Consider the following 57671-nt stretch of genomic DNA (forward strand, 5'->3'; position numbering starts at 1 on the left):
GTGCGGGACGGGGCTCGCACGGCCCGGGTCGGCCGATGTTCCTTCGAAAGGCTCATATGAACCGATGGTGTTCACTCCGTCCGGCCGAACCCGGCCGAACCCGGCCGAACCCGGCCGAACCCGGCCGAACCCGGCCGAACCCGGCGGGAGCCGGAACCGCAACACCCCGCCGGACCGTCAGGTCGCGCCCGCCAGATGCGTGGGGGGCCGAACAACCGCAGCAGGGCCGGGAGGACGGTGACCGACGGGCCGGGGCGCCGAAGACCGCGGCCGGGTCGGTGGTAGCCGGTTCCGGTGCGGACCGTACGGCGGGGATGCCGTAGGACTGGGTCGGGCCGGGGAGGTCGGGCCCGCGCCGCCTCGGACGCGGTGGCCCCGCCGAAGACATCGGTCACGTACGGAACGGCGGCAGGCCCAGAACGGACGTCGGCCCTCCCCCGCCGAGGGATGAGGTCACGGGGGAGGGCCGGACCTGGGGCCGCCGGGCTCCGGGTCGTCGTCGGATCTCGTCGTCAGATCTTGGTCCAGGCCTCGGTGAGGACGTGGCGGACGATCTGCTCGATCTCGTCGAACGTCGACTGGTCCGAGATCAGCGGCGGCGAGAGCTGGATGACCGGGTCTCCGCGGTCGTCGGCACGGCAGTACAGGCCGTACTCGAAGAGCTTCTTGGACACGAAGCCGTAAAGGATCCGCTCCGACTCCTCGTCGGTGAAGGACTCCTTGGTCGCCTTGTCCTTGACCAGCTCGATGCCGTAGAAGAAGCCGTTGCCGCGGACGTCGCCGACGATCGGCAGGTCGTGCAGCTTCTGCAGGGTCCGCAGGAACGCGGACTCCTGGTCCAGCACGTGCTGGTTGAGGCGTTCGCGCTCGAAGATGTCGAGGTTGGCCAGGGCGACGGCCGCGGAGACCGGGTGGCCGCCGAAGGTGTAGCCGTGCAGGAAGGTGTTGCCGCCCTTGTAGAAGGGCTCGGAGACGCGGTCGGAGACGATCGCGGCGCCGATGGGGGAGTAGCCCGAGGTCATGCCCTTGGCGCAGGTGATGATGTCGGGGGTGTAGCCGAACTTGTCGCAGGCGAAGATGTGGCCGAGGCGGCCGAAGGCGCAGATGACCTCGTCCGAGACGAGCAGCACGTCGTACCGGTCGCAGATCTCGCGGACGCGGCGGAAGTAGCCGGGCGGGGGCGGGAAGCAGCCGCCCGCGTTCTGCACCGGCTCCAGGAAGACGGCGGCGACGGTGTCCGGGCCCTCGAAGAGGATCTGCTGCTCGATCTGGTCGGCGGCCCAGCGGCCGAACGCCTCGGGGTCGTCGCCGTGAATCGGGGCGCGGTAGATGTTGGTGTTCGGCACCTTGTGCGCGCCGGGGACCAGCGGCTCGAACGGGGCCTTGAGGGCGGGCAGGCCGGTGATGGACAGGGCGCCCTGCGGGGTGCCGTGGTAGGCCACCGCTCGCGAGATCACCTTGTACTTGGTGTGGTTGCCCGTCAGCTTGTGGTACTGCTTCGCCAGCTTCCAGGCGGTCTCGACGGCCTCGCCGCCGCCGGTGGTGAAGAAGACCTTGTTCAGGTCGCCGGGGGCGTGGTTCGCCAGGCGCTCGGCCAGCTCGACGGCCATGGGGTGCGCGTAGGACCACACGGGGAAGAAGGCAAGTTCGGCCGCCTGCTTGGCGGCGACCTCGGCCAGCTCCTGGCGGCCGTGACCGGCCTGCACCACGAACAAGCCCGCCAGGCCGTCGAGGTACTTCCTGCCCTTGTCGTCGTAGATGTACGTGCCCTCGCCGCGGACGATCGTCGGGACGGGGGTGTTCTCGTACGACGACATGCGGGTGAAGTGCATCCACAGGTGGTCGTAGGCCGTCTTGGAGAGGTCGGCGCTCATGGCTATCGGGTTCCCCATGTGTAGGTCTGCTTCTTGAGCTTGAGGTAGACGAAGCTCTCGGTGGAGCGCACGCCGGGAAGCGCGCGGATCCGCTTGTTGATCATTTCGAGAAGGTGGTCGTCGTCCTCGCAGACGACCTCCACGATGAGATCGAAGGAGCCCGCGGTGACGACCACGTACTCGACCTCGCCCATCTCGGTCAGCGCGTCCGCCACCGGGTCGAGGTCTCCCTCGACGTTGATGCCGACCATCGCCTGGCGCCGGAAGCCCACGGTGAGCGGGTCGGTCACCGCGACAATCTGCATCACGCCCTGGTCGAGCAGCTTCTGCACGCGCTGCCTGACCGCGGCCTCGGAGAGGCCGACGGCCTTGCCGATCGCCGCGTAGGGACGCCGCCCGTCCTCCTGGAGCTGCTCGATGATTGCCAGGGAAACGGAGTCGATCGTCGCGTTGCCGTTCTTGTCTCGTGTGGCCACGGGCAACACTGTGCATGAGTAGTTGACAGTCTGGCAACTAGTAAGCGATGAAATTCGTTGTTGCCATCGTTGAATATCACTGATTCCGTAGGTGGGGGGTGGCGGGTATGTCGAAAGCGTCGCCTCTGTCAGTAGGCTGGATGTCTCACCCATCGGACACCGAACAGGAGGGGTGGCAGTGACCACCGAGCTGCGTCGTCTGCGCAACTACATCGACGGGGAGTTCCGGGATGCCGCCGACGGGCGGACCACCGAGGTGGTCAATCCGGCCACGGGAGAGGTGTACGCCACCGCGCCGCTGTCCGGATCAGCGGACGTCGACGCCGCCATGGCCGCAGCCGAAGCCGCGTTCCCGGCCTGGCGCGACCTCGTACCGGGCGAGCGCCAGAAGGCACTGCTCAAGATCGCGGACGCGGTCGAGGCGCGGGCCGAGGAACTGGTCGCCGCTGAGAGCGAGAACACCGGCAAGCCCATCGGACTGACCCGGTCCGAGGAGATCCCGCCCATGGTCGACCAGATCCGCTTCTTCGCGGGTGCCGCCCGGCTGCTCGAGGGCCGTTCGGCCGGCGAGTACATGGACGGTCTGACCTCGATCATCCGCCGGGAGCCGGTCGGCGTGTGCGCCCAGGTCGCCCCGTGGAACTACCCGATGATGATGGCCGTGTGGAAGTTCGCCCCGGCGCTGGCCGCGGGCAACACGGTCGTCCTGAAGCCGTCCGACACCACCCCGGCGTCCACGGTCCTGCTCGCCGAGATCATCGGCTCCATCGTCCCCAAGGGCGTCTTCAACGTCGTCTGCGGCGACCGCGACACCGGCCGCCTGATGGTCGAGCACGAGACCCCGGCGATGGCCTCGATCACCGGCTCCGTACGGGCCGGAATGCAGGTCGCCGAGACTGCCTCGAAGGACCTCAAGCGGGTCCACCTGGAGCTCGGCGGCAAGGCCCCCGTCGTGGTCTTCGAGGACACCGACATTCCCAAGGCGGTCGAGGACATCTCGGTCGCGGGCTTCTTCAACGCCGGCCAGGACTGCACGGCCGCGACCCGCGTCCTCGTCCACGAGTCCATCCACGACGAGTTCGTCGCCGCGCTCGCCAAGGCGGCGACCGACACAAAGACGGGCCAGCCGGACGACGAGGACGTCCTCTACGGCCCGCTCAACAACGCCAACCAGCTCGCACAGGTCTCCGGCTTCATCGACCGGCTGCCCTCGCACGCGAAGGTCGAGGCGGGTGGCCACCGGGTCGGCGACAAGGGCTTCTTCTACGCCCCGACCGTCGTCTCGGGTCTCAAGCAGGACGACGAGATCATCCAGAAGGAGGTCTTCGGACCGGTCATCACCGTCCAGAAGTTCACGGACGAGAACCAGGCCGTCACCTTCGCCAACGGCGTCGAGTACGCGCTCGCCTCCTCGGTGTGGACCAAGGACCACGGCCGCGCCATGCGGATGTCCAAGGCGCTCGACTTCGGCTGTGTGTGGATCAACACCCACATCCCGCTCGTCGCCGAGATGCCGCACGGCGGCTTCAAGAAGTCCGGCTACGGCAAGGACCTCTCGGCCTACGGGTTCGAGGACTACACCCGCATCAAGCACGTGATGACGTCCCTGGACTGAGTCCGCGTGATGACGTCCCTGGACTGAGTCCACGGAACGGATGCGATGGGCGGCGCCACCGCGACGGCGCGCCCCGGCACATCGTCGGGGCGCGCCGTCGCCGTACCGGCTCCGCCCGGGAGCGGAACACCGTCGCCGGACTCCGAACGGGCCTACGCGGCCCCGGAGCCGGCCGCAGGGGCCGGAGGCAGCGGGGGGTTGCGAATCGGGGAGCGGACGGCGCCGCGCTCAGCCGTCCAGCACCCGGCGCAGGCAGTCGATGCGGTTGGTGGTGACGGAGTCCACGCCGTGGCGCAGCAGACGCTTCATCGTCCGGCCGGTGTCCGCCGTCCAGGCGGACACGAGCAGGCCCCTGGCATGGAGGCGCGCCACGAGGCCCCCGCTCACCAGACCGAAGCGGTAGTTGAGCCAGCGCGGGCGCACGGCGGCGACGAGTGCGGGCGGCGGCGGGGCGAGCGTGGTCCACGTGAGGGCGATCTCCGCGTCCGGATCCGCCGCGCGTACGGCCAGCATGCCCGGGGCCCCGCCGCAGTAGTAGGCGCGGCCGCCGAGCCCGGACGCGCGGACCTCGCCGACCGTAGCGGGCGCCGCCGCCGGATCCGGCAGATCGATCATCGGGCGGGCCGCGGACCCGTCACAGACCGCCGTCAGCCCCTCGGCGAGCGTAGGAACGCCGCCGCCGGTCAGGTCACGCACCTCTTCCGCCGTGACCTCGGCGAGCGGCCGCTCCACATCCCACAGCCGCTCCAGGGTCGCGTCGTGGAGGAGCACCGGAACGCCGTCGCGGGTGAGCCGTACGTCGAACTCCACCGCGTCCGCGCCCTGCCGGACCGCTGAGCGCAGCGAGGGCAGGGTGTTCTCACGGGCCCGGTACGGGTCACCGCGGTGGGCGACGGCTACTGCAGCCACGAGGCGGTGTACCCGTCGATCTCCGCGAGGAGCTTCTCCTTGCCGGAGGGGTCGAGGAAGGACGCCTCGACGGCGTTCTTGGCGAGGCCGGCGACGCCGCGCTCGTCCAGGTCCAGCAGCCCGGCGGCCACCCCGTACTCGGTGTTGAGGTCGGTGCCGAACATCGGGGGATCGTCGCTGTTCACGGTCACCAGCACGCCGGCAGCCACCATTTCCTTGATGGGGTGCTCGTCGAGGTGCGCCACGGCGCGCGTCGCGACGTTGGAGGTCGGACACACCTCCAGCGGGATGCGGTGCTCGGCGAGGTGCGCCAGCAGCCGCGGGTCCTGAGTGGCACTCGTGCCGTGGCCGATGCGCTCGGCGCGCAGATGGGTCAGCGCGTCCCAGATCGTCTGCGGACCCGTGGTCTCGCCCGCGTGCGGCACGCTGTGCAGCCCGGCCGCGATGGCGCGGTCGAAGTACGGCTTGAACTGCGGCCGCGCGACGCCGAGTTCGGGTCCGCCGAGACCGAACGACACCAGGCCCTCGGGCGCCAGGTCCACCGCGATCCGCGCCGTCTCCTCGGCCGCCTCCAGCCCCGCCTCTCCCGGGATGTCGAAGCACCAGCGCAGGATCACACCGAGGTCGGCCTCCGCCGCCCTGCGGGCGTCCTCGATGGCCTCGACGAACGCCACGTCGATGATGCCGCGGCGGACGGAGCTGAACGGCGTGACGGTCAGCTCGGCGTACCGGATGCTCTGCTGCGCCATCTCGTGGGCCACCTCGTAGGTGAGCAGCCGTACGTCGTCGGCGTCGCGCACCAGGTCCACCACGGACAGATAGACCTCGATGAAGTGGGCGAAGTCCCGGAAGGTGAAGTAGTCCACCAGCGCCTCGGGGTTGGTGGGCACCTTGGAGTCGGGGTGCCGGGCGGCCAGTTCGGCGACGATGCGCGGAGAGGCCGAGCCCACGTGGTGGACGTGGAGTTCCGCCTTGGGCAGTCCCGCGATGAAGGTGTGGAGATCGGCCATCGGTCCTCCTGGGGACAGGCGTTCTGGTTCCGGGCAGAGATCATCGTAGGACCGGGCCCGTGCAGCGCCGGTCGCGGGCCCTGGCGGTTGGCCGGTCGGGGAGGGGGCGGGGAATGGCAGAGGGTGCGACCGTTCCGGGGACCGTTCGGGCGGCAGGCCGTAGCATTGCCGGACGTCCGAAGGGGAGGAACATGTTCGACGCCGAGAAGCCCCAGCAGCCCGAGCCGCGTGATCCGTGGGCTCCGCCGGAGCAGCCGGTGCCCCTGGACAAGCCGCGGCCCATACCGCCGGCGGGGGACCGGCCCGCGGGCCCGGGCATGCCGCCCTCCGGTGGCCACCAGCCGGTGCCCCCGCCCCCCGCGGCCCATCAGCCTCCGCCCGCGGCGGGAGGCGGCGCGGTGCCCCCGCCCCCGATCGCGCCCACCGGCCCGGCCTCGCACTCCACGGCGTACGGCCCCGACCCGTACGGCACGAGCGGTTACGGCAGCGGCAGCCCGTACGGCGGCTATCCGGCCTACCCCGGCTACTCGGCCCCCGGTGGCTACGGGTCGGGCGGCTACGGCGCCGGCTGGCAGTCCGGGCAGCCCGCACCGACCAACGGGCTGGCCATCGCCGGCATGGTGATCGGCATCATCGGCACCGTTCTCTTCTTCACCAGCGTCTTCGCGATCATCCTCGGCGTGCTGGCGATCATCTTCGGTGCACTCGGGCGTGGAAAGGCCACGCGCGGAGAGGCCGGGAACGGCGGCCAGGCCCTGGCGGGAGTGATCCTCGGCATCGTCGCGGTCGTCGCCGGTGCGCTGATGCTGGTGCTGGTCGTCGCCACCTCCCAGGACGACACCAGCAGTTCCTACAGCAGCAGCTCCTACAGCAGCGCCGCAGCCGCCTCCGGGGTGACCGCGATCGCCACGCTCCAGCGGTAGAGCGTCCGCCGTCGGTCCGGGCCCGCCCCGGCGCCACCGCCCGCTCGCTCCCGCGCCGCCGTCGGCGAAGCGAAGCCCAGCAGATTCAGCCGGCACGATCCCGTAGCGGTGCGCCCGCCGGGTCGCCTCGTCGAAACCGCGGTCCCGGCGGCCTGCCTTCTTCGCCCCGTTCGCCCCGCTCGACCAGCGCCGCGATGCTCTCGATCCGATTCCCCATGGCATGGGAGTCTCGCAGCGACCCCTGACACTGCGTCCATCGAATTCGACGCCCGCCCGACACATTGACCGACAGATTCCGTCGCGTAACCAAAAGGCAACAACGGAATCACTTGTTGATTGCCCCCTGCTCTGTCAGGATCGGCGTTCAATCAAAGCTGGAGCTACGCCGACCGCTGTCACAGGGGGACCAGGTCGGCGGAGGAGAGCGATATGAGCAGTCCCTTCCAGGCGGACGAGCGCTTCGCCGACGGTGCCCAATACATCGCCGGTGAGCTGCGCCGCGGCACGTCCGGCCGGGAGCACGCGGTCGTCGACCCGGCCACCGGCGAGGCGGTGTACACCTACGAACTGGCCGGCACCGCCGATGTCGATGCCGCCGTGGAGGCCGCAGCCCGCGCGTTCCCCGAGTGGTCGGGCGCGACCCCCGGGGAGCGCTCCGACGCCCTCCACCGCTTCGCGGCCGTCCTCGACGACCGGGCCGAGGAGTTCGCCCGGGCCGAGACGCTCCAGTGCGGCAAGCCGATCAAGCTGACGACCGAGTTCGATGTGCCGGGCACGGTCGACAACGCGTCGTTCTTCGCGGGCGCGGCCCGCCACCTCGAGGGCAAGTCCGCGGGGGAGTACACCGGAGACCACACCTCGTACATCCGCCGCGAGCCCATCGGCGTCGTCGGGTCCATCGCACCGTGGAACTACCCGCTGCAGATGGCCGCGTGGAAGGTCCTCCCGGCCGTCGCGGCGGGCAACACCATCGTGCTGAAGCCCGCCGAACTCACCCCGTTCACCTCGCTGTTGTTCGCCCAGGCCGCGGATGAGGCGGGCATCCCCACCGGGGTGATCAACATCGTCAGCGGCGCCGGGCGGGACGCGGGTGAGCACCTCGTCGGCCACCCGGGCGTCGCCATGACCTCCTTCACCGGCTCCACGGCCGTCGGCAAACGCGTGGCCGAGATCGCCACGAGCACCGTCAAGCGCCTCCACCTCGAACTCGGAGGCAAGGCCCCCTTCGTGGTGTTCGACGACGCCGACCTGGAGGCCGCCGTGCACGGCGCCGTCGCCGGCGCGCTCATCAACTCCGGTCAGGACTGCACCGCCGCCACGCGCTCCTACGTCCAGCGGCCGCTGTACGACGCGTTCGTCTCCGGCGTAGCGGACCTCATGGCCGCCGTGCGCCTGGGCGACCCGGCCGATGGCTCCACCGACCTCGGCCCGCTGATCTCGCACGCCCAGCGCGACCGGGTCGCGGGCTTCGTGGACCGCGCCCGCTCCTACGCCAGTGTCGTCACCGGGGGCGAGGCGCCGCAGGGCGAGCTGGCCAAGGGCGCGTACTACCGCCCGACGCTGGTCACCGGCGCCGCCCAGGACAGCGAGATCGTCCAGTCCGAGGTCTTCGGGCCGGTCCTGGTCGTCCTGCCCTTCGACGGCGACGACGAGGGCATCGCGCTCGCCAACGACACCCCCTACGGCCTCGCCGCCTCCGCCTGGAGCCGCGACGTCTACCGCACCGGCCGGGCCACCCGTGCGATCAAGGCGGGCTGTGTGTGGATCAACGACCACATCCCGATCCTCAGTGAGATGCCGCACGGGGGCTACAAGGCCTCCGGCTTCGGCAAGGACATGTCGGCGTACTCCTTCGACGAGTACACCCAGGTCAAGCATGTGATGTACGACAACACCGCGGTGGCGCGCAAGGACTGGCACCGCACCGTCTTCGGTGACCGCTGACCGAAAGCCGTGAAAGGGCACAGCGCAATGGAGAGCCACGAGCCAGAGACCCTGTCGGCGCCCCAACTCGCCGCCATACGCCGCAGCATGACCGAGGGCCGCATGGCGATGAGCCGCCGGTCCCTGCTGCGCTCCGCCGGTGCGGGAGCCCTGGCCGTGGGAGGGCTCGGCGCCCTCTCCGCCTGCGGTATCCCGCCCGCCACCCGCACCGCGGAGACGGGCAAGGCCGACGACCACTCCGACGAGGAGAAGCGGCTCAACTTCTCCAACTGGACGGAGTACATCGACGTCAGCGACGACAACAAGCACCGCCCGTCGCTCGAGGAGTTCAAGCGCCGCACCGGCATCCACGTCAAATACACCGAGGACATCAACGACAACGTCGAGTTCTTCGGGAAGATCAAGCCTCAGCTCGCCGCGGGCCAGGACACCGGTCGCGACCTGATCTGCGTCACCGACTGGCTGGCCGGGCGCATGATCCGGCTCGGCTGGATGCAGAAGCTCGACCAGACCAACCTGCCCAATGCGTACGCGAATCTGGCCGAGGGATTCCGCAGCCCCGACTGGGACCCGGTCCGCGCCCACTCCTACGCCTGGACCGGCATCCCCGCGGTCGTCGCGTACAACGAGAAGGCCACGGACGGACGCAAGGTCACCTCCATCACCCAGCTCCTGGAGGACCCCGCCCTCAAAGGCCGGGTCGGCATGCTGACGGAGATGCGCGACACCGTCGGGCTCACTCTCCTCGACATGGGCAAGCGCCCCGAGGACTTCCGCGCCGACGACTTCGACGCCGCCATCGCCCGCCTCCAGAAGGGCGTCGACCGCAAGCAGATCCGCCGCTTCACCGGCAACGACTATGTCGACGACCTCAGCAAGGGCGACATCGCCGCCTGCGTGGCCTGGGCCGGGGACCTCGTCCAGCTGCAGGCCGACAACCCGGCGATCAAGTTCACCATCCCGAAGGCCGGTTTCATGATGGCCACCGACAACCTGCTGATCCCGAACAAGGCCCGGCACAAGCGGAACGCCGAGCGCTTCATCAACTACGTCTACGAGCCGAAGGTCGCCGCGAAGATCGCCGCCTACATCAACTACGTCTGTCCCGTCGACGGCGTGCGCGAGGAGCTGGCGAAGATCGACAAGGAGCTCGCGGCCAATCCGCTGATCCTCCCCGACGCGGAGTTCACGAAGAAGTCGCACACCTTCCGGCTGCTCTCCGCCGAGGAAGAGACGGACTTCGAGCAGAAGTTCGCCAAGCTCATCGGCGCCTGACGGCCACCGGCTCCCGACCGCCCCCGAGAACACTGGACTGCCCTCATGACAGAGACCGCCTCGAACAGCAGCAGCGGCGGAGACGTCCGCCTCAACGGGATCAGCAAGACGTACGGGTCTTTCACCGCCGTCCACCCGCTCGACCTCTCCATACCGGCCGGCTCCTTCTTCGCCCTGCTCGGCGCCTCGGGGTGCGGCAAGACCACGACCCTGCGGATGATCGCCGGACTGGAGGAGCCCACCCGGGGCACGGTCGTGCTCGGCGGCAAGAACGTCACGGCCCTGCCCCCGTACAAGCGCCCGGTCAACACCGTCTTCCAGAACTACGCGCTCTTCCCGCACCTTGACATCTACGAGAACGTCGCCTTCGGGCTACGCCGCCGCGGAGTCAAGTCCGTGAAGAAGCAGGTCGGGGAGATGCTGGAGCTGGTCCAGCTCGGGCCGATGGCGCGCCGCAAGCCGCACCAGCTCTCCGGCGGCCAGCAGCAGCGCGTCGCGGTCGCCCGCGCGCTCATCAACCACCCGCAGGTGCTGCTCCTGGACGAGCCGCTCGGCGCGCTCGACCTGAAGCTGCGCCGTCAGATGCAGCTCGAACTCAAGCGGATCCAGACCGAGGTCGGAATCACCTTCGTGCACGTCACCCACGACCAGGAGGAGGCCATGACCATGGCCGACACGGTCGCGGTGATGAACGCGGGCCGCGTCGAGCAACTCGGCGCCCCCGCCGACCTCTACGAGAACCCCAGCACCACCTTCGTCGCCAACTTCCTGGGCACCTCCAACCTCATCGAGGCCGAGGTCGCCGACTCCTCCGGTGACGAGGTCCTGCTCAAGGCGGGGGAGGCCAAGCTCAGGCTGCCTGCAAAACGGTGTTCGGCGGCCGTCCGCACCGGCGGGAAGGTGCTCGCCGGCGTACGCCCCGAGAAGGTGTCCCTGGTCCATGCCGATGACGCCGGCGCCATCTCCGAGGGCCGCAACCGGATCACCGGACGCATCGCCGACTCCAGCTTCATCGGCGTCTCCACCCAGTACGTGGTGGACACCCCCGTCTGCTCCGAGCTCGCCGTCTACGAGCAGAACGTCGAGCGGGACGGCCGGCTGGTGCCGGGTGCCGAGGTCGTCCTCCACTGGAACCCCGCCCACACCTTCGGCTTCGACGCCGATCAGGACATCGACGCGGGCACGGAAACCGTCGAGGAGGGCGCATGACCGCGACCCAGGCGGCGGAAGCGCCTCCCGCACCCCCCTCGCCCGAGGCCCCGGTCCACAAGCCGGGCCCCCGCAAGCGGCTCGTCCCGTACTGGCTCCTGCTGCCCGGCATCGTCTGGCTGGTGGTCTTCTTCCTGGCGCCGATGGTCTACCAGGCCTCTACGTCGGTGCAGACCGGCACCCTGGAGACCGGTTACAAGGTCACCTGGCACTTCGCGACCTACTGGAACGCGCTGGCCGAGTACTACCCGCAGTTCCTGAAGTCGGTGCTCTACTCCGGCACCGCCACCGTGCTGTGCCTGCTCGTCGGCTACCCGCTCGCGTACACCATCGCCTTCCGCGCGGGCCGCTGGCGCAACCTGGTCCTGATCCTGGTCATCGCGCCGTTCTTCACCAGCTTCCTGATCCGCACGCTGGCCTGGAAGACGATCCTCGCCGACGGCGGCCCGGTGGTGGAGCTGCTCAACACCCTGCACATCCTGGACGTGACCTCGCTGCTGGGCGTCACCGACGGGAACCGCGTGCTCGCCACACCGCTCGCGGTCATCTGCGGTCTGACGTACAACTTCCTGCCGTTCATGATCCTTCCGCTCTACACCTCGCTGGAGCGGATCGACGGCCGGCTGCACGAGGCCGCGGGCGACCTCTACGCCCGTCCCTTCACGGCTTTCCGCAAGGTGACCTTCCCGCTGTCGATGCCGGGCGTCGTCGCGGGCACGCTGCTCACCTTCATCCCGGCCACCGGTGACTACATCAACGCCGAACTGCTGGGCTCCACGGACGAGAAGATGGTCGGCAACGTCATCCAGTCGCAGTTCCTGCGGGTCCTCGACTACCCGACGGCCGCCGCGCTGTCCTTCATCCTCATGGCGGCGATCCTCGCGATGGTCACCGTCTACATCCGCAAGTCCGGGACGGAGGACCTCGTCTGATGCGCTGGCTCCGACGCAATCTCGTGGTGATCGCGGGCGTGCTCACGCTCGCCTATCTGATCGTCCCGAACGTCATCGTTCTGGTCTTCTCCTTCAACAAGCCCAACGGGCGGTTCAACTACGAGTGGCAGCGGTTCTCCACCGACGCCTGGACCGACCCGTGCGGCGTGGCCGACTTGTGCGGCTCGCTCGGGCTCAGCCTGCAGATCGCGCTCTGGGCGACCGTCGGCGCGACCGTGCTCGGCACGATGATCGCCTTTGCGCTGGCCCGCTACCGGTTCCGGGCGCGCGGGGCCGTCAACACCCTGATCTTCCTGCCGATGGCCATGCCGGAGGTCGTCATGGGCGCCTCCCTCGGCACCCTGTTCCTCAACCTGGGCGCGGAGTTCGGCTTCTGGACGATCCTCATCGCGCACATCATGTTCTGCCTGAGCTTCGTCGTCACCGCGGTCAAGGCCCGGGTGATGAGCATGGACCCGCGCCTGGAGCAGGCCGCCCAGGACCTCTACGCGGGCCCCGTGCAGACCTTCCTGCGGGTCACCCTGCCCATCGCCGCGCCCGGCATCGCCGCCGGAGCGCTGCTCGCCTTCGCGCTCTCCTTCGACGACTTCATCATCACCAATTTCAACGCGGGCTCGACCGTCACGTTCCCCATGTTCGTATGGGGTTCGGCGCAGCGCGGCACGCCCGTCCAGATCAATGTCATCGGCACGGCGATGTTCGCCGTGGCCGTCCTGTGCGTGCTCGCCGGGCAACTGCTCAGCGGCCGCCGCAAGAGGAGCTGAAATCCATGGCCGTCCGTGCCATGCCCCTCCCTTTCGGGGAACCCACCGCACCGTCCTCCGCTCACTCCCTCGCCGGGGCGCGCCCCGTCCCGTACTGGCTGGACGACCCCGGCAAGCCCGCTGCCCTGCCCGCCCTCGTCGGCGACGAGCACTGCGATCTGCTCGTCGTCGGCGGCGGGTACTCGGGGCTGTGGACCGCGCTCATCGCCAAGGAGCGGGACCCCTCCCGCGATGTCGTCCTCATCGAGGGCAGGGAGACAGGCTGGGCCGCCTCCGGCCGCAACGGCGGCTTCTGTGCCGCCTCCCTCACCCATGGCTTCGCCAACGGACTCTCCCGCTGGCCGGACGAAATGCCCAGGCTCCAGGAGCTGGGCCGGACCAACCTCGACGCGATCGAGTCCGCCGTCGGCCGCTACGGCATCGACTGCGCCTTCGAGCGCACCGGGGAGATCGACCTCGCCACCGAGCCGTACCAGGTCGCCGAACTGCGCGAGAGAGCGGAACAGGCGGCCGCGCTCGGCATCGAGCTGACCCACCTGGACGGTGACGCGGTGCGGGCCGAGGTCGACTCACCGACCTTCCTCGCCGGGCTCTGGGACCGCACCGGCGTCGCCATGCTCAACCCGGCCCGCCTCGCCTGGGGGCTGAAGCGCGCCTGCCTCGACCTCGGAGTACGGATCCACGAACACACCCCGGCCACCGAGCTGGTCCCGCGCGGCGCGGGCATGGGCGTGCGCACCCCGTACGGCCGGGTCCTGGCCCGGCAGGTGGCGCTCGGGACCAACGCCTTCCCCAACCTGGTGCGCCGGGTCCGCCCGTACGTGGTTCCGGTCTACGACTACGCGCTGATGACCGAGCCGCTCAAGCAGGATCAGCTCGCCTCCATCGGCTGGAGGAACCGGCAGGGCCTCTCCGACAGCGCCAACCACTTCCACTACTTCCGGCTGACCGAGGACAACCGGATCCTCTGGGGCGGCTACGACGTCGTCTATCACTACGGCGGGCGCATCGCGGAGGAGTACCACCAGCGCCCCGAGACGTATCTCAAGCTCGCCGGCCACTTCTTCCGCTGCTTCCCGCAGCTCGAAGGCGTGCGGTTCACCCACACCTGGGGCGGTGTCATCGACACCTGCTCGCGGTTCTCGCCGTTCTTCGGCACGGCCCACCGGGGGCGCGTCGCGTACGCGGTGGGCTACACCGGACTCGGCGTCGGGGCCAGCCGGTTCGGGGCGGACGTGATGCTCGATCTGCTCGGCGGCGAGAGGACCGAGCGCACCGAGACCGACATGGTGCGCTCCAAGCCGCTGCCCTTCCCGCCGGAACCGGTGCGCTGGGCGGGCATCGGCATCACCCAGTGGTCGCTGGCCCGTGCGGATGCGGGCGGCGGCCGGCGCAACCTCTGGCTCAAGGCGATGGACCGGATCGGCCTCGGCTTCGACTCGTAGCCGGGCCCTCTCATGCCCGCCGTCGGTGCGTCAGCGGTACGCACAGCGCACACAGCAGTCCGCCGAACAGCAGCCAACTGCCCAGCACATCGATCGGCCAGTGGTAGCCGCAGAGGATCAGCCCCGCGCCGACGAGGAGGTTGAGCAGGAGCGCCGCGCCGGCCAGCAGCAGGCGGGCCAGGGCGCGGCGCAGTGCGGGGGCGAGGAGAAGGGCCGCGGCGCCGTACGCGACGGTGGCGGTCGCCGCGTGGCCCGAGGGGTACCAGCCGTAGTTCTCCGCGGGGCCGAGCGGACCCGGTCGGCCGATCACGTCCTTCAGCGGGACCACGAGCGCCGGGACGGACGCCATCGCGGCGGCGGCGGTCAGCGGCGGCAGCCACCAGCGCCGTACGCGCATCCGTAACCCGTGCCACACAGCGCAGCCCACCGCCGCCACCAGGACGATCAGCGCGATCTGCGTGTTGCCAAGGTCGGCGGCGGCCTCGGCGAGGGGGTGTGCGGACCCGGGATGGAAGAGCCGGTGACCGATGCGCTCGTCCAGCGCGCGCAGCCACCCTCCGGTCGAGATCTGCCAGGTGAGCAGAGTGAAGAGGACCCCGCACAGGACGGGAAGGACCACTGGGACGAACAGCCTCCCCAAAGGCGACCGCCCCGGAACAGGGGGGAGAGTTCCAGGGCGGTCGTCGCGACCGGTGTGCCGCGCGCCCCGGGGGGTATGGGGCGGGCGGCCGTCCGATCGGTGAGGAGTTCCGGAGCCGGAAGCTCCGGTGGTGTGCGCGAGGGCACGGCCGGGCCGGGGCTGGGGATGCGCCGACTCGGCATCGCCCGCAGTCCCCTGCGAGCGGGGTGTTTCTCTCATCTGCAGGAACCGTACGCCAGGCGGGGCGGGCCCGACAGACGGATCGCCCGTCCGCCATCGGCCCCCCACACATTCTTCACGAGGCCTCACAGATGGCCCAGTGGATCATGGCGGGGGCCGGTGAACAGGCCGAACTCCCGTACGGTTCCCGGAAACTGGTCAGAGCCCGGCGAGGGCGTCCTCCAGAATGTCCAGGCCTTCGTTCAGCAGGTCCTCGCCGATGACCAGCGGCGGCAGGAAGCGCAGGACGTTGCCGTACGTGCCGGTGGTCAGGACGAGCAGGCCCTCGGAGTGGCACGCCTTGGCCAGCGCGGCCGTCGCCTCCGGGTTGGGCTCCTTGGAACCGGACTTCACCAGCTCGATGGCGATCATCGCGCCACGGCCGCGGACATCGCCGATGACGTCGTACTTCTCCTGCATCGCGGCCAGCCGCGGCTTCATGATGTCCGCGATCCGCCGGGCCCTGGCGGGAAGGTCGAGCTCGCGCATCGTCTCGATCGCGCCGAGCGCCGCGGCGCAGGCGACCGGATTGCCGCCGTACGTGCCGCCCAGACCACCGCTGTGCGCGGCGTCCATGATCTCGGCGCGACCGGTCACGGCGGCGAGCGGCAGGCCGCCCGCGATGCCCTTGGCGGTGGTGATCAGATCGGGAACGATGCCCTCGTCCTCGCACGCGAACCACTGGCCGGTGCGGCAGAAGCCGGACTGGATCTCGTCGGCGACGAAGACGATCCCGTTGTCCTTGGCGAACCGCGCGATCGCGGGCAGGAAGCCCTTGGCCGGCTCGATGAAGCCGCCCTCGCCGAGGAGCGGCTCGATCACGACCGCGGCGACGTTCTCGGCGCCGATCTGCTTGGTGATCATGTCGATGGCCTGGTCCGCGGCTTCCTTGGCGCAGTTCTCGGGCCCGGTCAGCCAGCGGAAGGGGTAGGCGACGGGCGCGCGGTAGATCTCCGGCGCGAAGGGGCCGAACGAGTGCTTGTACGGCATGTTCTTCGACGTGAGCGCCATCGTCAGGTTGGTCCGGCCGTGGTAGCCGTGGTCGAACACGACGACGGCCTGTCGCTTGGTGTAGGAGCGGGCGATCTTCACCGCGTTCTCCACGGCCTCGGCGCCGGAGTTGAACAGCGCCGACTTCTTGGCGTGGTCGCCCGGCGTGAGGCGGGCCAGCTCCTCGCACACCTCCACATAGCCCTCGTACGGCGTGACCATGAAACAGGTGTGGGTGAAGTCGGCGAGCTGGGCGGACGCCCGGCGTACGACGGCCTCGGCGCTGTTGCCGACCGTGGTCACGGCGATGCCGGAGCCGAAGTCGATGAACGAGTTGCCGTCCACGTCCTCGAGCACGCCGCCCTCCGCACGCGCGGCGAAGACCGGCATCACGGATCCGACGCCACCGGCGACCGCCGAGGTCCGGCGGGCCTGCAGCTCCCGGGACTTCGGCCCGGGGATCGCGGTGACGACGCGGCGCTCCTGCGGGAGCGAGGGGCCTCCGGCGGTTGCGGTCATGGTGGATCTCCTGTGGTCCGGGGATGAACGCAGCCCATTCGGGCTTACGTGGGCCTACTGGTCCTACTCCCGCAGGCTAGGGCCGGACCACGGCCGGGGGCATGCTCCGTCGGGTAGCGGTGCGCGTGTCACGTTGTCCGTGGTGGCCATAGCGCCGCCGGCGCCCCCGGAAGCCACCCGTGCGCGCCCTGCGGGGGTCTGCTGCACCGGCCACCCCGTCCGGCGCACCGTCAGCCGCGGCGGACGGATCGCTGAACTCCCCAGGCGGGGGCACTAGATTGAGCGGCGGCGCTTACCGAACACCCGGGCCGGTCAGGGGGCACAGCAGCAGATGGACACCGAGGGCACGTACGACCCGCGCAGCACGCGATCGGACCACGTGCCCCGGCCCGCGGGACCGCCGCCGGCCGGAGCTGTCCCACCACGCCCGGCGTCGGCGCCGCCCGTGCCGCCGCTTCCGCCCGGCCGGCCGGGGGAGGGGGACTTCCTCGCCTGGCTGCGGACCCCGCGCGCCCTGGCCGCCCCGGGCATCTGGGCCTTCGGCCACCGCCCCCGGCCCCCGGAGGAACCGGACCGCATCCCCGGCCGCCAGCTTTTCAGCGGTGCGCTGATCGCGTTCCTGTGCGGCTGGCTGCTCTGGTCACTGCTGTGGAACCAGTACCTCGAGGGCTGGTGGATCTTCGTCGACGACTGGTGGCTGCTGCCGATGCTGCTGCTGGTGCCCGACGACTGGAAGGCGACCCAGGGCTTCGTCGCGGTCTCCTACCTCTACTACGCGCTCGTTCTGACCGGCCTCGCCGTCGGTTTCGGCCGCGTCGGCAACTGGCGCGAGGTCTGGCGGCGCTACGGCATCCCGCTGTGGCCGCTGTTCGTGCTCCTGCCCGGCGTATGGCGTGAAATGCCGCGTACCACCTCGTGGCTGGAGACCGTGTCGGACGTGTACTACGTCCTGCTGGCGGGCGCCGTCGTCGCGGCCGTCGGACGCGCCGGGACATGGCCGCAGCTGCGCCGGCCCCGGCAAACCGCACATGCCCAGGCCCCGCCCGAGCCACAGGAGGATCCCGCCGAGTGGCCCGAGCTAAGGGCGGCGGGGGCGGCAGAAGCGGCCGATACGCTCGCCGCCGAGGCACGGGCAGGGCGGATGAACGACGTGGACCATGCGCGGATCAGCCGCGCCTGGCGTTCCGTACAGGCCCGGCCCTCCCGCCTGGCGGCCTTCGTCGACACCGTGCGGCAGCACGGCGCGGCAGCCTGCGCGCATCCGTCGGGCGCCCGCGATCTGCCCGCCCGCACCGCCCGCCACGACCTGCGCACCCGTCAGGTGCGGATCGGCACCGCGGCCGACGAACCGCGCAATCCGTACGCGTACCGGGGCGCCGGATCCGCCCTCGACCCGGCGCTCCTCGGCACCTCGGTGCTTGCCGTCGGACCGCCCGGCTCCGGCAAGACCGGGCATCTGGTCCTGCCGGTCGTGGAGGCCCTGTGCCTACAGGCGCTCGCCGGGCTGGCCGCGGTCGTCGCCGTCGGGGCGGCCGGTGCGGGGCTCGGTCCGGACGAGGCGTTCGACGTCGTGATCCGGATCGGGCAGCCCGGTTCCGCCTACGACCTGGACCTCTACGGCGGCACCAGCGATCCGGACGCCGCGGCGGCCATGCTCGCCGAGGCCCTCGTCGGGGACCTGGCCGACACCTTGCTCGGCGGCGACAGCCGCAGGGCGGCAACGGTCCTGGCCCAGGTGCTCGGACCGTTCCGCGCCGTCCACGGCCGCTTCCCCGCCGTAGCGGAGCTGCGAGAGCTGCTGGACGGCTCGAAGGCCGCTCTCGGCGCGCTCCGCTCCGCGCTGGAGCGGTCCGGCGACGCCACACAGCTCCGCGAACTCGACGCGCGCGAGCGGCAGTCGGGGCGTGCAGGAGACGCGGGCGCCCTGCTGGCCGACCGGATCGCCCTGCTCGACCGCCCGGCCTTCGCGGACTTCTTCGACCCCACGGGGGAGGGGAGCCCGTTCTCGCTACGTGCCCTGGAGCACCCGTTGCGGGTCCGTATCGACCTGCCCGAGCGCGGTCACGCGGAGGCGTCCCGGCTGCTGGCCCGCCTGGTTCTCGCGCAGTTCGCCGAGTGCGCCACGGCCCGCACCGACCGCTCGCTCTTCACCTGCGTGGTGCTCGACGACGCCACGCAGACCGTCACTGCCGAGTCGCTGCGCGGCATCCAGCGGCTGCGCTCGGCGAACGCCGGGGCCGTGCTGACGCTGCGGACGCTGGAGGACGTACCGGAGGCGCTGCGGACCCCCCTGCTCGGCGCGGTCGGCTGCCGGATGGCCTTCGCCGGGGTGACGACGTGGGACGGCGCCCGTTTCGCGGAGGTGTGGGGCAAGGAGTGGGTGGAGGCCCGCGACGTCACCAACCGGCAGATCATCGCCGACGAGCCGCTCACGCGCGTGGTGCACACCGTCCGCCGCCTCGTCACGGGGCGGGCGGTGACGGCGGAGTCGGTGACCGTACGGAGGGTGGAGCGCGAAAGGTGGTCGGCCTCCGAGCTGGCCCACTCCGTCCCGGCCGGGCATGCGGTGCTGTCATTGACGACCGTCCGCGGCGAACACGCCCCGCCGGTGCTGGTCGACCTGCGCGGTTAGCGCGGGGTACGGACCGGCTCGGGGTGAGGAGCGGCTCGCGTCACCGACCGGCTCGGGGCCCGGACCGGCTCGCGGTGAGGAGCGGCTGGCGGCACCGACCGGCTCGGGGCACCGACCGGCTCGGGGCACCGACCGGTCCGGGGCACGGACCGCGGAGCAGGACCGGTCAGCGGAAGCGTGCCCTCCGCACCTCGCCCAGGCCGCGGAAGCGCGTGCGGCGGATTCGTCCGCTGAGGCAGAATTGGGCCATGCCGTTCATACGGAGCGGCGAAGTCTGCCTGAAGGTGCCATGCCTCCCACTCTCGCGTCCCTCGTCCAGCACTCGGCACTCAGGCTCGGTGTCCGCGCGGGCGAGGGCCGCCTGGAGACCGAGGTCCGCTGGGCGCACCCCAGTGAACTCGACGACCCCGTGCCGTACATGGACGGCGGCGAACTCCTGCTCACCACGGCCATGAAGCTCGACGCCGAGGACGCGGACGCGATGCGCCGGTACGTCACGAGGCTGGCCGGCGCCGGCGTCGTCGGGCTCGGCTTCGCCGTCGGCGTCAACTACGAGCGGATCCCGCAGGCCTTGGTCGACGCCGCGCACGAGCAGGACTTCCCGCTCCTGGAGGTTCCGCGACGCACTCCGTTCATCGCCATCAGCAAGGCGGTCTCGGCCGCCATAGCCGCCGACCAGTACCGGGCCGTCACCGCGGGCTTCGACGCCCAGCGTGAGCTGACCCGTGCCGCGCTCGGGACCGACGGACCCGCCGCGCTTCTCGCCCGGCTCGCCGCGCACGTCGACGGCTGGGCGGCGCTGTACGACGCGACCGGGACCGTCGTGGCCGCCGCCCCCGACTGGGCCGCGCGCCGGGCCGCCCGGCTCGCCTCCGATGCCGCCCGGCTGCGGGAGCGGCCCGCGCCCGCGACGGCCGTGGCCGGTGGCACCGACGAGGGCGAGGACCGCGTCGAGCTGCAGTCACTGGGCACCGGGCGCCGCGCCCGCGGCGTCCTCGCCGTCGGCACCGGCGCCCCCCTGGGCACCGCCGAGCGCTACGCCGTGCACTCCGCCATCGCACTGCTCACCCTGACGACCGAGCGCTCCCGCTCCCTGCACGAGGCGGAGCAGCGACTCGGCGCCGCGGTGCTGCGGATGCTGCTGGCGGGCGAGCCGGACCATGCGCGGGCGGTGACGGGCGAACTCTACGGAGGTCTGCTGGACGCGCCGTTCCGCATGCTCGTTGCCGAGACCGCACCGAGCGCCGCCGCGGCGGACGGTGGTACGGCGGGGTCCGGCGGCCGTCCGGAGCCCGACCCGCTGGGCGCGCTGGCCGACGCCGTGGAGGCCGCGGCGGCCCGCGGCGGCGAGGCCGTCCTCGTCGTACCGGACGGCGCGCGCCTGGTGGTCCTGGCCCCCGATGGGGGGACGGCTCTCGCGGCCTGTTTCGCTCATGCCGAGGGGCTGGAGGAACAGCGTGGCCCCGCCGGAGCGCACGGCGAGAGCGCGGCGGACCACGGACCCGAACCGGTCATAGGGCTCTCGGCGCCGGCGGGCCCGATCGCCGCGGCGGGCGCGTACAGCCAGGCCGAACAGGCCCTGTCCGTCGCCCGCCGCCGCGGGCGCGTGATCGTCGAGCACGAGCAGGTCGCCGCCGGGTCCGTTCTCCCGCTCCTGGCCGACGACGCCGTACGTGCCTTCGCCGACGGCATGCTCCGGGCGCTCCACGACCACGACGCGACCGGCCGCGGCGACCTGGTCGCCTCCCTGCGCGCCTGGCTCTCCCGCCACGGGCAGTGGGACGCGGCGGCGGCCGACCTCGGCGTCCACCGCCACACGCTGCGCTACCGCATGCGCCGCGTCGAGGAGATCCTCGGCCGTTCCCTGGACGACCCGGACGTCCGTATGGAGTTGTGGCTAGCGCTCAAGGCCACGGCCCCCGGCACGGACTGACCCGCCGCGTGGCGCGGCGGGCCGCGGCCACGCCCCCGGCGTGACCGCCCCAACGCCGGTGTCGCCTCTGCGTGCCCGGCCCAACGCCGGTGTCGTATCTGCGGGTCCGGCCGGTCGGACTGGTGGCCGGCCTTCGTACGGCAGGGTCGGCGCGCCGGTGCCGCGTCCGGCCGCACATACGCGGCCCCCGGGCGACCGTGAGCCGTCTTTCGCGGCGCACTGCCCCGCCGCCCGCCGGTCCGGGTGACCTGCTGCCGGACGCGCCGGGATCAGCCGGCCGCGGCCACGCCCGGCGTGCCGGCCTCAACGCCGGTGTCGCCTCTGCGTGCCCGCCTCGGCGCCTCTGCGTCGGTGTCGCAGTCCGCGCACACGCACTCCGACACGCGCGACCGTCCCGCCCCACCCGCCCCACCTCATAGGGACCGACGCTGCCAAACCGGCGCGGCGGAGAGGGGATACCACTCCACGCCGGACAAACCACATTCGGCGTCCCGCCCCCTACCGTGGGGGGCCAGAGACAACCCCACCACTTCGGAAGGGCCGGGATCCGCTGTGACCACACATCACGCCTTCTGGCTGGCCGGGCGCGAGGCGACCGGCGACGACACGCTCGACGTCACCTCCCCCTGGGACGGCAATCTCGTCGGCACCGTCAGCGTTCCCAGCGAGGCCCAGGTCGAGGAGGCCGTGGCCGCGGCGTACGCCGTACGCGACGAGTTCGCCGCCACGCCCGCCCACGTACGGGCCGCCGCCCTCGACCACGTCTCGCGCCGCCTCGTCGAGCGCACCGAGGAGATCGCCCGGCTGATCTCGGCCGAGAACGGCAAGCCCCTCAAATGGGCCCGAGGCGAGGTCGGCCGCGCCATCTCCGTCTTCCGGTTCGCGGCCGAGGAGGCGCGCCGCTTCAACGGCGGCGAGGCGCAGCGCTTGGACACCGATCTCGGTGGCGTCGGCCGGCTCGCCTTCACCCGCCGCTTCCCGCGCGGCGTGGTACTGGGCATCGCCCCGTTCAACTTCCCGCTGAACCTCTGCGCCCACAAACTCGCCCCGGCGATCGCCGTCGGGACGCCGATCATCCTCAAGCCCGCTCCGGCGACGCCGCTCTCCGGGCTGATCCTCGGCGACCTGCTCTCGGAGACCGAGCTGCCGGCGGGTTCGTGGAGCATCCTGCCGGTGCCCAACGACCGCATGCCCGCCCTCGTCCAGGACGAGCGGCTCCCAATCATCTCGTTCACCGGCTCCGACAAGGTCGGCTTCGCGATCATGGAGTCGGTGCCCCGTAAGCACTGCACCCTGGAGCTCGGGGGCAACGGCGCCGCCGTCGTCCTCCCCGACTACTCCTCCGAGGCCGACCTGGACTGGGCCGCGACCCGCATCGCGACCTTCTCCAACTACCAGGGCGGCCAGTCCTGCATCTCCGTGCAGCGGGTCATCGCCGACGCCTCCGTCTACGACCGGCTGGTGCCGAAGGTGATCGCCGCCGTCGAGGCGCAGGTCACCGGCGACCCGTCGGACAGCGCCACCGACGTCGGCCCGCTGGTCAGCGAGGACGCCGCCAAGCGCGTCGAGTCCTGGGTCGACGAGGCCGTCCAGTCCGGCGCCAGGCTGCTGGCGGGCGGCAAGCGTGACGGCGCCTCGTATGCCCCGACCGTGCTCGAAGACGTGCCGGACGACGTGACGATCGCGTGCGAGGAGGTTTTCGGCCCGGTGCTGACCCTGCAGAAGGTCGACGGCGAGGCCGAGGCGTTCGCGGCGGTCAACAAGTCCAAGTACGGCCTCCAGTCCGGGGTGTTCACCCACGACCTGCAGACCGCGTTCCGTGCCCACCGCGCGCTCGAGGTCGGCGGCGTCATCATCGGTGACGTGCCGTCCTACCGCGCGGACCAGATGCCCTACGGCGGTATCAAGCAGTCCGGTGTGGGCCGCGAGGGCGTGAAGTTCGCGATGGACGACTACACCTACGAGCGGGTCATGGTGTTCACGGGCATCGATCTCTGAGCGGCCTCCGCTCCGGCGGCCGGGGACGCACCGAGGGGGTGCGTCCGCGGCCGCCGGCGTTTCCGCAAGCCGGGCAGTGCGTCCGTCGGCCGTCCGGACGAGCCTCGTGCCACCGCCCGATCCGCCCGGTGCCCGTTCCTGGCCGTCGTCCCGGCGAAGGCCACAACGAGGAAATCACCCAAAGTCAAGTACATCCTTCCGGTGGGTCGTGCACAAAGTCTGGTAGAGCCGTCGTGGATCGGGTACATACGGTCGAGTAGCACCGACAGGTAGTGAATAGCTCAGACTGGAAGCAAGTCGACCGGTGCAGCCCCGACTCCGCGGCGAGGTGACCCCGTCATGACCGCCACACCCACCAGGCCCACCGTCTCCGAGCGCGAAGCGCGCCAAGTCGCAGAGGCGGCCCGTGAGCAGGACTGGCGCAAGCCGAGCTTCGCCAAGGAGCTGTTCCTGGGCAGGTTCCGGCTCGACCTGATCCATCCGCACCCCATGCCGGATGCCGAAGGCGTACGGCGTGGTGAGGAGTTCCTCGCCAAGCTGCGCGACTTCTGCGAGACCCGGATCGACAGCGCCCGGATCGAGCGCGAGGCCCAGATCCCCGACGAGGTGATCAACGGCCTCAAGCAGCTCGGCGCGCTGGGCATGAAGATCGACACGAAGTACGGCGGTCTCGGCCTCACGCAGGTCTACTACAACCGCGCCCTGTCCCTGGTCGGCACCGCCAGCCCCGCTCTCGGCGCGCTGCTCTCGGCCCACCAGTCGATCGGTGTGCCGCAGCCGCTGAAGCTGTTCGGGACCCAGGAGCAGAAGGACACGTTCCTCCCGCGGTGCGCCCGTACGGACATCTCTGCCTTCCTCCTCACCGAACCGGACGTGGGCTCGGACCCGGCGCGTCTTGCGACCACCGCCGTGCCCGACGGGGACGACTACATCCTCGACGGCGTCAAGCTGTGGACCACCAACGGCGTCGTGGCCGACCTGCTGGTCGTCATGGCCCGGGTGCCGAAGTCGGAGGGCCACAAGGGCGGTATCACCGCGTTCGTCGTCGAGGCGGCCTCCGAGGGCATCACGGTCGAGAACCGCAACGCCTTCATGGGCCTGCGCGGCATCGAGAACGGCGTGACCCGTTTCCACCGGGTCCGCGTACCCGCCGCCAACCGCATCGGCCTCGAGGGCGCCGGCCTCAAGATCGCCCTCACGACGCTCAACACCGGGCGCCTCTCGCTGCCCGCGATGTGCGTCGGCGCCGGCAAGTGGTGCCTGAAGATCGCCCGCGAGTGGTCCGGCGTCCGCGAGCAGTGGGGCAAGCCGATCGCCAGCCACGAGGCCATCGGTTCGAAGATCTCCTTCATCGCCGCCACCACCTTCGCGCTCGAAGCCGTGGTCGACCTCTCCAGCCAGATGGCCGACGAGGACCGCAACGACATCCGTATCGAGGCGGCCCTGGCCAAGCTGTACGGCTCAGAAATGGGCTGTCTGATGGCCGACGAGCTGGTGCAGATCCGCGGCGGCCGCGGCTTCGAGACGGCCGAGTCGCTGGCCGCCCGCGGCGAGCGCGCCGTGCCCGCCGAGCAGATGCTCCGCGACCTGCGGATCAACCGGATCTTCGAGGGCTCGACCGAGATCATGCACCTGCTGATCGCCCGCGAGGCGGTCGACGCCCATCTCTCCGTCGCGGGCGATCTCATCGACCCCGACAAGTCCCTTTCGGACAAGGCGAAGGCGGGCGCAAGGGCCGGCGGCTTCTACGCCCGCTGGCTGCCCAAGCTCGTCGCAGGTCCCGGCCAACTCCCGGGCACCTACGGCGAGTTCCACCGCTCCGGCCACCCCGACCTGTCCGTCCAGCTGCGGTACGTCGAGCGCGCCTCGCGCAAGCTCGCCCGCTCCACCTTCTACGCCATGTCCCGCTGGCAGGGCCGGATGGAGACCAAGCAGGGCTTCCTCGGCCGCATCGTCGACATCGGCGCCGAACTGTTCGCGATGAGCGCGGCGTGCGTACGCGCCGAGCACCTGCGGTCGACGGGCGACCACGGCAGCGAGGCGTACAAGCTGGCCGACGTCTTCTGCAAGCAGTCCCGCGTCCGCGTCGAGGAGCTCTTCGGGCGGCTGTGGCAGAACACCGACGACCTCGACCGCAAGCTCGTCAAGGGGATCCTCGCCGGCCAGTACACCTGGATGGAAGAGGGCATGGTCGACCTCAGCGGCGACGGTCCCTGGATCGCCGACGCCACCCCCGGCCCGGCCCAGCGGGAGAACGTCCACCGCCCCATCCGCTGACGCGGTCCACTCCGGCGCGGCGCACCGCATCCCTCGGTGCGCCGCGCCGTGCCGTCCCCCTGCTGTGCGGCGCGCCACGCGCCCTCCCGGGGGGCACCCGTCCGGAACGGGAGGGGACTGCGGCCACAATGGGGGGATGACGGACTCTCTCGCTCATCCGCACGACCGCTTCCCCGCGGCCGGCGCCGCCACCGGCGGGCCGCGCGACATCGTGATCCTCGGTTCCACCGGATCGATCGGCACCCAGGCCATCGACGTCGTGCTGCGCCATCCCGACCGCTTCCGGGTCACCGCGCTCTCCGCCGCCGGCGGCCGGGTCGGTCTGCTGGCCGAGCAGGCCCGGCACTTGGGAGTCCGTACCGTCGCCGTATCCCGCCAGGACGCCGTACCGGCGCTGCGCGAAGCGCTGGCCGCGCAGTACGGGGGCGAGCAACCGCCCGAGATCCTGGCGGGCCCGGACGCCGCCACCGAGCTGGCCGCCTCCCCGTGCCACTCCGTCCTCAACGGCATCACGGGATCCATCGGGCTCGCCCCCACGCTCGCCGCCCTCGAGGCCGGCCGCATGCTGATCCTGGCCAACAAGGAGTCCCTGATCGCCGGTGGCCCGCTGGTGAAGGCGATCGCCAAGCCGGGCCAGATCGTGCCGGTCGACTCCGAGCACTCCGCGCTCTTCCAGGCGCTCATGGGCGGTGCCCGGTCCGAGGTCCGCAAGCTCGTCGTCACCGCGTCGGGCGGCCCGTTCCGCGGCCGTACGAAGCCCGAGCTGGCGCAGGTCACCCCCGAGCAGGCCCTCGCCCACCCCACCTGGAACATGGGCCCGGTCATCACGATCAACTCCGCCACCCTGGTCAACAAGGGGCTGGAGGTCATCGAGGCGCATCTGCTCTACGACATCCCTTTCGACCGCATCGAGGTCGTCGTCCACCCGCAGTCCTACGTTCACTCGATGGTCGAGTTCATCGACGGCTCCACGCTCCTCCAGGCGAGCCCGCCCGACATGCGGATGCCCATTGCGCTGGGCCTGGGGTGGCCAGACCGCGTGCCGGACGCCGCGCCCGCCTGCGACTGGACCACGGCATCGACGTGGGAGTTCTTCCCGCTGGACACCGAGGCGTTCCCGTCGGTGGACCTGGCCCGGCACGTGGGCGAACTGGGCGGCACGGCCCCGGCCGTCTTCAACGCCGCCAACGAGGAGTGTGTGGACGCATTTCTCCAAGGACGGCTGCCGTTCAATGGAATTGTGGATACCGTCGCCGACGTGGTCGCCGAACACGGGACGCCGCGGGGCACCGGACTGACCGTCGCGGACGTTCTCGAGGCGGAGACCTGGGCGCGCGCCCGCGCCCGCGACATGGCAGCACAGGCGACACCGGAGGCTCAGGCATGACGGCATTGATGACGGTACTCGGCATAGTCGTCTTCGCCGTCGGTCTGCTCTTCTCCATCGCTTGGCACGAACTGGGGCATTTGTCCACGGCCAAGCTCTTCGGCATCCGCGTGCCGCAGTACATGGTCGGCTTCGGGCCCACCATCTGGTCCCGCCGCAAGGGCGAGACCGAGTACGGCGTCAAGGCCATCCCGCTCGGCGGCTACATCCGCATGATCGGGATGTTCCCGCCGGGTGACGACGGCAAGGTGAAGTCCCGTTCCACCTCGCCCTGGCGCGGCATGATCGAGGACGCCCGCTCGGCGGCGTTCGAGGAGTTGAAGCCGGGCGACGAGAAGCGGCTGTTCTACACGCGCAAGCCGTGGAAGCGCGTCATCGTCATGTTCGCCGGGCCGTTCATGAACCTGATCCTCGCCGTGGTGGTCTTCCTGGGCGTGCTGATGGGCTTCGGCATCAACAGCCAGACCACCACCGTCAGTACGGTCTCCGTCTGCGTGATCGCGCAGAGCGAGAACCGCGACACCTGCGCCAAGGACGACCCAGCGTCCCCCGCCAAGGCCGCGGGCCTGAAGCCCCGCGACAAGATCGTCGCCTTCAACGGCACCCGGACCGACGACTGGAGCACGCTCCAGGACCGCATCCGCGACACCATCGGCCCGGCGACCATCACGGTGGAGCGGGACGGGGTGACCAAGACCCTCCACGCGAACCTGGTCGAGAACCAGGTCGCCAAGAACGACGGCAACGGGCGCCCGATCCCGGGCGAGTACGTGAAAGCGGGCTTCCTGGGCTTCAGCCCTTCCCCCGGTGTCGTCCAGCAGTCCTTCGGCCAGTCCGTCGACCGCATGGGCGACATGATCACCTCAGGTGTCGAGTCGCTGGTGGATCTGCCCTCGAAGGTGCCGGCGCTGTGGGACGCGGCCTTCGGGGACGGGCCGCGCGAACCGGACTCGCCGATGGGTGTGGTGGGCGCGGCCCGCGTCGGCGGCGAGGTCTTCAACCTCGAGATCCCACCGGAGCAGCGGGTCGCGACCATGCTCTTCCTGGTCGCGGGCTTCAACCTGTCGCTGTTCCTGTTCAACATGCTGCCGCTGCTGCCGCTGGACGGCGGGCACATCGCCGGGGCCGTGTGGGAGTCGGTGCGGCGGCACGCCGCCCGTCTGCTGCGGCGGCCCGATCCCGGCCCGTTCGACGTGGCCCAGCTGATGCCGGTCGCCTATGTGGTCGCCGGGATCTTCATCTGCTTCACGCTGCTGGTGCTCGTCGCGGACCTGGTCAACCCCGTCAGAATTTCGTAGCCGGGAACGGATACCGACAGCCGGGCGAATTTTGTGCCCGGCTGTTGGCATTTGTACGTGTTCGATGACGGGATGTGCTGCGGCCCGGACCGGTGCCGTAATCTCGTTGACCGGAGCCCGCCGATCCCGGGACCTCGATCCGACACCTTCTGGGGTTGCAAGCAAGATGACTGCGATTTCGCTCGGAATGCCGTCCGTTCCGGCCAAGCTCGCCGACCGGCGGGTCAGCCGCAAGATCCAGGTCGGACCGGTCGCCGTGGGCGGAGACGCCCCGGTGTCGGTGCAGTCGATGACGACCACGGTCACGGCGGACATCGGAGCGACCCTGCAGCAGATCGCCGAGCTGACCGCCTCGGGCTGCCAGATCGTACGCGTCGCCTGCCCCTCGCAGGACGACGCCGAGGCCCTGCCCGTCATCGCCAAGAAGTCTCAGATCCCGGTGATCGCGGACATCCACTTCCAGCCCAAGTACGTGTTCGCCGCCATCGACGCCGGATGCGCCGCGGTCCGCGTGAACCCGGGGAACATCCGCCAGTTCGACGACCAGGTGAAGGAGATCGCCAAAGCCGCCTCCGACGCCGGAGTGCCGATCAGGATCGGCGTCAACGCCGGCTCCCTGGACAAGCGGCTGCTCCAGAAGTACGGCAAGGCCACTCCCGAGGCGCTGGTGGAGTCCGCGCTCTGGGAGTGCTCGCTCTTCGAGGAGCACGGCTTTCGGGACATCAAGATCTCCGTGAAGCACAACGACCCGGTGGTCATGGTCAACGCCTACCGCCGGCTCGCGGCGGAGTGCGACTACCCGCTCCACCTCGGCGTGACCGAGGCCGGCCCCGCGTTCCAGGGCACCATCAAGTCGGCCGTCGCCTTCGGCGCCCTGCTGTCGGAGGGCATCGGCGACACCATCCGGGTCTCCCTCTCCGCGCCGCCGGCCGAGGAGGTCAAGGTCGGCATCCAGATCCTGGAGTCGCTGAACCTCCGTCAGCGCCGTCTGGAAATCGTCTCCTGCCCCTCCTGCGGCCGTGCCCAGGTGGACGTCTACAAGCTGGCGGACGAGGTGACCGCGGGCCTGAACGGCATGGAGGTGCCGCTGCGCGTGGCCGTCATGGGCTGCGTCGTCAACGGCCCCGGCGAGGCCCGGGAAGCGGACCTCGGCGTGGCCTCGGGCAATGGCAAGGGCCAGATCTTCGTGAAGGGCGAGGTCATCAAGACCGTGCCCGAGTCCAAGATCGTGGAGACCCTGATCGACGAGGCCATGAAGATCGCCGAGCAGATGGAGAAGGACGGCGTCATGTCCGGCGAACCGCAGGTGTCGGTGAGCTGACCCGGCGGACCGGTCGCCGAAGCCCCTGGTGCGTGCGCAGGCCGCGCGCCCGCGTACGCACCACCTCAAGCCCCGTTCGCGAGCAGGCCCCCGGGCCCTCGCCAGGAGCGGAGCTTTCCCCAGGGAGCGGCGCTCACCAGCGGTGGCGGGTACAGTGCGGAAACCAGCAGACCGCACGGTGAGGCATTCCGACACGTGTTGACCACCACCACGACGAGGGTTCTCGACCCCGGAGACCTCGGCGCCGCCCTCACGGTCCTCGACCGCGACCCCGTCGCCAATGCCTTCGTGGCCGCCCGTGTCCAGGTCGCCGGCCTCGACCCCTGGCGCCTCGGTGGCGAGATGTGGGGCTGGTACGCCGACGGCCGGCTCGAATCCCTCTGCTACGCCGGGGCCAATCTGGTCCCCATCGGCGCGGGCCCCGAGGCCGTGCGCGGCTTCGCCGACCGGGCCCGCCGCGCCGGCCGCCGCTGCTCCTCGATCGTCGGCCCTTCGGAGCCCGTCGCACAGCTCTGGTCGCTGCTGGAGTCGAGCTGGGGCCCCGCCCGCGAGGTCCGCGCCCACCAGCCGCTCATGGTCACCGGAGCCGTGCCCGGGGACGTGCCCCCGGACCCGCTGGTGCGGCGCATCCGCAAGGACGAGATAGACCTGGTGATGCCGGCCTGCGTCGCGATGTTCACCGAGGAGGTCGGCGTCTCGCCGCTCGCCGGAGACGGGGGGCTCCTCTACCAGGCCCGGGTCGCCGAGCTCATCGGCACGGGCCGTTCCTTCGCCCGTATCGAGGAGGGCCGCGTGATCTTCAAGGCGGAGATCGGCGCCGCGACCCCGAAGGCATGCCAGATCCAGGGCGTCTGGGTGGACCCGGAGTTCCGCGGCCGCGGTCTGTCCGAGACCGGAATGTCGGCCATTCTCCACCACGCGCTGAACGAGGTCGCCCCCGTGGCCAGCCTCTACGTCAACGACTACAACACCGCAGCTCGCGCCGCGTACCACCGTGTCGGTTTCCAGGAGACCGGCGCGTTCATGAGCGTGCTGTTCTGAGCCGGTCGGCCGCCCCCGCGCGGTCCCGCCACCGGTAGGGTCGCGACCATGGATGACGTCGTCGTCGGGCCGCTCGACCTCGCCGCACGGGTGGACGAGGCCCTCGCGGTCCAGGCACTCGCGTTCGGCCTCACCCACGACGAGATCGGCGTCCGCCGCCACATCGTGCTGCGTCATCTGACCAGCCCCGGCGCCCGCGCGCTCGGCGCCACCGCCGCCGACGGAGGTCTCATCGGCTTCGTCTACGGCATGCCCAACGACCGCGGTCACTGGTGGTCGACGGTCGTCGAGCCCTATCTACGCTACGTCGGACAGGACCACTGGCTCGACGACTCGTTCGTCATCAGTGAGTTGCACGTCCACCCCGCGTTCCAGAAGCGCGGCATCGGCCGCGCACTGATCACCACGATCACGGACGAGGCCACCGAGCCCCGAAGCATCCTCTCCGCGATCGACACCGAACGCAGCCCCGCCCGCGCCCTCTACAGGGCCCTGGGCTATGAGGACCTCGCCCGCCGCGTCGTCTTCCCGAGCGCCCCGAGCCCGTACGCGGTGATGGGGGCGTACCTCCCGCTGCGCAGGGGCTGACGGCGCCGGGCCTTCCCCGGGTTGGATAGCCTCCAGGTCACGCACTTCGCACCGCAGTAGACGCAGGAGACAACCTCATGGTCCAGCGCATGTCCCGGATGATGCTCAAGACGCTGCGCGACGACCCGGCCGATGCCGAGACCACCAGCCACAAACTGCTGGTCCGCGCCGGGTACGTCCGCCGCTCTGCCGCGGGGATCTGGACCTGGCTGCCGCTGGGCAAGCGGGTCCTGGAGAACGTCTCCCGCGTGGTCCGCGAGGAGATGGACGCCGTCGGAGCCCAGGAGGTCCTGCTGCCCGCGCTGCTCCCCAAGGAGCCGTACGAGGTGAGCGGCCGCTGGGAGGAGTACGGCGACCTGCTGTTCCGGCTCAAGGACCGCAAGGGCGGCGACTATCTGCTCGGCCCCACCCACGAGGAGATCTTCACCCAGGTCGTCAAGGACCAGTGCTCCTCGTACAAGGACCTGCCGGTCGTCCTCTACCAGATCCAGACCAAGTACCGGGACGAGGCCCGGCCCCGCTCCGGTGTGCTGCGCGGCCGTGAGTTCCTGATGAAGGACTCGTACTCCTTCGACACCGACGACGAGGGGCTGGCCGCCTCCTACGCGCTGCACCGCGAGGCGTACACGAAGATCTTCCGGAGACTCGGCCTGGACTACCGCATCGTCTCCGCCGTCTCCGGGGCCATGGGCGGCTCGGCGTCCGAGGAGTTCCTTGCCCCGGCGGCCGCGGGCGAGGACACCTTCGTGGACTGTCCGGTCTGCGACTACGCGGCCAACACCGAAGCCGTGACCGTGGCGGTCCCCGAGGCCGAGCAGGTCGCGCACGGAGAGGTCGAGGAACTGGACACCCCGGACACCCCGACCATCGAGACCCTCGCCGATCACCTGGGCGTACCGCGCTCCGCGACGCTGAAGAACCTCCTGGTCAAGGTGGACGGCAAGATCACGGCCGTCGGGGTGCCCGGGGACCGGGAGGTCGACCTCGGCAAGCTCGGCGAGCACTTGGCGCCCGCGGCCGTGGAGCTGGTGACGGCCGAGGACTTCGAGAACCGTCCGGACCTCGTCCGCGGCTACGTCGGCCCGCAGGGCCTTGCCGGCTCCGCCTTCCGCTACATCGCTGACCCCCGCGTCGCCCCCGGCACCGCGTGGATCACCGGCGCCAACAAGGAGGGCAAGCACGCGAGGAACGTGGTCTGCGGTCGGGACTTCGAGGTCGACGAGTACCTGGACGTGGTCGTCGTCGAGCAGGGCGACCCCTGCCCGCGCTGCGGCACCGGCCTGGAGATCGGGCGGGCCATCGAGATCGGCCACATCTTCCAGCTCGGCCGGAAGTACGCGGACGCCTTCGAACTCGACGTGCTGGGCCGCGAGGGCAAGCCGGTACGGGTGACCATGGGCTCGTACGGCATCGGCGTCTCGCGCGCCGTCGCCGCGCTGGCCGAGCAGACCGCCGATGAGCAGGGCCTGTGCTGGCCCCGGGAGATCGCGCCGGCGGATGTCCATGTGGTCGCGGCCGGCAAGGCGCAGCAGACCGAACTCGCCCTGGAAGTGGCCGAGAAGCTGCACTCGGCGGGTGTCCGGGTGCTCGTGGACGACCGCGCGGGTGTCTCGCCCGGCGTGAAGTTCACGGACGCCGAGCTGATCGGTGTGCCGACGATTCTGGTCGTCGGGCGGCGAGCGGGCGAGGGCGTCGTGGAGCTGAAGGACCGGCGTACGGAGGAGCGCGAGGAGCTGCCGGTGGAGGAGGCCCTGGCACGGGTCGCCAAGGCGTAGGCGGGCAGGCGGGCAGGGCGCAGGCGGGCAGGCGGGCGGGGCGCGCGGGCGCGTCCTCGCGCTCAGGCCCGCGGGTGCGCACGGCAGGTGTGACGCACAACTGGGGCGGCCCGGCCCGGGTCCGGTCCCCGCTCATCGGTGCGGATGCCCGGCCGGGCTGTCGCCGTCGCCCGGATCGGCGTCCGCGCGCCCAGGATCGCCGTCCGTGCGCCCGGATCGGCGTCCGCGCGCCGAGGCCGCCCGGCACCGACCGGTCGCCGGATTGGCCCGAAACCGTCCTTGGAGGAAGCGAACGCCCCAACGGCCCCTGCTGTGGCGGCACATGGGTACGGGGGCCTACGGAACGGTCCACGTTCCGCTCAGGGACGGAACCGGTGCACGCCCGTCGCCTCGGCATTCACGGGGGCCATGCGGTCGGCCGGACCCACGCCCGCGGTCCGACGGCCGTCATCTTCCTCGTGGGGCCCCGTCTGCCCCGCCCGCGGGCGTCAGAGCCAGCCGGCGAATTCCAGCAGCAGCTCGCCGTCCTGAGGGCGGCCCACCGACAGCGCCCTCACCCCCGACTCGACGGCCCGGAAGAGCGTCCAGCCGCGCAGCCGCTCGTGGTCCACGTCCAGGGAGTCCGCCAGCTTCGCGACCCGGCGGCGCGCCGCCGCCGCACCACCCGGCGAGGCCACCAGATCCTCCAGCCGGTCGCGGACCAGCCGCGCCAGGTCGTAGGCCCGCTCGCCGACCAGCGGCTGCGGCCCCACCGCCACCCAGGGGACCCGTTCCGCGGACAGCACTTTCCCCTGCCGGAAGCGCCCGTGCAGCAGCACGGACTCCGGAGGAGCGTCCGCCAGCTCCTCCCGTACGGCCAGTGCCTCGTCCACCATCGGGCCCGCGCTCTCCGCGGCGGGGTCCGCCACCGCGGCGCGCAGCGCCTCCGCGGCTCGGGCCGTGCGGTCGGCGACCGATGCGAACGGATGGTTCTCGCCCGGATCCACCCACAGCTTCCGCACGGTACCGGCGGCCTCGAGCTGCGCCTTTCCCTCCGGCAACGAACTCAGGCCCACCTCCCCGTGCAGCCGCTCCAGCAGCAGCGCGCCGGAATCCGGGTCGGCGTCGAGCAGCCGTACGGCGCCCCAGCCGTCCCAGAGAGCCAGTGCGGCGTGCTCCGGCCGTGAACGGGCGTCCGGCGCAAGGAGCTTGAGCACCGCGGGCGTACCGTCCGGCTGCCGCACGAGCGTGATGAGAGCGCTGCGCCCGCCGGGCGTCAGCACGCGCTCGAAGTCCAGTTCCCAGCGGTCCAGGGCCTCGCCCAGCGCTTCGGACAGTCCCCGCAGCCACTCCTTCCCGGCGTCCACGTCCTCCTCGGCCAGCGCGCGCACCAGGCGCTGCGGGGGCTCGAGGGGGGTGCCGGCGCCGGGCCGTGCCGCTGAAGCCATGCCTGAGCTGTCCCTTTCCCTCACTGCGCACGGGCCCGTGGCGGCCCGCGGCCCCGCGGCCCGCACGCCCCGCGCGGGCGCGTCCGACGGTCAGAGGGTGTCCGCCGTGCTGCCCGCCGGCTCGGACGAGCCGTTCGCGGCCTGCCGTTCGGCAAGCCCAGGGAAGGCTACGCTCCCGCCGCGCCAGCGCACCGCCCGGACCGCCGCCTCGCGCAACGCGGCCGCGGCCTCGCGGCGCAGCGGGCCGTCCGCGGCGCGCACCAGATCGCCGTAGACCCCGGCCACCCGGTCCTCGAGCTCGGCGGCCAGGCGCAGCGCGGCGGCCTCGTCCGGGACGGGGAACGGCAGGGCGTAGGCCGCTGCCGACGCCTCGGGTTTCCCGCCCAGGTCTCGCACGGTACGGCCCAGGGCGTCGCGGCGGGCCCGGTGCGCGTCGTACGCCTCACGGGCCTCCGCCCGCCGCTTCTCTCCTATCCGGCCGCCCACCACGCCATATCCGTACACCACGGCATGCTCCGCCCCCAGCGCGGCCTGAGCTGCGGCGAGGGCGGCGTCCTGAGACGCCGGGCGGGTGCGGGGGGCGTGGATGGTCATCGCGTCTCTCCTGAACCGTCTCCTGAGGGATGTACGGGGGCGGGCGCGCGGTGCGCGCGGGCCATGCTCAGGCGCCCTTCGTGAGCAGATACGCGTGGCCCGCGCCCGACGCCGCGATGGACGCCAGCAGGCGGGCCAGCTCGGGCGGTGCGCCCATCAGGGCCGCGGTGCGGGCGTCGGCGGTCCTGCGCTCGGCCTCGGCCAGCGCGGCCAGGGCCTCGCCCTCGTCCGACGAGATCTCGGGTGCCCGTGGCCGGTCCTCGCGGGAGGCCGACGCCGAGGGCGAGGCACTACCGGACCGCGGGGTGAGAAGGGCATCCGCATGGCGCGCGACCTCGGCTCGCAGCGGGACCAGCCGCGGCGCGAGGGGCGGATGGGCCCTGACCGTCGCGTCGTACCGGGCCAGCAGGGCCTTCGAATCGGCGGCGCCGCGGTCGCGGAGCCTCAGCGCCTTGTCGGTCCGCTCGGCCCGCTCGGCGGCAGAACCGGAGTCCGAGCAGCCGGAGAGGACGGCGGCGGCCGCGGTGGCGCCGAGGGCCCCGGCCAGCAGGCTCCTCCGGCGCGGCCCGCCCGCAGGGCGCGCGGAGTCCGGATCCGGCCCGGCGCCCGGCCCTGCTTCCAGCCCTGTTCCCGGCAGCCCTGGTCCCGGCTCTGAATCCGGCCCGGACGAGGGCCGCGACGGTGTGGAGAGCGGCACGGTTCACATCCTGTCGGGGAGTGAGGGGCGCATGGGGCCGGTGGTCGGGAGGAGCCGCCCGGGACGGGTCCGCAACGGCGGCTGGAGCGAGCCTACCTGCGAGTACCCCGAAGATCGGCGACCGGCTCGTCGGTACCGTGGCACGCCCGCGAAAGGCGTACGGCACCACCGCCCGCGACCGGATACCCTTTGAGCTGACACGCGACCTTCCCACAACAGCACACGCGGCCGAGGAGTCACCCGGATGAGCACCACCCAGAGCGAGAGGCTGCGCGGACTGCTCGAACCGCTGGTCGCCGCACGAGACCTGGATCTGGAAGAGATCGAGGTGACGCCGGCGGGGAAGCGACGCGTGCTGAGGATCGTGGTGGACGCCGACGACGGCGTGTCACTGGACGCCTGTGCCGAGCTGAGCCGGGCGGCCTCCGAGAAGCTGGACGAGTCGGACGCCATGGGCGGGAACCCGTACGTCCTGGAGGTCACGTCCCCCGGCGCCGACCGCCCGCTCACCGAACTGCGCCACTACCGCCGCGCCACCGGCCGGCTCATCAAGGCCGGACTCGCCGACGGCGGCGAGCTGGTCGCCCGGATCACCGCCGTCGACGACGAGGGTCTCGACCTCGAGGTTCCCGGCGTCAAAGGCCGCAAGCCCACAGCGCGACGGCTCGCCTTCGACGACATCGCCAAGGCCCGAGTGGAGATCGAGTTCAACCGCAAGGCCGCCGGGAAGAGCGCCGGGGCCGCTGACGACGAGAGCCAGGAGGAGGCGTAGCCGTGGACATCGACATGAGCGCGCTGCGCGGTTTGGTACGGGAGAAGGAGATCTCCTTCGATCTGCTGGTCGAGGCCATCGAGGCGGCCCTCCTCATCGCGTACCACCGCACCGAGGGAAGCCGCAGGCACGCGCGCGTGGAGCTGGACCGCAACACCGGCCATGTGACGGTGTGGGCGACCGAGGACCCGGCGGATCTGGACGAGGGCGAGGAGCCCCGCGAGTTCGACGACACTCCGTCCGGCTTCGGCCGGATCGCCGCGACCACCGCCAAGCAGGTCATCCTGCAGCGGCTGCGGGACGCCGAGGAGGAGATCACCTTCGGCGAGTACGCGGGCCGGGAGGGGGATGTCGTGGCGGGCGTCGTCCAGCAGGGCAAGGATCCCAAGAACATCCTGGTCGACATCGGCAAGCTCGAGGCGATCCTTCCGGTGCAGGAGCAGGTCCCGGGCGAGGACTACGCGCACGGCACCCGGCTGCGGTCGTACGTCGTCCGCGTGGTCAAGGGTGTCCGCGGCCCGTCGGTCACGCTCTCCCGGACCCACCCCAACCTGGTGAAGAAGCTGTTCGCCATGGAGGTCCCGGAGATCGCGGACGGCTCGGTGGAGATCGCCGCCATCGCCCGCGAGGCCGGCCACCGCACCAAGATCGCCGTACGGTCCACGCGTTCCGGGCTGAACGCCAAGGGCGCGTGCATCGGGCCCATGGGCGGCCGTGTGCGCGCGGTCATGGCCGAGCTCAACGGCGAGAAGATCGACATCGTCGACTGGTCGGACGACCCGGCGGAACTGGTCGCCCACGCCCTCTCACCCGCCAGGGTGAGCAAGGTCGAGGTCGTCGACCTCGCCGCGCGCTCGGCCCGGGTCACCGTCCCCGACTACCAGCTCTCGCTGGCGATCGGGAAGGAAGGGCAGAACGCCCGGCTCGCGGCCCGGCTGACCGGCTGGCGGATCGACATCCGCCCCGACACCGAGCAGCAGCCCGTCGGACAGGCCGCCGAGTAGCCGCGGGTCACCCCGGGGTCGCCGCCCGCACAGCCGGGCGTCCCCGGCCGCCCCCGACGGCGGCCGGGGCAATGAAAAATCGAGTGGCCGTACGGCCGTTACCCGGGCAGGGTGAGGTCGGTACGGGGAGGTAGACTTAGCGTGTCTGGCCGGACGCATGCTCGCGCATGCCCTGAGCGAACGTGTGTGGGATGCCGGGAGCGGGCGGCCAAGGACGATCTGCTGCGTATCGCGGTGATCGAGGGCGCCTGCGTCCCTGATCCACGCGGTACGCTGCCCGGCCGGGGTGCGTACGTGCACCTCGCCCCGGTCTGTCTGGACATGGCGGTCCGCCGCCGGGCGTTCGCCCGGGCCTTCCGAGGCCAGGGCCCGCTCGACATCGCGGCGCTGCGCCAGTACGTCGAGCAGGCAACGTAAGCAGGCAACACCGTAAGAGAACGGCACGGGAAACCGTGCGGTCAGGTACCTCGCGAGTCGGAAGTAGGTCGAGATTGCGATGAGCACTCGATGAGTACGCGATGAGTACGCCCATGAAGTAGCGACGGTCCGGCGGACACCCCGGACCAGAAGGAGCGAAGTGGCTAAGGTCCGGGTATACGAGCTCGCCAAGGAGTTCGGAGTCGAGAGCAAGGTCGTCATGGCCAAGCTCCAAGAACTTGGCGAATTCGTACGTTCGGCGTCCTCGACCATCGAGGCGCCGGTTGTACGCAAACTGACTGACGCTTTCCAGCAGGGCAACGGCTCCGGCCGTGCCGCAGGCAAGCCTTCGGCGCCCCGCAAGGCGGCGCCCTCCCCCGCGAAGCGCGCGGGTGGATCTCCCACGCCGTCCCCCGCCCAGGGTGCGACGGCTCGTCCCGCAGCCCCCAAGCCCGGTGCGCCCAAGCCTTCCGCCGCCGAGGGCGGGCCGGTCACCCCGGCGGCGCCGGGCCCGCGTCCCACCCCCGGTCCGAAGGCCCCGGCGCCGAAGCCCGGTCCGGCCCAGCCCGCGACGCCCGCTCCGGCGGCCCCGGAGTTCAGCGCGCCACCGCAGGCTCCCTCAGGCCCCAAGCCGGGCGGTGCGCCCGGCCCGCGTCCCGCGCGTCCGGCCGCTCCCGGTGGCCAGGGCGGTGGCCGTGGCGACTCCCGTCCGGCGTCGCCCCGTTCCGGTGGCGAGCGCGGCGCCCCCCGTCCGGGCGGCCGTCCGGCCGGTCCGCGCCCGGGCAACAACCCCTTCACCTCCGGTGGCAGCACCGGTATGGCGCGCCCGCAGGCGCCCCGTCCCGGTGGTGCCCCGCGCCCCGGTGGCCAGGGTGGCCCCGGCGCTCCGCGTCCGGGTGGTCAGGGCGGTCCCGGTGGACCCCGTCCGCAGGCCTCCGGTGGCGGTCGCCCGTCCCCGGGCGGCATGCCGCGTCCGCAGGCGCCCCGCTCCGGCGGCGGCCCCGGCGGCGGTGGTAACCGCCCGAACCCGGGCATGATGCCGCAGCGTCCGTCCGCCGGCCCGCGTCCGGGCCCCGGTGGCGGCGGCGGTCGCGGTCCTGCCGGTGCCGGTCGCCCCGGCGGCGGCGGTCGTCCGGGCGGTGGCGGCGGCTTCGCCGGTCGTCCCGGCGGCGGTGGCGGCGGTGGCCGTCCCGGCGGCGGTGGCGGCGGCTTCGGCGGCCGTCCCGGCGGTGGCTTCGGCGGTGGCGGCGGTGGCCGCCCCGGTTTCGGCGGCCGTCCCGGCGGTCCCGGCGGCCGCGGTGGCACGCAGGGTGCGTTCGGCCGCCCCGGCGGTCCTGCGCGTCGTGGCCGCAAGTCGAAGCGGCAGAGGCGCCAGGAGTACGAGGCCATGCAGGCCCCGTCCATCGGCGGCGTGATGCTGCCGCGCGGCAACGGGCAGACCGTCCGCCTGTCGCGTGGTGCCTCGCTCACCGACTTCGCCGAGAAGATCAACGCCAACCCGGCGTCGCTGGTCCAGGTGATGTTCAACCTGGGCGAGATGGTGACCGCCACCCAGTCGGTCTCCGACGAGACGCTGCACCTCCTCGGCGAGGAGATGAACTACGTCGTCCAGATCGTCAGCCCGGAGGAGGAGGACCGCGAGCTTCTCGAGTCCTTCGACATCGAGTTCGGCGAGGACGAGGGCGGCGAGGAGAACCTCGCGCCGCGTCCGCCGGTCGTGACCGTCATGGGTCACGTCGACCACGGTAAGACGCGCCTGCTGGACGCGATCCGCAAGACCAACGTCATCGAGGGCGAGGCCGGCGGCATCACCCAGCACATCGGCGCGTACCAGGCCGCGACCGAGGTCAACGACGAAGAGCGCAAGATCACCTTCATCGACACCCCGGGCCACGAGGCGTTCACCGCCATGCGTGCCCGCGGTGCGAAGTCGACCGACATCGCGATCCTCGTGGTGGCGGCCAACGACGGTGTGATGCCCCAGACGATCGAGGCGCTGAACCACGCCAAGGCGGCCGAGGTGCCGATCGTGGTCGCGGTCAACAAGATCGACGTCGAGGGCGCGGACCCGACGAAGGTGCGCGGCCAGCTCACCGAGTACGGCCTGGTGGCCGAGGAGTACGGCGGCGACACCATGTTCGTCGACATCTCCGCCAAGCAGGGTCTGCACATCGACAAGCTGCTCGAGGCCGTCGTCCTGACCGCCGACGCCGCCCTGGACCTCCGGGCCAACCCGGACCAGGACGCGCAGGGCATCGCGATCGAGGCGCACCTCGACCGCGGCCGCGGCGCAGTGGCGACCGTCCTCGTCCAGCGCGGCACCCTGCGGGTCGGCGACACGATGGTGGTCGGCGACGCTTATGGCCGCGTCCGCGCGATGCTCGACGACAAGGGCGAGAACGTCGAGGAAGCGGGTCCCGCGACCCCCGTCCTCGTGCTCGGTCTCACCAATGTCCCGGGCGCCGGCGACAACTTCCTCGTCGTCGACGAGGACCGCACCGCCCGGCAGATCGCCGAGAAGCGTGCGGCCCGCGAGCGCAACGCCGCGTTCGCCAAGCGGACCCGCCGGGTCTCGCTGGAGGACCTGGACAAGGTGCTCAAGGCCGGCGAGGTGCAGCAGCTCAACCTCATCATCAAGGGCGACGCGTCCGGTTCGGTCGAGGCACTGGAGTCCTCGCTGCTCCAGCTCGACGTCGGCGAAGAGGTCGACCTGCGCATCCTGCACCGCGGTGTAGGTGCGGTCACCGAGACCGACATCGACCTGGCGACCGGCTCCGACGCCATCGTCATCGGCTTCAACGTGCGCGCCGAGGGGCGTGCCACGCAGATGGCCGAGCGCGAGGGCGTGGACGTCCGCTACTACTCGGTCATCTACCAGGTGATCGAGGAGATCGAGGCGGCCCTCAAGGGCATGCTCAAGCCGGAGTACGAAGAGGTCGAGCTCGGCACGGCGGAGATCCGCGAGGTCTTCCGCTCCTCCAAGCTCGGCAACATCGCGGGTGTCCTCATCCGCTCCGGCGAGGTCAAGCGGAACACCAAGGCCCGCCTGGTCCGCGACGGCAAGGTCGTGGCGGAGAACCTCAACATCGAGGGTCTGCGCCGCTTCAAGGACGACGTCACCGAGATCCGCGAAGGGTTCGAGGGCGGTATCAACCTCGGCAACTTCAACGACATCAAGATCGACGACGTCATCGCGACGTACGAGATGCGCGAGAAGCCGCGAGGCTGATCGGTCGCATCTCTCCGGGGCCGGTCGGCGGAGAATTCCGTCGATCGGCCCCGGCCGTTGCGTGTACGGTTTCGAACGGAACGCAGGCCCCAGCGGTAGCTGGGAGGCGCCCCTCCCGGCTACCGCCGGGGGTACCCCGACGGCCCCACGGGTGGCTTGACCCGGACCGCATGTACGTAGGGACGCTGTCCTTTGAACTGCTTCTCGGCGACGTCCGGTCGCTGAAGGAGAAGCGCTCCGTCGTCCGCCCGATCGTCGCCGAGCTGCAGCGCAAGTACGCCGTCAGCGTGGCCGAGGTCGCGGAGCAGGACCTCTACCGCAGGGCCGTCATCGGTCTGGCGGTCGTGTCCGGGGACGCCGGGCACCTCACGGACGTACTCGACCGGTGCGAACGCATGGTCGCCGGCCGTCCCGAAGTGGAGTTGCTGTCCGTACGACGGCGCTTCCACGGCGAGCACGACGACGCCTGAGCCGAGTCGGCTGACGCCGAAACGCATCATCGTGGAAGAGGAAGAAAGAAGGAGACGGACCAGTGGCCGACAACGCGCGGGCCCGCAAACTGGCGGACCGCATCCAGGTCGTCGTCGCGGAGACCCTGGACCGGCGCATCAAGGACCCCCGGCTGGGGTTCGTGACCATCACGGACGCGCGGGTCACCGGCGACCTGCGGGAGGCCACGGTCTTCTACACGGTCTACGGGGACGAGGCGGAGCGCACCGCCTCCGCGGCAGCTCTGGAGAGCGCGAAGGGGATCCTGAGGTCCGAGGTCGGGCGTCAGACCGGGGTGCGGTTCACCCCGACCCTGACGTTCGTGCCGGACGCGCTCCCGGAGAACGCCCGCACCATCGATCACCTGCTGGACGAGGCGCGTGCCAAGGACGCGCAGGTGCGGGAGGCGTCCACCGGCGCCACGTACGCCGGCGACGCCGACCCGTACCGCAAGCCCGGTGAGGACGACCACGACGAGAACGAGGACGAAGCGTCCGAATGAAGCGCAGGTCAACCCGCGAGGGAGCCGAAGGGCGCGCCGGGGCCGAGAGCGACGGGACCGGGCGGGGAGCGAGCGCAGAGACCGGGTCCGCCGACCCCGGGGCCGAGCGCCCGGAGACGAGCCGCGCGCATCGAAAGGGACCGGACGGCTTGATCATTGTCGACAAGCCGTCCGGCTTCACCTCGCACGACGTCGTTGCAAAGATGCGCGGAATCGCCCGCACACGCCGCGTAGGGCACGCCGGAACGCTGGACCCGATGGCGACCGGAGTGCTCGTCCTCGGCGCCGGGAAGGCGACCAGGCTGCTCGGGCACCTCGCGCTGACGGAGAAGGAGTACGAGGCGACGATCCGGCTCGGGCAGAACTCCGTGACCGACGACGCCGAGGGCGAGATCACCGAGTCGGGCGGGGCCGCGGGGCTCCCCCGCGAGGCCATCGACGCCGGGATCGCGCCGCTGACCGGTGACATCCAGCAGGTCCCGTCCAAGGTCAGCGCCATCAAGATCGACGGCAAGCGCTCGTACAAGCGGGTGCTGGAGGGCGAGGACTTCGAACTGGCCGCCCGGCCCGTCACCGTCTCCTCGTTCATCGTGCACGACGTGCGGGAGACTGTCGCCGAGAACGGCACACCAGTGGTCGACGTGGACGCCACCGTCGTCTGCTCCTCGGGCACCTACATCCGGGCCCTGGCCAGGGATCTCGGTGCGGGGCTCGGCACCGGCGGGCATCTGTCCGCCCTGCGCCGCACCCGCGTCGGGCCGTACGGGCTGGACGTGGCACGTTCCCTGGACCGCCTCCAGGAGGAGCTGACCGTCATGCCGATCGCGGAGGCCGCCGCTGCGGCCTTCCCGCGCTGGGACGTGGACGCCAAGCAGGCGCGGCTGCTCTCCAACGGTGTCCGGCTGGACGCGCCGGGGCTCGGTACGGGCGGCCCGATCGCGGTCTTCGACCCCGACGGCCGCTTCCTGGCGCTGGTGGAGGAGACCAAGGGCAAGGCGAAGAGCCTGGCGGTCTTCGCGTAGCCCGGGACCGGCGGTGTGTGGTTGCCGTGCGCGGTCGGCGGGATGCTGTTGCCGGGTGTGGTTGCCGTGCGCGGTCGGCGGGATGCTGTTGCCGGGTGTTGCCGGGTGTTGCCGGGTGTTGCCCCGAGCCGGGGCGGGTGCGGGCGGGGCCGTACGTCCCGGCCGTGGGCCGACCGCCTGGGGCCGTACGTCCGGGCCGCGGGCCGACGCCGGTGACGGAGGCGGGCATCCGGCATGGCAGTCTTAGACCTGCGCAATCGGATAGGCATCACGTCGATCACATACACGGGTTCGGGCGAGGAGCGGTCACAGTGCAGCGCTGGCGTGGCTTGGAGGAGATCCCCGAGGGGTGGGGGCGCAGCGTCGTCACCATCGGCTCCTATGACGGCGTTCACCGAGGGCACCAGCTCATCATCGGCCGTGCCGTGGCCCGCGCGCGCGAGCTCGGGATCCCCTCGGTCGTCGTCACCTTCGACCCGCACCCCAGCGAGGTCGTGCGCCCGGGCAGCCATCCGCCGCTGCTCGCCCCGCACCACCGGCGCGCGGAGCTGATGGCGGAGCTTGGCGTGGACGCCGTGCTGATCCTGCCGTTCACGGCGGAGTTCTCGAAGCTGTCGCCCGCCGACTTCGTGGTGAAGGTGCTGGTCGACAAGTTGCACGCGAAGGCCGTCGTCGAGGGCCCCAACTTCCGCTTCGGGCACAGGGCGGCGGGCACCGTGGACTTCCTGGCGGAGCTCGGGACCACGTACGACTACGACGTCGAGGTCGTCGACCTGTTCGTACGCGGCGAGGCCGGGGGCGGCGAGCCCTTCTCCTCGACCCTGACGCGGCGTCTGGTCGCCGAGGGAGACGTGGCCGGGGCGATGGAGATCCTCGGCCGCCCGCACCGCGTGGAGGGCGTCGTCGTGCGGGGCGCGCAGCGCGGCCGTGAGCTGGGCTATCCGACGGCGAACGTCGAGACGCTCCCGCACACCGCGATCCCGGCCGACGGCGTCTACGCGGGCTGGCTCGACGTCGAGGGCGAGTCGATGCCCGCGGCGATCTCGGTGGGCACGAACCCGCAGTTCGAGGGAACCGAGCGGACCGTCGAGGCGTACGCGATCGACCGCGTCGGCCTCGACCTGTACGGGCTGCATGTTGCGGTGGACTTCCTCGCCCATCTGCGGGGGCAGGAGAAATTCGCCTCGATCGAGGCGCTGTTGGAGGGCATCGCGAACGATGTGAAGCGCTCGCGTGAACTCGTCGGTGCCTACGAGGCGAAGCGGGGCGAGAACGGGCCGGCGACGACCGGCTGAGACCGACGATGACCGGCTGAGACCGGAGGCGGGGAGGCCGACTTCTTCGGGGTCGGGAAGGGAATTGGGAGGGCCCGGGCGCGCGCCGCGCCCGGGCCCTCCCATTGCCGTTTCCTCCGCCTCGCTGCCGTGAATGCGGCCGTGCACCGAAACACGCGGGCTCGGGACTCGCGGGCCTCGGTGCTGACGTTTGGCGTGGCGGGTTACTGCTGTGGCGGAACGGGCGGCGGGAAGCCGTAGCCCGTCCCGGGCTGCGGCGCTTGGGACTGTGCCTCGTCACCGGGCGCGCCCGACTGCCCCGGGTGACCGGGCTGTTGGACGGGCGGTCCGGGCCGGCCCGGCTGGGCGGGCTGCTGCCCGGGCTGGAGCTGCGGCCGGCCGTAACCGCCCTGGGGTGCCGGTGGGCCGGGAGACGGCTGCGGCTGCTGGGGCCAACCGGGCTGTGCGGGGCCCGGTTCTCCCGGCTGGCCCGGCTGCTGTGTCCAGCCCTGCTGGGCGCCTGGCTGCTGCGGCGGCTGCCCGCTCTGCTGCGGCTGCCCGTACGGCTGTCCCGGCTGTCCGTACGGGTACGGCTGTCCCGGCGGTCCGGGCTGCCCCAGAGGTCCGGGCTGTCCCGGCTGGGCGGGCTGCTGCCCGGGCTGGGGCTGCGGCCAGCCCTGCTGACCCGGCATCGGCGGAGCGACCTGCGGCGGCGGGTTGCCGTCGGCCGTCCACAGCCCCTGGTCGTGCTGGGCGCGGGCGAAGTCCTCGGCGACGAGCGCCGAGAGGTTGAAGTACGCCTCGCGGGTCTTCGGCCGCATCATGTCGAGGTCGACCTCCGCGCCCGCCGACAGATGCTCGTCGAACGGTACGACCACGACCCCGCGGCAGCGGGTCTCGAAATGCGCCACGATGTCGTCGACCTTGATCATCTTTCCGGTCTCGCGCACTCCGGAGATGACGGTGATGCTGCGGGACACCAGCTCTTGATAGCCGTGTGCGGAGAGCCAGTCCAAGGTGGTGCTGGCGCTGCTGGCACCGTCCACGGACGGCGTCGAGATGATGATCAACTGGTCGGCGAGGTCGAGTACGCCGCGCATGGCGCTGTAGAGCAGACCCGTACCCGAGTCGGTGAGGATGATCGGGTACTGCTTGCCGAGCACGTCGATCGCCCGGCGGTAGTCCTCGTCGTTGAAGGTCGTGGAGACCGCCGGGTCGACGTCGTTGGCGATGATCTCCAGGCCGGACGGCGCCTGCGAGGTGAACCGGCGGATGTCCATGTAGCTGTTGAGGTACGGGATCGCCTGTACCAAGTCGCGGATGGTGGCGCCCGTTTCGCGCCGGACACGGCGGCCGAGCGTGCCGGCGTCCGGGTTGGCGTCGATGGCGAGGATCTTGTCCTGGCGCTCGGTTGCGAGCGTCGCGCCGAGAGCCGTCGTCGTGGTCGTCTTGCCGACGCCGCCCTTCAGGCTGATGACGGCGATCCGGTAGCAGGACAGTACGGGCGTACGGATCAGCTCGAGCTTCCGCATCCGCTCGGCTTCCGCCGCTTTGCCGCCGATCTTGAAGCGTGAGCCCCCGCTGACCGGGTTCTTGCTCTTGGGCTTCTGCTTGTTGCTGCGCAGGAGCCGGTCCGAGGACAACTCCACGGCCGCGGTATAGCCGAGAGGCGCCCCTTGGGCGGCGCGCTGCCGCTGCTCGGGGCTGATATCGGGCCAGCCGCCGGCGCGCGGGTCGGCCGGGGCACCGGCGGGAGTCCTCTGCTGCTGGTGCGGGTGTCCGCCCTGCGGCGGTTGGGGTTGTGCCTGCCCGGGTTGCCGGGCGGGTGCTTGGTGCTGCTGCCAAGGCTGCTGCTGGGGCTGTTGCCCTGGCTCGGGCTGCGGGTGTGCCTGCGACTGCGGGAAGCCGTAACCGCCGCCGGGCGGGGCCTGTTGGGGCTGCGGGAAGCCGTAGCCGGCGGTCTGCTGGGGCTGCTGCGGCGGCTGAGCGGCGCCTCCGGGCGGCGGCTGGACAGCGCCTCCGGGTTGCGGCTGTCCCGGCAGCGGTTGTACAGCGCCTCCCGGCTGCAGCTGTCCGGGCTGCTGCCCCGGCTGTCCGGGCTGCGTCCCCGGCTGTCCGGGGTGACCCTGCTGTACGGGTTGCCCTGGCTGTCCGGGCTGAGGGTGCTGCGGCTGCGGAAAAACCGGGGGTTGCTGGGCAGCGGCGGAGAGTTGCTGTCCTCCCTGCGGCGACCATGCGGCGCCGGGCTGCGGGTAGCCGTAACTTCCCTGCGGCGCCGCGGTGTCCGGCACACCGGCCGCGGGCGGCATCGGGGCGTCCGGCGTACCCGGCTGGGGCGCGTGGGCACCTGGCGGGTACGGCTGCGGTCCCGGCGCGGGAGGTTCCGGGGCCGGGGGGGTGGGCGCGGACGGGGAAGCAGAGGGCACGCCCGGGAGCGGCTGCGCCGGACCTTCCGTGCGCTGGCGGGGAACCTGCGGGAAGCCGTAGCCACCCTGCTGTGCCGGCGGCTGTGCCGCGGGCCGGGTGCCTGAATCCACCTCCGGGGACGGGGCGGGGGAGGGCACCGGGGCGTGCGGCGACTGCCAGGCGGTGCCCGGCTGCGGGTAGCCGTAACCGCCCGCGCCGGCCGGCGTGTTGGGGTCCTGCTGGGGCTGCGGCTGTGTCGGTTCCTGTGCCTCAGCGGGCTCTGGGGCCTGCGGCTGTTGTTCCGACGGCTCTTGTTCCTGCGGCTGCCGCTCCGGCTCGGCCGGGCGGAAGTTTGGGGGCAGGGGCGGCAGGCCGGCCTTCGGTACGGGCGGTGGCGTCCAAGCGGTCGGCGAGGCGTCGCGCGGTTCGGCGCCCGGCCTCGGCCGGGGTTCCGGTACCGGGGGCGGAGCCCAGGCGATGGGCGGAGCGTTCTGCGGTTCGGCGCCCGGCCTCGACCGGGGCTCGGGCACCGGCGGCGGTGCCCACGCGATGGGCGCTGCGTCCTCCGGGTCTGCGTCGCGCCGGTGGTCCGATTGCGGAACCGGTGGCGGTGCCCACGCTACGGGGGGAGCGTCCTGTGGTTCGACGCCTGGCCTCGGCTGCGGCTCGGGCACCGGCGGCGGTGCCCACGCGAGGGGCGAAGAACCCTCCGGCTGCGACACACCTGCGGCCGGGGTCTCCTCTGCAGTGTCGTCCGCGTCGTTCGCCTCGTCGCCGGGGTCACCCGTGGCGGACGGAACGGACGCGGACGCATCCGCGGAAGCGGTGACCACCTCGGACGGCTCCGCCTCCGAGGGCTCCGCCTCCGAGGGCCCCGGGTCCCCGGACCCCATGGCGTCGGCGTCGGCGCCGGCAGCGCCGCGGTCGCCGTCGTTGCCATCGGCCGTGCCGTCGCCGGGAGCGGCGTCCGGCCGCTCCGTCAACTCCTGTGCGAGGCCGAACCGTTCAGCCACCGAAGCCACCGCACTGGGAGCCGAGTCCTCGGCCGCGGCGTCGCCGCCGGGCCCCGTACCGGCCTCGTCACCGGCCTTCGCCGCGGATCGCTCCGCGATCTCGCGCCGCAGGGCGGCGGTGGAGATGCGCATGGTCGAGGCACTGCGCAGGTCACCGTCACCGCCACCGTCGATGGCTTCCGGGGCTTCGGGGCCGCCCTCGGCCACGCTCGCGACAGCGGGCTCGCCCGGCTCGTCCGCTGCCGAAACGTCCGCCTCGTTCTCGTCCTCGTTCTCGTCCTTGTCCTCATCCGCGTCCGCGTCCGGGGATTCGTCCCCGGAAGCGGAAGAGGCGTCGCATCCTGCCGCAGGAGCCGTGGCCGACGGCATGGAGAAGAGCGGCGGTACGGGGATGGACGCGGGATCGGCCCCGTTCGGAAGCGGGCGTCCGGGTGCCGCCGCCTCGGCCGCCAGGGATTCCTCGTCGACGTCGCGGTCCGCGCCCTGGGCCTGCGCGGCCTCCGTCGGATCGGTTTCCTCCCCGCGCGCGTCCGGCTCGTCGTCCCGGGACTGCTGGGCGGGCGCGGTCGACGCGCTCCACGCGGGCTCGAACTCACCTCCAGGGGGCAGGCCGGGCATCGACACCGGTGCGCCGGAGGGCGGTGGCGGTGCAAACGCCGTGTTCCCGCCGCTCCCGCTCCCCGAGCCGTTCGAACCGCTCCCGCTCCCGCTTCCGCCGGAACCGGCCGACGAACTCGTATACCAGGCAGGCGGCGTGTAGTCGATGGTGAACTCGCCCGTCTGGTCGGGCTCCGCGTCGGACCGATCCTCGCCGGGGGTCCCTCCGCCCGCGCGGATCTCGTCCCGATCGCTGCTCACAATGCCTCCTGGTGTGGTCTTTCACCCGTGTACGCGCAGTGGGAAGCGACTGTCCCCGCTGCCGCGGCCAGTTGGGCCTTCCCCGTCGGCGTCGCCCGTCGGACCCGCAGGTGCCGACAGCCGCTCCATACCCCAGCCTAATCACCGCGTGCACCCATCCGGCAGGGCCGTCCCCACGAGCGCGATGTCCCGTACGTCACGCGGTGCCCGCGACAGCGCTCCGGTCCCGGGAGCGCGCCGAAGTCCCGTACGAGACCTGCCGATCGAGGCCGAGAGGAGAGACGGGATCCGGTTCGCCTCGTCCGGATGTGACAAGCAGGTGTGGAAGTGGGGGTTCCGGAGAGGACTTGTCCGGGCCGGTGGTACAAAGAACCTCCGCTGGATTATTGGTCACTTGGCGGGATTCGCGCGCGATTCGCTCCACTCCGGGCAACATGCCCGGAGTTGCGGGGGAGGCTGGTCGCGCGCCGAACCCGTATGAAGAGGTATGCGCCGATGTCGCAGCCACCCCAGCCGCCCCGGCCACCCGACGAGCCGGACCGGCCGGACCAGCAGTCCCCGCCGCCACAGGGCGGCTTCGGCGCCCCACAGGAACCGGGCCCTGCATATCCGCAGCCACCCGCGCAGTCCGCGCAGGCACCTCCGGTGCCACCGCCAGCGCCGCCGCGCCCGCCAGCGCCCGCCAGCGCCCGCCGCGCCCGCCGCGCCCGCCGCGCCCGCCAGCGCCCGCCAGCGCCCGCCGCGCCCGCCGCGCCCGCCGCGCCTGCGGCTCCGCCGTCGCAGCCGCAGGCCGGCGTCCCGAACCCGTACGCCGGTCCGCCCGCCCAGGGGCAGCCGCCATACGGGCAGCCGCCGTCGGGGCAGCCGTACGGGCAGCAACCGTCGTACGGGCAGCAACCGTCGTACGGACAGCCGCCGCCGTCGGGGCAGCCGTACGGGCAGCAACCGTCGCATGGGCAGCAACCGTCGTACGGACAGCCGTACGGTGGCGATCCCCACGCCCGAGAAGGCCTCGGGTTGCACGGTCGACGGCTTCGCGGGCGGCAAGGCCCTGATGCGGGTGACCACCTGCCTGGACGACAACTCCCGTCTGGAGAAGCTCGACACTCGCACCGGCAAGGCCGAGTGGACCATGAAGACCAAGGGCGGCATGCAGGTGCGCCAGGTCTTCTCCACCGACCCCCTGGTGCTCTCGCTCGCCGACAAGAACCGCAAGTCCGCCGGGATCGTCTCCATCGCCGACGGCAAGGTCCGCGCACCCATCGACCTGGGCAAGAACACGTACCGCCCCAGTTGCGGCATGAGCGTCATCGCCAAGGACCTCAGCGCCTGCCAGGGCGTCGCCGTGGACGAGGACACGCTCTATCTGCCGACCGAGCCCAAGAAGGGCGACGGCGAGAGCTTCGGGCGGTCGAACGAGATCCACGCCTTCGACCTGGCCACCGGCAAGCGCAAGTGGACCTCCACGGCCGGCGCGGACCGCACGATGTCCCCGCTCCGCATCGAGGACGGCAAACTCCTCGCCTACCAGGAGCCGACGTACGACAAGCCGGGCGCGGTCGTCAGCATCTCCCCGACCGGAGGCACGTCGAAGCCGGTCCTGCGCAACCCGCAGGCGGCGGGCGGAAAGCGAGCGCAGTTTCTACGCCTCGATCCTCACCTACGAGGACGGCCGCTTCTTCATCGCCTCCAGCCGCGTGACGGGCGTCGGCGAGGGCCCCGAGAAGCTGATCCTGGCCTTCGGCAACTGATCACGGCCAACACCGGAAATCGATTCCCGGCGACAGAGCATCGGCCGGAGATACTGTGCTGGTCAGCTGCTCAGCTGCCGCGGCAGGCAGCCGACCAGCCGTGCTCGCGTCCCGATACTGTGGCAGGCCCTGCCGCGGCACCTCGGGAGGAGAGTCTCAGTCCACCCGGCGCGCGGAACCCAGAAGGCCCGATTCCGCGTCCGTGCCCGCCGTCATCACCCAGTGCCGGTCCCGCCCGGCACACCAGAGCGTCACGCTGTCGGCGAGGGTCGGAAGTGCCTCGGTCTCCCTGTGCGAGAGCCCAAGGATCTTGCCTACCTGAGCGGCTTCATCCGGCGAGACCCGCTGGATACCCACGAGCGAGGAACTCCTGATGAGCCGCGGGGCCACCGGGCTCAGGTAGGGGAGCAGTGTCAGCACCGACTGCCAGGGCGAGGACACCGTACGCCCCCGAGGCGGACGCATACCGCAGTCCCGCACGACCAGCACCGGACTGCCCACCGTCGCCCCCATGGGCGGAACCTTGCCCACCTCGTGCAGGGTGATGCACTCCAGACCAGCGCCGGCCGCCTGGACCAAGGTCGCCCACGCCTGTGCCCGACCGGTCTCGACCGCCACCCGCGCACCCGTCCCCGCCGTGCGAAGAGCCAGCACCTGTGCGGTCCACAGGCCGCCGATCAACAGCACCTCGTACGGCTCGGGCCGGTGCAACCCCATCAGCTGAGGTCGGCCTTCCGCGTCGTGGCCGATCACAACGCCGTCGTCGCCTACGGGCAGCGACAGGGCGCCGAGATGATCCGCGGCTACGGAATGCCCGGCATGGCGCGGTCCGAGCAGCCCCCGCAGTGCACCGATGGGCCCTGTCCCGGTGGTCATCGTCATCGGGCCCCTCCCAGCGGCAGCGTCGCCAGCACTCCCGGCAGCTGCTCACGGTCCAGTCGTACGAGACCGACCTTCGCGTAGCGCGCCGCCCCCTCCAACGCCCGCCGCGCACCGACCAGATCGTGGTCGGAGCTGCCTGTGATCCGTAGATGGCCACCCACATTCATGAACCCGTGGTGCTCACCGCGGCGCACGGTGAGGCTGAACGTGGTCGCGTACGCGGGGATCGAGGTGAGCAGGGACACCAGCCGGGGCAGTGGAGTCGCCGCACGTCCCAACTCGGGCCAGCGGCCCACGGTGTAGGTGGTGTGCCAACGGTCGTCGCAGCGCCACACGCGTGGTGTCTCGGCGGTACGCCGATGAGGCACCGCATCAGGCCGGGCCGAACGCGCGGCCAGCATCGGGTTGGCGCAGGCCGACGTCGCCATCCCGGAGTTCAACTCCTCCTGGTCCAGGACGGTCGCCCGAAACCCGGCACCCGTTATCCGGCTCGCCACATGGTCCGCCAAGCGGACCAGACAGCGCTGCGCCCCCTCGATGCCGCCGCCTCGTGCCTCGACTGCTTCCGGACACAGCTCTGGGTCCAGCTTCAGCGCCACCCAGGTCATTCGCAGCGCCGGCGCCCCGGTCTGCTCCTGCAGGGGGGCGTACGAGAGCCGGGCCACGGACTGCTGGGGCAGATGCGGAGCGGGCGCCGACCGCACCTGCTGCACGAGTTGCGCCGACTCCAGCACGATGTCGTCCACGTGCAAGGCGTTCGCCAGTATGTTCAGCGGAAGTGCGCGAGCGCCGAATACGGGGCGCAGTGCCTCACCACCCGCCTCGACCCGCACCACCGCGGTGAGAAACGTCCCGTCACCGAGCATCCCGACCGTGCGCCGGTCACGGCCGACGTACGTGTACGTGCGCAGCCCCGGCACGCACTCCACGACCGGAGCCAGCGTCGGATCCATCCCGGGCGGCGGGGGCTGGGCGGCCTGCCGCTTGCGCGCACGGAAGGCGAGGACGGTCGACACCCAATCCTGAACGGCATGTCCATGGCGGCGGATCACCGCGATGGCCACCAGCATGGAGGCGATCGCGACCGCGGGGATCAACCACAGACCACCCGGGCCGAGTCCGACGGCGGCCACGGCGAGGGCGATCTCGATGAGGACCAACTGCCGTAGCTGAAAGGGCCCGAGGCGGCTGGACAGCGACAGCGGGCGCAAGGTGGTTTTTGCGGGCACCGGGGGAGGCGGGGCGGCCGCATGGGCGCTGTGCTCGTTCCCGCGTTGCCGTCGGGACCGACGGGAGCCATTGGCGCCACCGGAGGCCCGCGCGGTAGTGCGCCCAGTGCGCTCGCCCGTCACCGTAACCATCGCGGCGTTGCCCCCCCTCGTATCCGAAGTCGCCGGCCTTTCACGGGCGTTGACCGAACGATCACCCTACCTGAGCACTGCGGGCAAGGAGCCAACAGGCATAGTAGGGGGCCGGTACGACAACAGGGGCCTGGGACTGCGAGCGGGGAGCCATCGCCCAGCGCGGACGGGGAGAGGGTCAGACGGCACATGGCATCACGGCGGGACGAACTGAACGCCCATACCTTCGCGAAGCGAAGGCTTGTGGCGCAGTTCCTGCAGCCCAATCCGACAGGAACGGAGGAAGGTGCGCCCCGCCCCTTGCGGGCGGTCGTGCCCGGGGCGATCGTCAGCGTGGTGATCCTTGCCGCCTTCGGCGCGTGGGGGATGTTCAAGCCGGTCGCACCGCAGAAGTGGGGTGCACCGGGCGAGAACGTCATCATCGCGAGCAAGTCGACAACGCGCTATGTGGTGTTGGAGACCAAGGGCAAGAGGCAGTTGCACCCTGTGCTCAACATGTCCTCGGCCAAGCTCCTGCTCAACCCGGACAAGGGCGAGGTCATCAACGTCGACGAATCCGTGCTCGACAGCGGCAAGATCCCGCACGGCGCGACGCTCGGCATTCCGTACGCCCCTGACCGCCTGCCGGAGGCGGGCGAAGCCCGCGCCGCCAAGCGCTGGGCGGTCTGCGAGCGGCCCGGCCAGGGCGGCAGGGCCATCCAGAAGGCGACCTTCGTCCTCGCCGAACGCGAGCGGAAGGAGACCGAGGGGGCCAATCGCTTGACGGGCGGCGAGCTGCTGTACGTGGAGGGGCCCGGCCCGGTCCACTATGTCGTGGATGCTGCGGGCACGGCGTACGAGGTCGACAAGGACGACGAGCTGCTGCTGCGCGTGGTGGTGGGCCAGGACCCTGTACCCCAGCGTGTGTCCGAACAATGGCTGAAGACGCTGCACAAGGGCGACGAGATCACCTTCCCGAAGATCCCTGGCGTTCCTGGTGCGGACGCGAAAGTCGGGGAGGGCTACAAGGTGGGCATGGTCCTCGAGGCACCCGCCGGCGCCAGGAAGCAGAAGTACGTGGTCCTGCCGGGCAATGTCGCGCCCGTCTCGGACTTCACCGCGAAGCTGCTCCTCGGTAGCCGGGATCTGGCGGGCCTCGGGCAGAACAGCAACGCGAAGCAGGTCAGTGCTGCCACCTTCAAGCCGGGCGAGGCATTCGGGACGGAAATGTCGTGGCCGGAGGAAGAGCCGAAGCAAGTCAACGAGACGAGCGCCGCGGCAGGCAGCCGCAACACGGTCTGCAACGTTCTGCGCGATGTGCAGCGGCGCGGCCACAACAGGGGCCGTACGACACTCAGCACCTGGGCGGGCACCGAGTTCCCCAGGCCCCTCCCGAACGGCTCCAGCAGTGCCTACGTCACACCCGGATCCGGTCAGCTCTACCGCCAGTACCAGGGTTCGAGGACCGACTCGGGCTTCCTCTTCCTGGTGACCGACACAGGTCTGCGATACGCGATGCAGTCCAATGCCGATATGGCGACGGACGATTCGGGCATCGGCCAGTCCAAGCACCAACACGAGACCGCCAGGGATGAGGCCCAGCAGGCGCAAAAGCGCCTGGGGTACAAGGACGTCGACCCGGCCGCGGTCCCGATCGAGTGGTCCACCTTCCTGCCGACCGGCCCTCGCCTGTCGACGAGTGCGGCGCGGCAGCCGCAGGGTTCGTGAGGGGCGAGCGGATGACGCACGGCACGACGGTCCGGTGTGCGTGCGCGAGGGCGGCCGCGACGGCTCTGATGGGTGTGGGCCTGGGCCTTCCGCTGATGGCCGCGACACCGGCATCCGCGGATACCCCGGACCAGTGCACCTTCCCGGGGAAGACCTACGAGGGCCGCCCCTGGGCGCTGCAGCGCCTGTTGCTCGACGAGCTGTGGAAGCAGTCCACGGGCAAGGGCGTACGTGTCGCCGTCATCGACACGGGCGTGGACATCAAGAACAGGCAGCTCATCCCCAATGTGGACGTGCAGAGCGGCCGTAACTTCCTCCCGCCGAAGGACGACAAGGGCAGCAGGATCGAGCGCGGCAAGCCGGACGGCACGACGGACACAGTCGGCCACGGCACCAAGATCGCCGGCACCATCGCCGCTCGCCCGGCGAAGGGAACGGGGTTCGTGGGCCTGGCCCCGGACGCCAAGATCATCCCGATCAAGCAGAATGACGCCGAGGGGCACGGCGACGCGAAGAGCCTCGCCCGGGCGATCCGCTACGCCGTCGACGAAGCGCGCGCGGACGTCATCAACATCTCTCAGGACACGGCGAACGCGGTAAAGCCGGACCCTGCGCTGAAGTTGGCTGTTGACGCTGCCCTCCGGAAGGAGGTGGTAGTGGTGGCCTCCGCCGGCAACGACGGCCTGGGCGGCAACGTCAAGGAGACGTACCCCGCTTCGTACGACGGGGTCCTGGCGGTCGCCGCATCGGACCGCAACAACGAACGCGCCCCCTTCTCACAGTCGGGCGAGTTCGTGGGCGTCGCGGCCCCCGGCGTCGACATGATCTCGACCGTGCCCGGAGGCGGCCATTGCGCCGACAACGGCACCAGCTTCTCGGCCCCATACGCCGCCGGGGTCGCCGCCCTGATCAAGGCCAAGCACCCCGACTGGACGCAGAAGCAGATCGTGGCCCAGATCCAGCAGACCGCGGAACGCTCGATCGCCGGCCACGACCGCCTGGTCGGCTGGGGAGTCGTCGACCCGGTCCGAGCCCTGACGGAGGACGACAAGCCGATCGAGAAGCCGGTGGCGAGAGAAGGCGCAACTGTGGCCGAGCCGCCGACCCCGGCCGAACTCCAGCTGGGGGAGACTGCGGAGGAGCGGAACGCGCGCCTGGGGACGTGCGTGGTCGTGGGCGGCGCCGTGCTGGTGGCTGCGATCTCGGGCGGGGCGGTGGCGGTTCGCGACACGCGGCGCCGGGCGAACCGGATCGCGGGGGGTTCGTGACTTCGGCGCCGGGCGAACCGGATCGCGGGGGAGCGGCGCGGGTGAGAGGCCGATCATTGCAAAGGCGGAGGGCGGCGAAGAAGTGGAACCGCTGAGGCGGCGCGAGGCTGCCTCGACACGCGAAGTGCACTGACACGGAAGCCAGTTGGACCTGTCATAGGCAGTGGCTAGGGTGGTATTCACGCGATCGATGGTGCTCGCGTTGTGGCTATTTCGATCGCAACATCTTGAAGCCGCAACATCTTGAAACGGGGTACGGGGAGGGGCGGGCATCGTGCTCGATGCAGGTGGCGGCGGGTTCGGGGGCTCGACGGCCGGGAGCGATCTCGAGCGCGGCGTCGGTGCGCTGAAGCGGTTCCAGAAACATGTGAATGGACTGCTGAAGGAGTTCGAGCACGGGCCGGGCGGCAGTACGAAGGTTGACGCCCAGAGGGTTACTCGTGCCGCGTTCAGCGGCTCCAACGTCCCCTTCGCAGAGGCGGACGGCTTCTTCACGCAGTACAACCGCGTCCACTCCGAACTCGTCCGGCTCTCCAGGTTCCTCGGGGATCAGATCGAGATGCTGAGCATCGCCGTGCACGGCGCGGAGGTCGGCTTCGACAACCTGGAAGAGGAGCAGCGGCGGCGATTCCACTCAATCCAGGCGCGCCTCGACCGGGATCAGGAGCAGCGCGAGCGCGAGGAGCAGGCGAAGCACGCCAAGCCTGAAACTCCGAACACCAATGACAAGACTTCTGAGTCGGGGTGGTAAGCCATGACTGACGAGAAGAAGCCCGAGCTCGCCCCCGAGGAAAACGCCCGCCTGTACGAACAGCAGCAGCGCGCTGCCCGGGACGGCGTCGTCGCTCAGTTCGGCGCGACCGACGCCGTCGAGACGTCCGCGACGCTGATGGACCGGATCGGCTTCGGAGGCGGTAGCGGCCCGGGCGGTTTCCGCGGTCGGACGGACTTCGAAAATCACAAGCTCAACGCGATGCTCGACCTCCTGGAGGACTCCAAACCATCGGACCTGGAGCAGGCGGGCGAGGCGCTGGAAAAGGCCACCACCGAGCTCAACAAGGCCGCGAAGGAGCTCGACGACTACGTCTCGAAGGTCGAGTGGAAAGGCGAGGCGGCCGAGGAGTTCCGCCGGTTTGGCAAGGCACTCGCCCAGCACGCCTGGGACATCGGCACCTTCGCGAATACGGCCGGCGCGCAGATGAAGGTTGCGAGCACCGGCCTGAGTTCAGTGATCAACTCCAGGCCGCGCAAGCGCGATGACCGCGCCGACCAGAAGCGCCCCGAGGACTTCCCGCCCTCGGAGCGCAAGCAGGACAACCCGGAATACGCCAAGGCCGTAAGGGTGGAGGCGGACCGCCAGGAGGCCATCAACCAGATGAACCGCCTGGCGTCCTTCTACGCGGTGTCGGAGGAGACGCTGGCGGCACAGGAGCCGCCGAACTTCCCGAAGTCGCTCAAGGCGAATGTGCCTCAGCCTTCGTCCGCTGGGCCGACTTCGCGGGCAACCTCGGCATCTGCAGACTCCTCGAGCGATGTTGCCGGACATGAATTCACGGAGCACGCGCACGTTGGTGATACAAGTGGCGCCCCGGGGACCGAATCTCAGGGCGCGATGCCGTCTGTGCCGGAGCGGAATGCGTCGATGCAGATCGACAGTGTCGCAACACCCCCGGCAGCCACCACGGGTGCCACCCCAGCTCCCACCACCACCGGCGTATCGGGTCCGACGAACAATCAGGCTCCGCCGATCACGAGCCCCTTCATCAATCCGGTGCAAGGCGGCGCACCTCGTCCGACGAACACCTCGGGTGTGTCGAGGGTGGGTGGCTCCCGTCCCGTTGGCCGCACGCAAAACGCTGGCAGCAGCTCCCCAACTGCAGGCCGTGCAGGGGCTACTGGCGGCACCTCGCCAACCGCTGGCCGCTCCGGGGCACCCGTCGGTCGCGCAAGAACCGTTGGAAGCGGTCCTACAGCTGGGCGTGT

43 protein-coding genes (1 of these 43 only partly in view) are annotated in these 57671 nt (G+C 71.3%); 30 read left to right on the forward strand and 13 right to left on the reverse strand.

Going from position 1 to position 57671, the window contains the following annotated elements; all coding sequences use genetic code 11:
- Positions 1-512: 512 nt before the first annotated feature.
- Both AB0M26_RS14665 and AB0M26_RS14670 read right to left on the reverse strand, forming a co-directional pair.
- Positions 513-1892: an aspartate aminotransferase family protein gene (locus tag AB0M26_RS14665; RefSeq protein ID WP_365259953.1), complete on the reverse strand. Its 1380-nt coding sequence runs from the start codon at positions 1890-1892 to the stop codon at positions 513-515.
- Positions 1877-2350, reverse strand: coding sequence for an Lrp/AsnC family transcriptional regulator (locus AB0M26_RS14670; protein WP_365259956.1), 474 nt, complete (start codon positions 2348-2350; stop codon positions 1877-1879). Before AB0M26_RS14670 ends, AB0M26_RS14665 begins: the two co-directional genes overlap by 16 nt.
- A 178-nt stretch (positions 2351-2528) precedes the next feature.
- Between AB0M26_RS14670 and AB0M26_RS14675 the strand changes: the two genes are divergently transcribed.
- The gene (locus AB0M26_RS14675) at positions 2529-3965 is read left to right on the forward strand and encodes a gamma-aminobutyraldehyde dehydrogenase (RefSeq protein ID WP_365259959.1); all 1437 of its coding nucleotides are present in this window, start codon (positions 2529-2531) and stop codon (positions 3963-3965) included.
- A 228-nt stretch (positions 3966-4193) separates the two neighbouring features.
- Here AB0M26_RS14675 and AB0M26_RS14680 read toward each other — a convergent pair whose 3' ends face one another.
- Positions 4194-4874, reverse strand: a complete 681-nt coding sequence (locus AB0M26_RS14680) for a glycerophosphodiester phosphodiesterase (protein ID WP_365259962.1) — start codon at positions 4872-4874, stop codon at positions 4194-4196.
- A complete protein-coding gene (locus AB0M26_RS14685; RefSeq protein WP_365259965.1) occupies positions 4862-5884 on the reverse strand; it encodes an adenosine deaminase in 1023 nt (340 codons plus the stop codon). The genes AB0M26_RS14680 and AB0M26_RS14685 overlap by 13 nt, the downstream gene beginning before the upstream one ends.
- Positions 5885-6075: 191 nt before the next feature.
- On the opposite strand from AB0M26_RS14685, the gene AB0M26_RS14690 reads away from it, so the two are divergent.
- The 7 genes from AB0M26_RS14690 to AB0M26_RS14720 all read left to right on the forward strand — a co-directional run bounded on the left by AB0M26_RS14690 (position 6076) and on the right by AB0M26_RS14720 (position 14397).
- Positions 6076-6807 (forward strand): DUF4190 domain-containing protein, encoded by a 732-nt coding sequence (locus AB0M26_RS14690; RefSeq protein WP_365259968.1) that lies wholly within the window; start codon positions 6076-6078, stop codon positions 6805-6807.
- Between the two features lie 429 nt (positions 6808-7236).
- The gene (locus AB0M26_RS14695) at positions 7237-8751 is read left to right on the forward strand and encodes a gamma-aminobutyraldehyde dehydrogenase (RefSeq protein WP_365259971.1); all 1515 of its coding nucleotides are present in this window, start codon (positions 7237-7239) and stop codon (positions 8749-8751) included.
- Between the two features lie 27 nt (positions 8752-8778).
- Positions 8779-10026, forward strand: coding sequence for a spermidine/putrescine ABC transporter substrate-binding protein (locus tag AB0M26_RS14700; RefSeq protein ID WP_365259974.1), 1248 nt, complete (start codon positions 8779-8781; stop codon positions 10024-10026).
- 45 nt (positions 10027-10071) lie between these two features.
- Positions 10072-11235: an ABC transporter ATP-binding protein gene (locus AB0M26_RS14705; protein WP_365259977.1), complete on the forward strand. Its 1164-nt coding sequence runs from the start codon at positions 10072-10074 to the stop codon at positions 11233-11235.
- Positions 11232-12167 carry an ABC transporter permease gene (locus AB0M26_RS14710; protein ID WP_365259980.1) on the forward strand — a complete coding sequence of 312 codons (936 nt, stop codon included), beginning with the start codon at positions 11232-11234 and terminating at the stop codon, positions 12165-12167. The genes AB0M26_RS14705 and AB0M26_RS14710 overlap by 4 nt, the downstream gene beginning before the upstream one ends.
- The gene (locus tag AB0M26_RS14715; RefSeq protein ID WP_365259983.1) at positions 12167-12952 is read left to right on the forward strand and encodes an ABC transporter permease; all 786 of its coding nucleotides are present in this window, start codon (positions 12167-12169) and stop codon (positions 12950-12952) included. The genes AB0M26_RS14710 and AB0M26_RS14715 overlap by 1 nt, the downstream gene beginning before the upstream one ends.
- Before the next feature lie 5 nt (positions 12953-12957).
- Positions 12958-14397 carry an FAD-dependent oxidoreductase gene (locus AB0M26_RS14720; RefSeq protein ID WP_365259986.1) on the forward strand — a complete coding sequence of 480 codons (1440 nt, stop codon included), beginning with the start codon at positions 12958-12960 and terminating at the stop codon, positions 14395-14397.
- 10 nt (positions 14398-14407) lie between these two features.
- On the opposite strand, the gene AB0M26_RS14725 is transcribed toward AB0M26_RS14720, so the two are convergent.
- Positions 14408-15016: a phosphatase PAP2 family protein gene (locus tag AB0M26_RS14725; RefSeq protein ID WP_365259989.1), complete on the reverse strand. Its 609-nt coding sequence runs from the start codon at positions 15014-15016 to the stop codon at positions 14408-14410.
- A gap of 399 nt (positions 15017-15415) precedes the next feature.
- Entirely contained in the window at positions 15416-16765 is a 1350-nt protein-coding gene (gene gabT, locus AB0M26_RS14730) for a 4-aminobutyrate--2-oxoglutarate transaminase (RefSeq protein WP_365259992.1), read from the reverse strand.
- Between the two features lie 331 nt (positions 16766-17096).
- Between gabT and AB0M26_RS14735 the strand changes: the two genes are divergently transcribed.
- The 10 genes from AB0M26_RS14735 to AB0M26_RS14780 all read left to right on the forward strand — a co-directional run bounded on the left by AB0M26_RS14735 (position 17097) and on the right by AB0M26_RS14780 (position 33015).
- Positions 17097-19397 (forward strand): ATP/GTP-binding protein, encoded by a 2301-nt coding sequence (locus tag AB0M26_RS14735; RefSeq protein ID WP_365259995.1) that lies wholly within the window; start codon positions 17097-17099, stop codon positions 19395-19397.
- Positions 19398-19686: 289 nt separating this feature from the next.
- Positions 19687-21330 (forward strand): PucR family transcriptional regulator, encoded by a 1644-nt coding sequence (locus AB0M26_RS14740; RefSeq protein ID WP_365259998.1) that lies wholly within the window; start codon positions 19687-19689, stop codon positions 21328-21330.
- A 552-nt stretch (positions 21331-21882) separates the two neighbouring features.
- On the forward strand, positions 21883-23328 hold the full coding sequence (locus AB0M26_RS14745; RefSeq protein ID WP_365260001.1) for an aldehyde dehydrogenase family protein: 1446 nt from the start codon (positions 21883-21885) through the stop codon (positions 23326-23328).
- Between the two features lie 339 nt (positions 23329-23667).
- Complete coding sequence (locus AB0M26_RS14750) at positions 23668-25605, forward strand: acyl-CoA dehydrogenase family protein (RefSeq protein ID WP_365260004.1); 1938 nt, start codon at positions 23668-23670, stop codon at positions 25603-25605.
- 136 nt (positions 25606-25741) lie between these two features.
- Positions 25742-26992, forward strand: coding sequence for a 1-deoxy-D-xylulose-5-phosphate reductoisomerase (gene dxr, locus AB0M26_RS14755; RefSeq protein WP_365260007.1), 1251 nt, complete (start codon positions 25742-25744; stop codon positions 26990-26992).
- A complete protein-coding gene (locus tag AB0M26_RS14760; protein ID WP_365260010.1) occupies positions 26989-28290 on the forward strand; it encodes a site-2 protease family protein in 1302 nt (433 codons plus the stop codon). The genes dxr and AB0M26_RS14760 overlap by 4 nt, the downstream gene beginning before the upstream one ends.
- Positions 28291-28456: 166 nt before the next feature.
- Positions 28457-29611, forward strand: a complete 1155-nt coding sequence (gene ispG, locus AB0M26_RS14765) for a flavodoxin-dependent (E)-4-hydroxy-3-methylbut-2-enyl-diphosphate synthase (RefSeq protein WP_365260013.1) — start codon at positions 28457-28459, stop codon at positions 29609-29611.
- Between the two features lie 195 nt (positions 29612-29806).
- Positions 29807-30652 carry a GNAT family N-acetyltransferase gene (locus AB0M26_RS14770; protein ID WP_365260016.1) on the forward strand — a complete coding sequence of 282 codons (846 nt, stop codon included), beginning with the start codon at positions 29807-29809 and terminating at the stop codon, positions 30650-30652.
- 48 nt (positions 30653-30700) lie between these two features.
- Positions 30701-31240 carry a GNAT family N-acetyltransferase gene (locus AB0M26_RS14775; protein WP_365260019.1) on the forward strand — a complete coding sequence of 180 codons (540 nt, stop codon included), beginning with the start codon at positions 30701-30703 and terminating at the stop codon, positions 31238-31240.
- Positions 31241-31317: 77 nt separating this feature from the next.
- A complete protein-coding gene (locus AB0M26_RS14780) occupies positions 31318-33015 on the forward strand; it encodes a proline--tRNA ligase (RefSeq protein ID WP_365260022.1) in 1698 nt (565 codons plus the stop codon).
- A 488-nt stretch (positions 33016-33503) separates the two neighbouring features.
- On the opposite strand, the gene AB0M26_RS14785 is transcribed toward AB0M26_RS14780, so the two are convergent.
- The 3 genes from AB0M26_RS14785 to AB0M26_RS14795 form a co-directional block, all read right to left on the reverse strand.
- Positions 33504-34442: an aminoglycoside phosphotransferase family protein gene (locus tag AB0M26_RS14785; RefSeq protein WP_365260025.1), complete on the reverse strand. Its 939-nt coding sequence runs from the start codon at positions 34440-34442 to the stop codon at positions 33504-33506.
- Between the two features lie 90 nt (positions 34443-34532).
- Complete coding sequence (locus AB0M26_RS14790) at positions 34533-35036, reverse strand: DUF4439 domain-containing protein (protein WP_365260028.1); 504 nt, start codon at positions 35034-35036, stop codon at positions 34533-34535.
- 67 nt (positions 35037-35103) lie between these two features.
- Positions 35104-35733, reverse strand: a complete 630-nt coding sequence (locus tag AB0M26_RS14795) for a hypothetical protein (protein ID WP_365260031.1) — start codon at positions 35731-35733, stop codon at positions 35104-35106.
- A 244-nt stretch (positions 35734-35977) separates the two neighbouring features.
- Between AB0M26_RS14795 and rimP the strand changes: the two genes are divergently transcribed.
- The 8 genes from rimP (at position 35978) to AB0M26_RS14835 (ending at position 44463) form a co-directional block, all read left to right on the forward strand.
- Complete coding sequence (gene rimP / locus AB0M26_RS14800; protein ID WP_365260033.1) at positions 35978-36505, forward strand: ribosome maturation factor RimP; 528 nt, start codon at positions 35978-35980, stop codon at positions 36503-36505.
- 2 nt (positions 36506-36507) lie between these two features.
- Positions 36508-37509 carry a transcription termination factor NusA gene (gene nusA, locus AB0M26_RS14805; protein WP_365260036.1) on the forward strand — a complete coding sequence of 334 codons (1002 nt, stop codon included), beginning with the start codon at positions 36508-36510 and terminating at the stop codon, positions 37507-37509.
- Between the two features lie 141 nt (positions 37510-37650).
- On the forward strand, positions 37651-37926 hold the full coding sequence (locus AB0M26_RS14810) for a YlxR family protein (RefSeq protein ID WP_365260039.1): 276 nt from the start codon (positions 37651-37653) through the stop codon (positions 37924-37926).
- 160 nt (positions 37927-38086) lie between these two features.
- Positions 38087-41155, forward strand: a complete 3069-nt coding sequence (gene infB, locus AB0M26_RS14815) for a translation initiation factor IF-2 (RefSeq protein ID WP_365260042.1) — start codon at positions 38087-38089, stop codon at positions 41153-41155.
- A 170-nt stretch (positions 41156-41325) separates the two neighbouring features.
- Positions 41326-41625 (forward strand): DUF503 domain-containing protein, encoded by a 300-nt coding sequence (locus AB0M26_RS14820; protein WP_365260045.1) that lies wholly within the window; start codon positions 41326-41328, stop codon positions 41623-41625.
- A gap of 62 nt (positions 41626-41687) precedes the next feature.
- Positions 41688-42146 carry a 30S ribosome-binding factor RbfA gene (rbfA, locus tag AB0M26_RS14825; protein WP_365260048.1) on the forward strand — a complete coding sequence of 153 codons (459 nt, stop codon included), beginning with the start codon at positions 41688-41690 and terminating at the stop codon, positions 42144-42146.
- Between the two features lie 149 nt (positions 42147-42295).
- Entirely contained in the window at positions 42296-43168 is an 873-nt protein-coding gene (truB, locus tag AB0M26_RS14830; protein ID WP_365260051.1) for a tRNA pseudouridine(55) synthase TruB, read from the forward strand.
- 311 nt (positions 43169-43479) lie between these two features.
- On the forward strand, positions 43480-44463 hold the full coding sequence (locus AB0M26_RS14835; protein ID WP_365260054.1) for a bifunctional riboflavin kinase/FAD synthetase: 984 nt from the start codon (positions 43480-43482) through the stop codon (positions 44461-44463).
- Between the two features lie 203 nt (positions 44464-44666).
- On the opposite strand, the gene AB0M26_RS14840 is transcribed toward AB0M26_RS14835, so the two are convergent.
- The 4 genes from AB0M26_RS14840 to eccE all read right to left on the reverse strand — a co-directional run bounded on the left by AB0M26_RS14840 (position 44667) and on the right by eccE (position 52713).
- Positions 44667-48719, reverse strand: coding sequence for an SCO5717 family growth-regulating ATPase (locus AB0M26_RS14840; protein ID WP_365260056.1), 4053 nt, complete (start codon positions 48717-48719; stop codon positions 44667-44669).
- Positions 48720-49109: 390 nt separating this feature from the next.
- Positions 49110-50030 (reverse strand): hypothetical protein, encoded by a 921-nt coding sequence (locus AB0M26_RS14845; RefSeq protein ID WP_365260059.1) that lies wholly within the window; start codon positions 50028-50030, stop codon positions 49110-49112.
- Positions 50031-50626: 596 nt separating this feature from the next.
- A complete protein-coding gene (locus AB0M26_RS14850) occupies positions 50627-51346 on the reverse strand; it encodes a hypothetical protein (RefSeq protein ID WP_365260160.1) in 720 nt (239 codons plus the stop codon).
- A 2-nt stretch (positions 51347-51348) separates the two neighbouring features.
- On the reverse strand, positions 51349-52713 hold the full coding sequence (eccE, locus tag AB0M26_RS14855; RefSeq protein ID WP_365260062.1) for a type VII secretion protein EccE: 1365 nt from the start codon (positions 52711-52713) through the stop codon (positions 51349-51351).
- Between the two features lie 189 nt (positions 52714-52902).
- Between eccE and eccB the strand changes: the two genes are divergently transcribed.
- The 4 genes from eccB to AB0M26_RS14875 form a co-directional block, all read left to right on the forward strand.
- Positions 52903-54420, forward strand: coding sequence for a type VII secretion protein EccB (eccB, locus tag AB0M26_RS14860; RefSeq protein ID WP_365260065.1), 1518 nt, complete (start codon positions 52903-52905; stop codon positions 54418-54420).
- Between the two features lie 68 nt (positions 54421-54488).
- Positions 54489-55688, forward strand: coding sequence for a type VII secretion-associated serine protease mycosin (mycP, locus tag AB0M26_RS14865; RefSeq protein ID WP_365260163.1), 1200 nt, complete (start codon positions 54489-54491; stop codon positions 55686-55688).
- Positions 55689-55962: 274 nt separating this feature from the next.
- Positions 55963-56439 (forward strand): hypothetical protein, encoded by a 477-nt coding sequence (locus tag AB0M26_RS14870; protein ID WP_365260068.1) that lies wholly within the window; start codon positions 55963-55965, stop codon positions 56437-56439.
- Between the two features lie 3 nt (positions 56440-56442).
- On the forward strand, positions 56443-57671 hold the 5' portion of the coding sequence (locus tag AB0M26_RS14875; RefSeq protein WP_365260071.1) for a hypothetical protein. It continues 541 nt past the right edge of the window; the window shows 1229 of its 1770 coding nt (coding positions 1-1229); its start codon is at positions 56443-56445; its stop codon lies beyond the right edge, outside the window.

The organism is Streptomyces sp. NPDC051776 (assembly GCF_040681345.1).
Taxonomy (GTDB): domain Bacteria; phylum Actinomycetota; class Actinomycetes; order Streptomycetales; family Streptomycetaceae; genus Streptomyces.

Bases quoted from the DNA above. Each gene is read 5' to 3' on its own strand.
- rimP (WP_365260033.1), top strand. From the start codon at position 35,978: ATGAGCACCACCCAGAGCGAGAGGCTGCGCGGACTGCTCGAACCGCTG.
- AB0M26_RS14705 (WP_365259977.1), top strand. From the start codon at position 10,072: ATGACAGAGACCGCCTCGAACAGCAGCAGCGGCGGAGACGTCCGCCTC.
- AB0M26_RS14775 (WP_365260019.1), top strand. From the start codon at position 30,701: ATGGATGACGTCGTCGTCGGGCCGCTCGACCTCGCCGCACGGGTGGAC.
- AB0M26_RS14850 (WP_365260160.1), bottom strand. From the start codon at position 51,346: ATGACCACCGGGACAGGGCCCATCGGTGCACTGCGGGGGCTGCTCGGA.
- AB0M26_RS14700 (WP_365259974.1), top strand. From the start codon at position 8,779: ATGGAGAGCCACGAGCCAGAGACCCTGTCGGCGCCCCAACTCGCCGCC.
- AB0M26_RS14820 (WP_365260045.1), top strand. From the start codon at position 41,326: ATGTACGTAGGGACGCTGTCCTTTGAACTGCTTCTCGGCGACGTCCGG.
- AB0M26_RS14695 (WP_365259971.1), top strand. From the start codon at position 7,237: ATGAGCAGTCCCTTCCAGGCGGACGAGCGCTTCGCCGACGGTGCCCAA.
- AB0M26_RS14750 (WP_365260004.1), top strand. From the start codon at position 23,668: ATGACCGCCACACCCACCAGGCCCACCGTCTCCGAGCGCGAAGCGCGC.
- AB0M26_RS14760 (WP_365260010.1), top strand. From the start codon at position 26,989: ATGACGGCATTGATGACGGTACTCGGCATAGTCGTCTTCGCCGTCGGT.
- AB0M26_RS14715 (WP_365259983.1), top strand. From the start codon at position 12,167: ATGCGCTGGCTCCGACGCAATCTCGTGGTGATCGCGGGCGTGCTCACG.
- AB0M26_RS14690 (WP_365259968.1), top strand. From the start codon at position 6,076: ATGTTCGACGCCGAGAAGCCCCAGCAGCCCGAGCCGCGTGATCCGTGG.
- AB0M26_RS14790 (WP_365260028.1), bottom strand. From the start codon at position 35,036: ATGACCATCCACGCCCCCCGCACCCGCCCGGCGTCTCAGGACGCCGCC.
- AB0M26_RS14740 (WP_365259998.1), top strand. From the start codon at position 19,687: ATGCCTCCCACTCTCGCGTCCCTCGTCCAGCACTCGGCACTCAGGCTC.
- mycP (WP_365260163.1), top strand. From the start codon at position 54,489: ATGGGTGTGGGCCTGGGCCTTCCGCTGATGGCCGCGACACCGGCATCC.
- eccB (WP_365260065.1), top strand. From the start codon at position 52,903: ATGGCATCACGGCGGGACGAACTGAACGCCCATACCTTCGCGAAGCGA.
- AB0M26_RS14710 (WP_365259980.1), top strand. From the start codon at position 11,232: ATGACCGCGACCCAGGCGGCGGAAGCGCCTCCCGCACCCCCCTCGCCC.
- AB0M26_RS14720 (WP_365259986.1), top strand. From the start codon at position 12,958: ATGGCCGTCCGTGCCATGCCCCTCCCTTTCGGGGAACCCACCGCACCG.
- AB0M26_RS14845 (WP_365260059.1), bottom strand. From the start codon at position 50,030: ATGACGCTCATGCCGCAACTGGGGCGGTACGTGTTCTTGCCCAGGTCG.
- gabT (WP_365259992.1), bottom strand. From the start codon at position 16,765: ATGACCGCAACCGCCGGAGGCCCCTCGCTCCCGCAGGAGCGCCGCGTC.
- AB0M26_RS14780 (WP_365260022.1), top strand. From the start codon at position 31,318: ATGGTCCAGCGCATGTCCCGGATGATGCTCAAGACGCTGCGCGACGAC.
- dxr (WP_365260007.1), top strand. From the start codon at position 25,742: ATGACGGACTCTCTCGCTCATCCGCACGACCGCTTCCCCGCGGCCGGC.
- AB0M26_RS14665 (WP_365259953.1), bottom strand. From the start codon at position 1,892: ATGGGGAACCCGATAGCCATGAGCGCCGACCTCTCCAAGACGGCCTAC.
- AB0M26_RS14685 (WP_365259965.1), bottom strand. From the start codon at position 5,884: ATGGCCGATCTCCACACCTTCATCGCGGGACTGCCCAAGGCGGAACTC.
- AB0M26_RS14785 (WP_365260025.1), bottom strand. From the start codon at position 34,442: ATGGCTTCAGCGGCACGGCCCGGCGCCGGCACCCCCCTCGAGCCCCCG.
- AB0M26_RS14735 (WP_365259995.1), top strand. From the start codon at position 17,097: ATGGACACCGAGGGCACGTACGACCCGCGCAGCACGCGATCGGACCAC.
- eccE (WP_365260062.1), bottom strand. From the start codon at position 52,713: ATGGTTACGGTGACGGGCGAGCGCACTGGGCGCACTACCGCGCGGGCC.
- ispG (WP_365260013.1), top strand. From the start codon at position 28,457: ATGACTGCGATTTCGCTCGGAATGCCGTCCGTTCCGGCCAAGCTCGCC.